Raw genomic sequence first — 57,671 nt, forward strand, 5'->3', positions numbered from 1 at the left:
AGCAATTTGGCCTCTTTTGTACAAATCTACAAACACATCCTTTTTTCGGGTATAAATAACTTCTATATCCGGATTTTTTTCAAGCTCCTTCCCTATACTTAACACAACTTTTAAAGCAATGTCTTTTTCTTTATAACCTCCACCCATTGTACCGGGATCTCTCCCCCCATGACCTGCATCTAATACCACAATAAACTTATCGCCTTTTTGATAATCTTGAATTTTTGTAAACGATGAAGAGACGAATACAACGATGAGAGATAAGAAAACTAATATTTTGTTCGTTTGCATAATTAACTTTAGGTCTAGAATTTTGGTTTTTTACTCCATTATTTCGAGTAATTATTTAATTTAAAATTTTCCGCCGATTAATAAATTATCACAGAAAAATATATGTAATTTTGACAATTCAAAAACCAAGCCATACTTTTACAAAAATACATTTAAAAGCGTTGGATACAAAGAACTTTAAAATACTTTTTGCATTAAGTTTAACCGTACTTGTTAACGCGTTTAGCTTCTCCCAAGATATTATAAAATCCAGAGACTCTATAAAGCCCGTTGTTACAGATAGTTTGTTTATTAATGCGAAAAATTTCAATACATCGGAGAAGCCTTCTAATACAGAGCAAGACTCGGTTATAACCGATTCTATAAAACCTAAGAAGGAAATACTAGAGCATATTGTAACCTATAAAGCCACAGATTATTCGGCATTCAATCAAAAGAAACAAAAGCTTTATTTGTATAATGAGGCCGAAATTAATTATGGTGATATTAACATTAAATCTGGAAGTATTGTAATCGATTATAGCACCAATACGGTTTACGCCCGAGGCATCATAGATTCACTTGGCGCATATTCGCAATCGCCAGTTTTTACGCAAGGCCCGAGCGTGGTAGAACCCGATTCCATTCTTTTTAATACCGAATCTAAAAAAGCTTTAATTTATAATTCGAAAACAGAACAAGGTGATGGTACTGTAATTGCTCAGATAACAAAAAAAGAAAACGATTCTGTTTATTTTATACATCGCGGAAAATATACTACCGCCGAAAACCTGGACGATCCCGAGTACTACATCTTACTCAGGAAAGCGAAGGTTGTTCCTGGTAAAAAAATTGTGACTGGTTTAACAAATTTATTTATTTACGATGTTCCTACCCCCATTGGTGTACCTTTTGCTTTTTTTCCGCAATCGGAAAAACAAACCTCAGGGGTTTTAATCCCAAGTTTTGGTGAACAAAACGAGCGCGGATACTTTTTACAAAATGGAGGCTATTATTTCGCGATAAACGATTATGTAGATTTAGCGGTCCTAGGAGATTACTATACCAATGGTAGTTATGGCTTACGTTTGGAGAACACCTATGCAAAACGCTACAAATTTAGAGGAAATCTAGGATTTCGATACGAAAATTTAATTACCAGTGAACGCGGATTTCCAGATTACGGCAAATCTACAGTTTACAATTTGCGCTGGTCGCACACTCAAGACTCAAAGGCTAGCCCCAGTTCGCGTTTCTCTGCTTCTGTTAACTTAGGTAGTAGTACCTATTACAGAACCTCACTTAATCAAATTAATACTGGTGCATTTTTAAACAATACCTTATCGTCTTCGGTGTCCTACTCTAAAACTTTCGACGGTGAGCCATCGGTTAATTACAGTGTTACAGCCACACACTCTCAAAACACAAACACCGAGCAAATAAATATGACGCTTCCAACATTACAAGGAAACGTGAGTAGAATATTCCCTTTTGCGCCTAAAACCGGTTCAAAAAAAGGGATCATCCAAAATATCAATTTTCAATATAGCGTTCGTGGCGAAAACAGAATTCAAACTACAGATTCTCTGTTCTTTAAAAAAGAAATGTTTGATGATGCCAAAACGGGTTTCCAACATTCCATACCAATAAGCACAAACTTTAAACTCTTTAAACATTTTAGTTTAAGTAGTTCTGCAAGTTATAACGAGGTATGGTCTTTTAAAACTGTTGATAAAGTTTACGATTATTTAACCGACGATGTTATCACCGAAACGGTAAACGGTTTTGATGCCTTTAGAACCTATAATTTTAGCACCAGTTTAGGAACAACCGTTTACGGCTTATTTAACTTTAAAAAAGAAGGAGAAAACCCTAAAATACATGCCATTCGTCACGTTATGCGCCCTTCAATTAGCTATAATATTAATCCGGCTTTCGATAAATATTATGAAACTGCCGAGGTGGTTAATGCCGAGGGTTTAACGGCTAGCGAATTGGAAATTATTCAAAACGATCCGCGATTAGAGTATTCGCGATTCGAAGATGGCCTATTTGGAACCCCAGGCAAAACCTTTTCTAGCTCTATGGGTATCTCGCTCGCCAATAATTTTGAAGCTAAGGTACGCGATAAAGACACTACTGCCACAGAGCCAAAAAAAGTAATACTATTAAATAATTTAAATTTTTCAACCTCTTATAATTTTGCAGGAGATTCCTTGCAGTGGAGCCCAGTAAGAATGAGTGGAGGCACCCAATTATTTGATAATAAAATGAGTATAAACTTTGGTGCTACTTTAGACCCTTATGCGTTAGATAATAACAATAACCGCATCGATAAATTTAATATCGACAATGGTGGAAGCCTTTTTAGATTAACAAGCGCCAATGCCACCATGAGTTATTCGTTATCTGGAGGTAAAAAAAGTAGTCGAGATAAAAAAGATAAAGATCGAGCCATAGAAGAAAACTTAAGAAGCGGTGGTCGAGACGACGATTTGTTTGGAGTTTCTGAAGACTTTTCTAGATTTAGTGAAACCAGCGACGACAAAAAAGATGAAGAACCTAGCGAGTTTTACAATTTTAAAATACCCTGGGATTTACGTCTGGCATACGCTGTGAATTACTCAAACTCCAGACGACAGAACGAAATATCGTCGCACTCGCTCATGTTTTCTGGAAACATCGAATTATCGCCTAAATGGTCGGTGGGCGCCTCTTCTGGGTACGATTTAAAAAACAAAGGTTTTACCTATACCCAATTGCGTTTTGAACGCGATCTTTTGAGTTGGCGTATGAATTTTAGTTGGGTTCCTTTTAGCTCTAGAAGCTCTTGGAATTTCTTTATTGGCATAAAATCGAATATTCTAAAAGATTTAAAATACGAAAAACGCAAAGAACAAGATCAACGTCTTTAAATTAAACTAATGTTTCGCTTTCGCGGAAAAAAAACAACTATAACATCATGAAAAAAATAATTACAACCACAGAGGCACCCGCTCCAATTGGTCCTTACAATCAAGCCGTTTTAAGTGGTAATACACTTTATACCTCTGGACAAATAGCGCTTCATCCAGAAACAGGCGTTTTAGTATTAGATGATATTGAAACCGAAACAAAACAAGTTATGGAAAACATGAAAGCCGTTTTAAAAGCAGCCAATATGACTTTTGAAAATGTTATCAAATCGTCCATATTTATTAGCGATATGAATAACTTTGGAACAATAAACGAAGTTTACGGTAGTTATTTTGACGATGCCAATGCTCCCGCTCGAGAAACCGTAGAAGTTGCGAGATTACCAAAAGATGTTAATGTAGAAATTAGCATGATAGCCGTAAAATAAGCATAAAATTAATCATGCTTATTGCTTGTAAAAAAACCATCGCTATAAACTTTTCGGGTCTATAGCGATGGTTTTTAATTCGATAAAACAAATCCACAAAGCTTTAAAAAAACTGGGGAAATCAAAAGTTATCAACTTCCCATTTACGAGTTTCTAAAATCATAAGAAATCAAACTATTTAGTTTTTCTTTTATAGATTCGAGCTAGCGATAATCTATAAAATTTTCTGTCGGTTAACAACAATAATCGATTTCACCCATTTTTAATGCCGTAATTTTTTATAATCTCCCTACCTTTGATGGCTCAAAATTTTCAGAAAAATGAACAAAAAAGTCATCTTAATGATTCTTGATGGTTGGGGAAATTCTCCAGACCCAAAAGTCTCTGCTATCGATCATGCCAATACACCATTCATAGATTCATTATATAAAAAATACCCCTTCGCCTCCTTAAGAACCGATGGGTTGCACGTGGGGTTACCAGAAGGCCAAATGGGCAATAGTGAAGTGGGACACATGAATTTAGGAGCAGGCCGAATTGTTTACCAAGATCTTGTAAAAGTGAATTTAGCGGTTAAAAACAAAACCCTAAATTCTGAAAAGGTTTTGGTCGATGCCTTTAACTATGCAAAAATCAATAATAAAAATGTTCATTTTTTAGGGTTATTAAGCGATGGTGGCGTACACTCGCATATAAATCACCTACTGGCTTTAATTGATGCCGCTAATAATTTTGGCGTAAAAAACACCTTTGTGCACGCCTTTACCGACGGTCGCGATGTAGACCCCAAATCTGGTTACGGTTTTATAACAGCCCTTGAAAACCATATTGAAAACACCAATACAAAACTCGCTACTATAACCGGTCGTTATTATGCTATGGACAGAGATAAACGCTGGGATCGTATAAAATTAGCTTACGATGCCTTGGTGAATAGTATTGGCGAAAAATCGACTAATGCCACTAAGTCTATCCAAAAAAGTTACGATAACGATATCACCGATGAGTTTATTAAACCCATTATTATGGTTGATAAAAACAATACGCCCATCGCTCAAATAAAAGATGAAGATGTTGTTATATTTTTTAACTTTAGAACCGATCGCGGTCGTGAGCTAACCGAAGCTTTAACGCAAACCAATTTTCATGAGCAAAACATGCATAAACTCAATTTGCACTACGTAACGCTTACAAATTACGACGACACATACCATAACATAAACGTTATATTTAATAAAGAGAACTTAAGCGAAACTTTAGGTGAAGTTTTAGAAAAACACCATAAAACACAAATTAGAATTGCCGAAACCGAGAAATACCCACACGTTACTTTTTTCTTTTCTGGGGGTCGTGAGACACCTTTTAAAGGAGAAACTCGAATTTTAAGAAACTCGCCAAAAGTGGCTACCTACGATTTAAAACCTGAAATGAGTGCCTACGAATTACGTGATGCTTTAATCCCTGAATTAGAAAAAGCCGAGGTCGATTTTGTATGCTTAAATTTTGCAAACGGTGATATGGTTGGGCATACGGGCGTTATGGAAGCCGCCATAAAAGCCTGCGAAGCTGTCGATGCCTGTGTTAAAGACATAGTAAATACAGCATTAAACAATGGTTACACCACATTACTTATCGCAGACCACGGCAATTGTGAGACCATGATAAATCCAGACGGCTCTCCAAATACAGCACACACCACAAACCCTGTTCCTGTTGTTCTAATCGATAAGGATTTAAAAGCTATTAAAGATGGCGTTTTAGGCGATATCGCACCAACTATCTTGAAACTTATGGGTTTACCGCAACCCGAAGCCATGACCCGACACCCCTTGGTTTGAATAATGAAAAATAATATTAAACTATAAAATAGTAATTTTACTTTCTTAAAACCAATTTAGGTTTTTAAGTATCTTTGCCTATATTTTTAAAAACATGATTGTAGTAAAAACAAGAGAAGAAATAGAATTGATGCGAGAAAGTGCTCTTATTGTATCTAAAACATTAGGGGTACTTGCTAAAGAAGTGAAACCAGGTGTAACCACACTTCAATTAGACAAAATTGCTGAAGAACACATTAGAGATCATGGTGCTATTCCTGGGTTTTTAGGCTTGTATGATTTCCCAAATACGCTTTGTATGAGCCCTAACGAACAGGTAGTTCATGGCATACCTAATAGCACACCATTAAAAGAAGGAGATATCATATCTATAGATTGTGGTGCTCTAAAGAATGGTTTTTATGGAGATCATGCCTACACGTTTGCTGTTGGTGAAATTGCTCCAGAAGTCGAAAAATTACTTCAAGTAACAAAAGAATCTCTGTATGTTGGTATTCGTGCATTTAAAAAAGGAAATCGTGTTGGCGATGTAGGTTATGCCATTCAAAAATATTGTGAAGATCACGGCTATGGTGTTGTTAGAGAATTGGTTGGCCATGGTTTAGGCAGAAAAATGCATGAAGACCCAGAAATGCCAAATTATGGGAAACGTGGCCGTGGTAAAAAATTTATTGAAGGCATGGTGGTAGCCATAGAACCTATGATTAACCAAGGAACGCATAAAATAAAACAACATAGAGATGGTTGGACCATTACCACTTTAGACAAGAAACCTAGCGCTCATTTTGAACACAATGTAGCCCTAGTAGATGGCAAACCAGAACTACTCTCAACATTTGCCTATATTTATGATGCTTTAGGGATTAAAAGTGATGAAGAAGATGAGTTTAGACGGGAGGCTTTAGTACTTTAAAGCTATTACACAGAGCTTCACAGAGAAATCGCAGAGTTACACGAAGTGATTATGGATAATAATTTAACGAAAACAATTATTGGAGCTGCAATAAATGTGCATCGTGCTTTAGGCCCAGGACTATTGGAATCTGCTTATCAAGAATGTTTACTTTTTGAATTAAAATCTATTGGCTTAAACGTTAAAAAAGAAATAGAATTACCAATAGTATATAAAGACATTAAACTAGATCATGGTTATAGAATTGATTTATTAGTTGAAAATAAGATTGTCCTTGAACTAAAAACTGTGGAATCTTTTACTGATGTTCATTCTGCCCAGATCTTAACTTATATGAAATTAGGAAACTATCCTTTGGGATTATTAATTAACTTTCATACCAAACTATTAAAAAACGGAATTAAACGATTTATTAATTCTTCTCAGTGAATCTCTGTGATGTCTCTGTGAAACTCCGCGAAACAACTTTGAAAAAAATCTTTAAAATAATTCTAAACACCATACCAAGACCCCTATTAATAAGGTTAAGTTATTGGGCTCGTCCCATTTTAGCATGGGTTTTAAAAGGGCACAACTACACCGACCCGATTGATGGTAAGAGTTTTAAAAGTTTCCTACCTTATGGCTATGGCCAACAGCGCGATAATGTGCTTTCGCCTTCAACATTAAGTTTGGAGCGTCACAGACTTTTATGGTTGTACTTAAAGAATGACACCGATTTTTTTACTGCTGAAAAGAAAGTGCTTCATTTTGCACCAGAACAGTGTTTCTTAAAACGGTTTAAAAACCTTAAAAACCTCGAGTATACAACAACCGATTTACGCTCGCCCATTGCCGACGTAAAAGCTGACATCTGTAACTTACCATTTAAAGACAATAGCTTCGATATTATTTTATGCAACCATGTTTTAGAACATATCCCGAATGATGACAAAGCCATGCAGGAATTATACAGAGTAATGAAACCTGGCGGATATGGTATTTTTCAGATTCCGCAAGATTTAGAGCGTGCTGAAACCTTTGAAGACAATTCTATTACTGATAGGGCCGAACGCGCCAAAATATTTGGTCAATACGACCATGTGCGGGTTTACGGTCGCGATTATTTCGCTAAACTTCGCAACATCGGGTTTAGAGTCGAAGAAGTTGATTACACCGCAAAGCTTTCCGCGGAAGCGATAAAAAAGTATTGTTTAGCTCCAGGAGAAATTATTCCAGTAGTTTATAAATAAACACGCAAAATGACTCAGCAAATTATTCTAATTACCGCCTCAATTTTCGGACTATTATCCATAATATTTGGAGCCTTTGGAGCTCATGCTTTAAAGAAAATATTATCAGAAGAACAATTACAAAGTTTTGAAGTAGGTGTTAAATACCAAATGTATCACGCTATTGTGTTATTAATTTTAGGCCTTAACTATGCCTTTACAACCCCAGCCATATATTGGTGTTTTACATTAGGGACTGTATTGTTTTCCTTTAGTATTTATGGTTTAGTTTTATCTGATGCCAAAGGAAAAAAACTTCGTTTCTTGGGCCCAGTTACACCACTAGGTGGCCTGCTTCTAGTTATTGGCTGGCTATTATTATTAATAAATGCGTTTTAAGAAAATTTCCTTCTTTAAGGTTTTAATCACCCTATAGTGCTGAACTCATTATTTATAGACACACAAACCTTTTTTAATTCTAACAAAAAGTTATTCCGGAAAATTATTTAAAGCCAAAGTTTCTATGGCTTTGTCCTCGTTTTCAAAAATTAAGTACACTTGAAGCTCTGGATGTGATTGTAAAAATGCTTTAATGTTATCAATACCCATAGCTTTAAAAGCTGTGGCATAGGCATCGGCATCCATACAAGTATTTGCAATCACCGAAACACTTAACAAGTTGGTTTTACTAGGATAACCCGTTTTGGTATCGATAATATGGGCGTAACGATTGCCATTTTGATCTACTTTAAACTTTCTATAAGTCCCAGATGTCGCCATAGCTTTATCTCTTAAAAAAAAAGCTTTATTTATAGATTGTGTACCATCAAAATTTGGGTTTTCAACCCCTAGACGCCATTCAGTGTTTTTTTCAGCATTGAGACCCCTAACTCTTAATTCGCCACCAATATCAACCAGATAATTTTCTATGTTTTTATGGTTTAAAAATTCAGAAATCACATCAACAGCATACCCTTTGGCTATGGCATTAAAATCTATAAAGGTTTCTTGTGGTTTTTCTATTCGATGGTCTGCTAATTTCACTTTATCGAAACCTACAGATTGCATTAAATTTTTAATTTTAACACTATCCAAATCAATAATTTTACCTTGTGGTCCAAAATCCCAGGCATTCACAACTGCACCAATAGTAGGATCGAAAGCACCATGGGTTTCTTTGTAAATTCTTTTTGAAGCCTGAAAAACCTTTGTGAAATGGGTATCGATAGTCACAATTTCATTCCTGTTTACCTTAGAAATATCTGAATTTTCTTGATACGTAGACATGGATTTATTAATGACAAAAAACAAACTATCAAATGGCTTTTGATAATCATCTTCAGAATTATAAATTACTCTATAATAGGTTCCAAAAACAGTACCTTGTATTACCGTGTTTTCTGTTTTATTTTGGCATGAAAACAGGCTTATTACAGATAGAATTAGCACGGCAAGTATTCTCATATTTTGTTTGGTATTAAAAACCATGACATGGTATGGCTAAGTTAGTTTAAATTGGTTTCTAAAACTTGTAACCCGTTGTATTCTAAAAGGTAATCTTCGTTCAAATAGATGGGAGCATCTTGATCATTTGGGTTTCCCAAACCTACACCAGCATATAACACTTTGGCATTATTTTCTCTAGCGTGTTTTTTAAAAGTCTCCATCCAAACCACATCGTAATTATTAGGATTGTCGGGTAACATAATAGCACGCACAATAACAAAAAAATACTGCTTGTTTTTATCGATACAAACAAATTGTGGGTGCTTTTTTAGTTTGCTATTTACAGCAATAAACTCGAAACCACGCGCTTTCAAATCTTTTCCAACATGATTCATGGCGAGGTAGTGCAATTCTTGTGGTGTTAGTGCTTTACTCATAATACTATTGGTGTCCTACAAAGATAAAACCTTAGGAAGATAATTCCGAATAATAAATTACAATTCCAACCACTTTCTTAAAAGACCAACGCTTTGATTTTTAACGATATAAGACAAAATTAACATTTAAATTTATCTTTTTTTGTATCTTTAAGATTAAAATATGAGTTATGAAAACTTCAAAACGATTTAACAATGCGATAAAAAAACTTTATACGGCATTCCATCAAGACCGTTTAAATCCAGAGGACTGTAAGCAATGTGCTGTTGGCAATATTTTAGATCAATCAGACCATTGGAAACACTTAACAGATGTACATGGCAGTTTAAAACTAAATTATTTAGGACGCATACACCAAAGTTTTGGTAGGCAATTTAATGGTTATTCTCCCTTAGAACTACTGCAAATAGAAGCGGCGTTTTTAAAAGGTTGTGGGTATAAACTCAGTTCTAAATTACGATTATTTAAACCAGACAACATAAATAAAGAAGTACTTTTTAAGGGGCTAAGTGAAGTAGTTGCACATTTATGCTATTTAGATAATATGCCTAATGTTATGGATTGCGACCAACTATTTAACAAGGCCATGAATTTAAGCGAGCCTCTTAAAAGCTATTAATTTTTTAGGACCTCGCTGGGTTTTCAGACCCTTTAAAATAGGGATTTCGCACGCTACTCTTTAACCACAATAATCGTTGCCTTAACACCTTTAGCCAGGTTCCATTGATTTCCTGCTATGGTATTTCCTTTATCGTCAATGACATGAAATTCTGCAGTATTTGGCATGGAATACCCTTCATTTAAAGCAAGGAAGTCTATTTTATTAAAACCTTCAACTAAATCCAATTTAAAACCCTTAGAGCGATTGGTGAGCATAACGCGATACTCTAAAACCTCATCGTTTACTAACACTCGAATTAAATCGCCATCTTCTAAACCAAAATCTCTATACACCACTTGAACATATTCTGAGTTTGTCCTAAAATCTCCAAAATATTGATCGGTTGTACTACCTTTTGCTCCAAGCCCCTCTTCGACTTTTATGGCTTCAGACTTTTTTTCCAAACGTTTTTTATACAGATCTCCAGGGTTTACAAAAGTCTCTCCAAACATAGAAAATTTTTTCTTAGGAACGCTCAAAGTAGGATTAATTCGTGGTGCAGACAATCCATTAAACGTTTCGTTTTCTATAGGTTTAGAAGGCGCTAAAACGTTGTTACTAGACGATTTATTCTCACTTTTTACCGCAGGAATGGAGGTTGAATTATTTCTACTATCCAATTGCGCATTTGCCGATATCGTAAAAACAAATAGTACCAGAAAATAAAAATACTGTTTCATCTTATTAAAATATATAACAAAAGTCTTTTATGCTTATACCAAATTAACAATGTTATGTCGCATATAATTCGTTTCTTTTTAAATTTATCATGTTCTAAAATTGTTTTCTGAAAATTAAATAGAAAGCTCAAAGATCACAATTCCAAACTCAAAGCTATCATATTTATCTGTAATTTGTCTTATTACAGAAGTTATTTAGCATTTCTTTAATCAAAAATCATTCCTTAAATACTTTTTGGCTTTTAAATCTTATAAATCTAAAAATTACAACCTATAAAATATCCAACACACTTACCCCATTACTCTTTTTTGTAATCTGAATTTGAGTAGGAATACGTTCTTTTAGGTGCTCGACATGCGATATGATGCCAATCATTTTTCCTTGAGATTGTAGGGTTTCTAACGTGGAAATAACCGTTTCTAAAGTATTGCTGTCTAAGGTCCCGAAGCCCTCGTCAATAAATAAAGAATCGATTTTAACGTTTTTACTCGCTAAATCGGATAACCCTAAGGCCAATGCCAAACTAATAATAAACTTTTCGCCTCCGCTTGAAGTATCAATTAATCGAACTTGATCGGTTTGGTAATGATCAATTAAATTAAAATTAAGTTCCTCCTTTGGCTTATAGCTTTCTTCAAGTTGTAATGAATACCGCTTATTTAACTGGTATAGATGCAAGTTAGCAAGATCTAGTAAGTTTTTTAAGGTTAAACGCTGTACATAAACATTAAAGGCGTCTTTTGAGTTGCCAATAATTTTAAAAAGCGATCTCCATACCTTACATACGTTTACCTGTGCTTCAATTTTTTTGTAAAGTTCCCTATTTCTATCTCTAATCTCTTTATCCTTTCTAAAGGTCTCGATAATCTTTCCTTTTTCGGTTAACAGGGTTTTGTTTTCTGTTTTTAAATCTTCTAAATTTTGTTTGCTTTCAGCTTCTGAAACATCAAAAGTCTTCAATGTATTTAAATCTTCCTTTGCCTTTTTATTGGCCGATTTTAATGTTTTTAGTTTGACCTGATTTTCTCTTATTCGATCCTTATTTCGAGTGTATTTTACTTTGTCTTCATGAGATAATAAGGCTTTTTCTACAGCTTGTTTGGTTTCAAAATCACTATTTTTTATCTGTGTATCTAAGGCTGATTTTAGAGTGTGCAATTCATCTAGCAATTCCTTTTGCTCTTTAATGGTATTACGTCTTAAGGTTTCTTTTTCATTAATACTATCCCGCAGTATTTGCAGGTCTTTCTTGCTCAGTTCAACTTTTTTATTGATTTCATATTTCACAACCTCCAAAGCCTTTCTTTTACTTTCTACAGTAATATGCATTGGCAAAATGCGGTGTCGTTGGGTTTTTAATGTTTCAGATTTCGCCGCAGAATCACTTATGTTTTTAAAATCATCTTTTTGAGTTTTATAATGCGCTTCAAGTTGTTTTTTATTGTTAATTAAATTGGTATTAATGACTTTTAGGTCTGAATTTAAAACATCTAAGTTCTTTTGCTTTTTATTAAAATTACCAATAGCCTCCTCAATATTTTGAATAAATATATGGGTTTGTTCTAAGGATGGTAATTGGTAATTAAATTTGGATAATTTTATTTTTAAATCGTGCTCTAAATCGGTACAAATTTGAGTTAAACTGTTAATGGATTCGCGCTTAAGCTTAATTTCAGCTTTAGTATTTTTAATGTTTTCCTCTAGTTTGGCACGAGTTGTTTTAATCATATTAACGGCTTCGTTTTGCGCTTTAATTTGTTCTGATAGTGTATTCTTATCCGTTTGTAATTGTTGTGCCGTTTTTAAAGTTTCGTTTAAGGACTTAATTTGTTCGGTTAGCCCATTTAGTTCAGTTTCTATTTTTGAAACATCAGTTAATTCACAATCAATATTTAACTGATTTGCAGTTAATTTAAGAGCCTTCAATTCTTCTGACATCGTTTGGATGTGTTGCTTTGTCGTCTCAAGGGTTGTGTTAATTTTTACCTGTCTTTTATCTAATTCATTTTTAAAAAAATTAAATTTGTTTAAAATTTCTTTTCGGTTATTAAGCTCTAACTCAGATTTTGAGACCCCTGCAACCTCTAAATGCTTAGTAAAAGGATGATCTTTAGAACCGCACAAACCACAAGGTTCCCCTTTTATTAAATTATGCCGATCGTTTTCGTATTTAGAAATACTTTTTTCTAGATTTAAAATTTTATCGGCATCTGCAACCGATTTTTCTTGTGCCTCTATGTGTTTGTTTATCGTTTGAATTTCTTTTGTAACACTTTCCAAATCTATAGCGTACGTTTTCTGCTGAAGCACTAAACGATCATGTTCCTTTTGAGCTTTTATGGTTTGTTGAGAAAGATTACTAAACTGTTTCCAATGCGATTCTGTTAAGGTCAATTTTTCTTTTTTGGCCAATATATCGGTGATATTGTTTTTGGATAAATGAGCCGCGACTTTAGCGAGTTCCTTTTCTGTTTTTTCAATTTCTGCTGTTTTTTTTATGAGAAGGTCGTCGTTGGTCAATAAATGCGCAGTTGTTTTTTCTAGCTCTTTATTTTTCTCATCAACAAATATTAAATCTTTGTTTAATGCATCCTTATGTCCTTTTAATGTGGTTAAACGGGTTGTCCAGTTTGATATCTCTAAGGCTACATCTTTCAAAAATGAATTCTGATTAATAAATGCCGTTTCACTTTTAATCTTTGATTCCGTTTCAAATAAACGCTTAACTAAATCCTTCTCTTCATTTATTAACCCTTCGATTTGCAAGGCTAAAGCATCTAACTTTTTCTTTAAATTATCGCGGTTTTCGGCTTCGTTTTTTAATGCACCATCTAAGTTGGTAATGACATCAAATTTAGGCAACCACTTAGCAAATTCTTGATCTGCCAACTCCAGCTCAAGCACTTGTTTTTTGGTTATGCGCTCTAAATTTTCAATTTTTGGTTTGAGTTGCGTTAATTCGTTTTCTATGGTTTTTAAAACGTTTCTCTTGGTCTCGAAAGCTTTGTCTATTCTGTTGTAATGCTGAATAGCATCTTTAAAGGGTTCTGCTTTTTCGTTTAAATCCAATAACTCTAATTCTCGTTTATGGCTTTCTATAAAACGCAGGATATTTTGAGCATCTTTATCCAGTTTATCTGCTTCTTCGTTAATTTTATGGAACTTACCATACCAATCTACTATAGTCTGAGCGGATTTCAAGTCCTTTTCAACCTGACTTATCTGAGCATCTAGTATTTTGTCTTTTTGACTGAGTGCAATTTTGCGATCTTCTGTTAAAACATCATCGGCATTAATTTTAGCCTCTAATTGCTCTAATTGCTTTTCTTCGTATGCTTTTCTATCGAGAATAGCTTGTCCAATTTTTTTATAAATGTCTTCGCCTGTAATTTGCTCCAACAAACGCCCCTTTTCTGGGCCTTTGGCGGTTAAAAACGCCGCAAATTCCCCTTGAGCTAGCATTACCGATCTTAAAAACTGCTGATAGTCTAATTGCGTAACGCGCACCATCTCGGTAATTAATTGCCGTTTTTGAGTGGCTAAAATCTCGCCTGATGTTAAATTTTTTAAGCTTACTTCTTCTTTTGGGTTTTTATACCTTTTCCCTGATTTATCGGCAACTCTAATCCCCCAAAAGGCCTCATAAATAACAGTGTCGTTCTCGAAGGTTACGCGGCTAAAAGCATCGTTTGCACCATGACTAACCACATCAAGTAAGCTACCTTTTGTACCACTAAAGCGTGGCACACTATGATATAAGGCTATAGTAATGGCATCTAAAACAGTAGTTTTACCTGCACCAGTAGGCCCTGTTATGGCAAACAAACCCACATCTGCAAAGGCTTCACTTTCAAAATCTATAACAATAGTAGATTCAGATTTTAATGAATTTATATTTTGTAATTCTATTTTTAAAATTTTCATATCATCTACACTTATTGCTTTTTAACAGTTTGCAATATGTCATTAAAAGCATCTAAAACCTCGGGGGCTTCTGCTAAATCAAAATTCATTTCTGCACATTTAAGCTTAAAAACTTCGGTAGGTTTTAATTCTTTAATTGATTTTGTCTCTTCAAGTAATTCTTCAATACCTTTTGTTTTGCGGTGGTTTTTAAGGGTCGTTTTTAATATTTCAAACCCGTATTTTTCGGCCTCTTTTTTTAAATCATCGGTATTAATAGTATGATCTTCGTGCAACACAATTTCCACCCAAGGAGTTAAATTATAAGCGTTAGAGACTATACTTGGAAAAACATCAATACATTCTAAAACTGCACCTTTTAACTTATAAAAAGCCCTAAAACGTGGAACAATCTCATCTTGTATCTTAACGATTTTGTTGTTTTCTATAGTTAAAACAATCACTTTTTTATCATAACCAATTTCACTAAAGCTTAAAATATGTGGCGATCCCGAATATCTAATTTTCTCGTTTCCGCCAATTATTTGAGGTCGGTGCAAATGCCCTAAAGCGATATAATCGAAATATTCTGGGAAATCTTCAGCTCCGATATGCCCTAAAGTTCCTACATAAATATTTTGTTCACTGTCTGAAACAGATCCCCCAATGGCAAATAAATGACCCATGGCAATTACTGGTGCCTGTGCAGTATTTATAGATTTACAATGGGAAGCCACGGCTTGATAATGGTTTATTAATGCTGTTTTGTATCTATCGGTTAAAACTTCAAAAGATTCACCAGCAACGGCACGTCTAATATCACCATCACGCAAATATGGCACGGCTGCAACAATTACTTTTTCGCCGTTTATATCGATTTCAAAAACCTCATCTTTAACCTGCTCTGTGGCTTTGCCAACAACTTTTATGGATAGCGCATTTAAAATATGTTTTGGTGCGTTTAATGTGCCCGGCGAATCGTGGTTGCCACCTGTAATAATAATCGATTTACAAGTTGTTGTATTTAGTTTAACCAAGAAATTGTAGTACATTTCTAAACTTTGATTTGATGGTGAACCCGAATCAAAAACATCTCCAGAGATTAAAAGCACATCAATCTTTTGATCGATGATGTAGTTTTCAATCCAGCTTAAAAACAAGGTTTGTTCCTCTAATTGAGATTGCTCGTGTAGTCTGTGTCCCAAATGCCAATCGGCCGTGTGAAGTATTTTCATGTGTTTTTTTTCATTGTTTTTTTCATCGGTCACCTGCGACATCCATCTAATCATGATCTAGAGCATCAAATTTTAGTTATGGATGTTTCATGTCGTTTTTAACTGTTTTTATTGAAGTAAACCATTTAAAACAAGAACGTATAAATTTTTATAGTTCCCGCTATTTGCAACAAACATAAAGTAAAAAGTATTTAGAAGCAGCCAAGAATTATAGAAGATCGAATAAAATGATTGAGTTTTGAAACATTTAAAAACCAGAAATCAAAAAAAAACCTTTTTAATATTATTTTTTAGGGGTACCGTATGTTATGTTTACCTTTCTTTTACCCCATGTTTTGGCTGCTTTTTCATCGACACCCATGTAAATATCAATGCGTTTTTCCCAGCGTTTATTCATTTTATCTTTAACAAGATATACACCATCGAACCCTTCGATTTTAACAGGTGTATTATGCTTAAACCCCATTTTTAAAAGGTCTCTAGACACTGCTATATACTTTAATCCTGGTCTAATTTTATCGCCAAAAGCAGTTATATTCGGATTAGAATTTGTTTGATGCGCTAAAGAATTATAAGCGGTCGCCGTAACTTGTAGTTTATGCCAGTTGTAAATATCTTTTTCTTTTGTGTCTTCTTTAACCGTTGTCGTTAAGGTTAAAATAAAAACAATACCAAAAATTTTGTGCAACATGATGTAAAAAATTTTAATAAATATACTAATTCTATAATATTTGTGAGTGTGTTTTAATTTTTTTGTATTTTCACTTCTTTCTAACTACCAAACCAAAAATCATGAGAACCACTATTTCCCTTCTTTGTTTAATTCTACTCTTCATGTCTTGCAAAAATAACGCTACTAAAACCGAAGATGACACGGCATTAAAAGATCGTGCCAAAGCCATTCATGAGCGTATTATTACTTTAGATACGCATTGCGATATCAACATTTCAAACTTTACAGACAGCATAAATTACAGTCAGAATTTAGAGTCTCAAGTGAATTTACCAAAAATGCAAGCTGGCGGATTAGATGTCGCTTGGTTTATTGTATATACGGGTCAAGACACCTTATCGGCCGAGGGTTACAAAAAAGCCTACCAAACTGCGATGACCAAATTTAATGCCATTCATAAATTAGTTAACGATATTGCTCCAGACGCTATTGAATTAGCGACCAACTCTGATGATGTGCGTCGCATACACAAATCGGGCAAAAAAGTGGCCATGATTGGTATAGAAAACGGATACCCTGTGGGACTAGACATTAAAAATGTTGAGAAATTCTACAATCTCGGTGCGCGTTATATGTCTTTATCACATAATGGACACAGCCAACTATGCGATAGCAATACAGGTGAAAAAGACAACGTTTGGTTACATAATGGTTTAAGCGAATTGGGTAAAGAAGTAATTGCAGAAATGAACCGTTTAGGCATGATGATAGACATATCTCACCCCTCGAAAGAAGCTATTCGAGATATGGTAGAACTTAGTAAAGCGCCTATTATAGCTTCGCACTCTTCTGCTAGAGCTTTATGCGATCACAGTAGAAATTTAGATGATGAACAGCTGGAATGGATTAAAGGAAATGGCGGAGTTGTGCATGCCGTAGCCTTTAAAAGCTATTTAAACAAAGAAAAACATGAAGCTCGTGAAGCTGCGCTAAATAAAATAAGACATCAGGTTGCAGATTCTCTAGGTTTAAAATGGTATGGCAGATGGGAATTTCGGAATCTAGATAAAGAAACTCAAGACGCTTTAAAAGCCAATCCAGATTGGAATGCCATCCCAGAGATCGTCCATAACAAAGCTTCTAAAATAAAAGATTTCCCTAAGGCTGTAGATGTTGCCGATTTTGTAGATCATATAGATTATTTGGTTGAAAAAATAGGCTTGGAACACGTTGGAATAAGTAGCGATTTTGATGGTGGTGGCGGTATAGAAGGTTGGAGTGATGCTTCTGAAACCTTTAACGTGACTCTAGAATTGGTAAAACGAGGCTACACCGAAGATGATATTGAAAAACTTTGGAGTGGCAATTTATTGCGTGTTTTAGATGAAGTTGAAGCCGTCGCTAAAACCCTAAACTAAGGCTTATTAATAGTCTTTTAGATAACTTGCTTCATTACCTAGTTTTTAGTTTTTAAAAAGAAATAGACCTATTTCTTTTTAAAAACTAAATTGTCGTTGCTTTAATTTTAAGAATTAATCGCTCTTTTTAAAGCCATAAACGAGTTGTTTTATGAAATTTTCAGGCATTTTCGCATCATCTGAATATCCTAATTTAAGGGCGCCGCTTGCCTCAGGAACATAATTGGTTTTAAAAATGTAATCCCATACACTTAAACTAATCCCGAAATTTACACCATAATCTTTACCCTCTGGCAGGCTATAAGCATGGTGATACAAATGCATTACAGGATTATTAAAAACATACTTTAAAGGTCCGTATGTGAGTTTGATATTGGCATGATTTAAATGTCCAATGGTAATCGCCACAAAATGCACAATAAATGCTTGCTCGGGTTCAAAACCACCTAAAAGCATAACCGCAAGGGTTTTTAAAGGCTTGTAGAAAATATTTTCCATCCAATGGTATCGCAAATGCGCTGCAAAACCCATTTCTTTAACCGAGTGGTGCACTTTATGAAATTTCCATAAAAAATATAACGGTGCAATAACACATGGGTAAACCATTGCACAAAATCTTGAACAACAAAGAAAATTAGTAGTTGACTCCACATCGGAAATGCCGTTATATCCATAACCGATAGTGATTTTATAGTGATACCAAAATCTAAAAATACCATTTCTAAAAACTTATAAACACCACTTATTACAATAGAAAAAATGAAGAAATTGAAAAACATATAAAAAGCGTCTAGCCAAAAATCTTTTCTGAAGATGGATTGATTTTTTCGCCAAGGAAAAACAATTTCTAGTCCCCAAACAACCAACGAAATGAGTATTAATCCCCAAAAATAATTAGTGTACCATGGCACATTAAACACTATAGAATCCCAAACCCAATTTAAGGTGTTTACAAATCCTGTTTTAAAAGCTTCGAGGTAATTCATATTAAAATTTTAATTAGGGTTGTTTTTGTCTTATTGAAGGCCGTATAAGAAGTACATCAGATTATCTGTAAATGAATAAAACATGAAAACCATGGGTAATATTTGTTATTTTGACTGCAAGACAACTTGAACAAAATCAATACGCCAAAAGGTCTTTTAAAGCGTCTTCAAATTTACCTTTTGCAAGATATTGTTCTTCCAATTGATTAATAAAAGGAATGGGGGTTTCCATACTCGCTACACGCTTCACTGGTGCATCTAAATACTCAAAACAATGCTCCATAATAAGCGCAGAAATATCGCTAGCAATACCACCAAACAAGGAGTCTTCATGCAATATAATGGCCCTACCCGTCTTTTTAACCGAATTGTAAATCGTTTCGGTATCTAAAGGCTGTAGTGTTCTTAAATCTATTACATCGGCTTGCATCGACGGATGATCATCCAAGGTCTCTAAAGCCCAATGTACAGCCGCACCATAAGCGATAATAGTAACATCGTTACCAGTTTTTAAAACCGATGCTTTTCCAAAAGGCAAGGTATAATAATCTACAGGAACCTCTTGACGAATGCTTCTATACAAGCCTTTATGCTCAAAAAACAACACGGGATTGGGGTCGTTTATTGCGGTTAACAATAAGCCTTTAGCATCGTAAGGAAATGCCGGATACACTACTTTTAAACCCGGTGTTTTTGTAAACCAAGCTTCGTTAGTTTGCGAGTGAAACGGTCCTGCAGCCACACCGCCACCGCAGGGCATTCTTAAAACAACATCGGCATTTTGGTTCCACCTGTAATGTGATTTAGCTAAATAATTTACCACGGGATTAAAACCAGAGGTTACAAAATCTGAAAATTGTAATTCCACAACACTTTTAATTCCGGCGATGGAAAGTCCCATAGCAGCTTCAACAATGGCCGATTCGCATATAGGCGTATTTCGAACTCTATCTTTCCCAAAAGCCTCGACAAAACCATCGGTAATTTTAAAAACACCACCATATTCGGCAATATCTTGACCCATAATCACCAAATCACTATGGCGCTCCATGCTTTGTTTTAAGCCTTCAGAAATGGCATCTACAAAACGGCTTTCTTTAGTTTGAGCATTATTTGGCGTAATGGCTTCATATTCATAATCTCTATACACATCATTTAACTCAGCAGCCACACTTGGAATTATTTTTGGAGCTTTATTTGCAATATCTAAATGGGTGTTAATCTCCTGTAAAATGGTCTCTTTAATCAACACATCTTCGGCTTCATTCAAAACGTCTTTTTCTTTTAAAAAGGCTCTAAAATTAATAACGGGATCTTTTTTGGACCATGCATCTAAAAATTCTTGGGGCACATATTTCGAACCACTGGCCTCTTCATGCCCACGCATTCTAAATGTTTTAAACTCCAATAAAATGGGTCTTGGGGTCTCCCTAATGCTTTCGGCAAGCGCCTTAACTTTGGTGTACACCTCAATAATATTGTTTCCATCTATAATGTGAGATTCCATCCCGTAACCCACAGCTCGATCTGCAATATCTTTACAATGGTATTGCTCGCTAGTTGGGGTAGATAAGCCGTACCCATTATTTTCTACACAAAAAAGCACGGGTAAACCCCAAACAGAAGCCACGTTTAAAGCCTCATGAAAATCGCCTTCACTTGTACCGCCTTCACCAGTAAATACGGCTGTAACTTCATTTTTATGTTTTAAATTACTTGCTAAAGCAATACCATCGGCTACCCCCAACTGCGGACCAAGATGAGAAATCATACCAACAATTTTATAGTCCTGAGTTCCAAAATGAAACGAACGATCGCGCCCTTTTGTAAACCCAGAAGCTTTCCCTTGCCATTGTGCAAACAGCCTAGACAACGGTATGTTTCTAGTGGTGAAAACACCCAAATTTCGGTGCATGGGCAAAATGTATTCGTTGCTATTTAAAGCCATAGTAACCCCTACAGAAATCGCTTCTTGACCAATACCAGAAAACCACTTACTTATCTTACCTTGACGCAGTAAAATAAGCATTTTCTCTTCAATCATTCTTGGTTTAAGCATGTTCTTGTAAAGTTGAACGAGCGCATTGGCATCTAGGTCTTCGGTGTGGTAACTCATATTAAATAAAGCCTCGGTTTTACCCATAAAAAGAAGATTCAAATTTTATCAAATATACTATAAAATGCATTAATCATTATAAAACTTATCTTAATTTACAATCAAAAAAACAGACATACTTTTTGTACATTTGTAAGGCAGTCAATTAAAAATCAATATTATGAATAAGATACCCAGCGTAAATTTAGAAGACTTCATTTCTAACGATCCAGTAAAAAAGCAAAAATTTGTTGAGGCTATTGGAAAAGCTTATGAAGACATTGGTTTTGTTGCACTCAAGGGTCATTTTCTTGATGATAATTTAGTTGATAATTTATACGCTGAAATTAAAAAGTTTTTTAGTTTACCAACCAAAACGAAACAGAAATACGAAATTCCAGGCATTGGTGGCCAGCGCGGTTATGTCTCCTTTGGTAAAGAAAGTGCTAAAGGCAAAAAAGAAGGTGATTTAAAAGAGTTTTGGCATTTTGGCCAATATGTAGAAGACAACTCGAAACATAAAGCCGAATACCCAGAAAACGTTATTGTTGAAGAACTTCCAAACTTTAATACCGTAGGTAAAGAAGCTTATAAAATGCTTGAAAAAACAGCAAAATATGTGTTGCGAGCGCTTGCACTACATTTGGATTTAGAAGAGACTTACTTCGATGACTATATTTACCAAGGCAATTCCATTTTAAGACCCATACACTACCCGCCAATTACCAAAGAACCTAATGAAGCGGTTCGTGCCGCTGCCCACGGCGACATTAATTTAATTACCCTATTAATGGGCGCGCAAGGTCGCGGATTACAAGTGCAAAACAATAAAGGGGAATGGATTGATGCTATAGCAGCACCCGATGAGCTTATGATTAATGTTGGCGATATGCTTTCTAGACACACCAATAATAAATTAAAATCAACCATACACCGGGTTATTAACCCACCAAAAGAGCTTTGGGGAACATCCCGCTATTCTATTCCGTTTTTTATGCACCCCGTAAGTGAAATGAAACTAAACGTTCTAGAAAGTTGTATTGACGACGACAACCCTAAAGCTTTCGACGATATTACAGCTGGCGAATTTTTAAATGAACGTTTAATAGAACTTGGATTGATAAAAAAATAATTAAACACCAAATTAACTGCATTGAAGTAAAACCACCGACCAAACTCTAAATTGAATAAAAAACAATATGGACTTAAAAGATCAATTAAAAAATTTGTTTCCTGAGCATATATCTGAAGAACCCATGAATGATTCTGAGGAAAATAATAATATCTGGTTACAGGACGATCCTATACTTTGCAAATACGAAAAACGAAAAGGTAAACCCATAACTATTTTAGAAGGCTATACTGGTGCTACCGAAGATTTTAAAACATTGGCTAAAGACATAAAAAAAACCTTAAGCGTTGGCGGCAGTTTTAAGGACGATAAAATAATAATTCAAGGTGATTATCGGGACAAAATCATGCAAATACTAAAAGACAAAGGCTTTAATGTAAAACGTGTTGGCGGCTAATTTATGACCGAGTCCATATTACATATTACTAACGGTACCCATCTCACAAATTATTTAACCGAATTAAATATTACTGGAGAAAAACTAACATGGCAAGAAATGTTATGTGAAGGCCCCACACAAACTACCGTTGCGAATGACCCCTTTTTAAAACTTAGAAGCGGCTTTTTAAAATCATTTTATGATATTGATTTAGATGTTTCTGAATTAAAAAAGGAACTTGATAAACTAAATGATTGGGAGTCCTATTCAGAAATTATACTGTGGTTTGAATACGATTTATTTTGCCATATAAACCTACTAGCCGTAATAAGTCTGTTAAAACAAAAAAAAATAAACCTACCCTTATATTTAGTATGTAGTGGTAGAGTAAAAGGTGAGAAAAATTTAAAAGCCCTTTCAGAGCTTTCCCCGAATCAACTCTCAAAACACTACAAGGCTAAGGTCAAACTAAAACCAGAAGATATTGAATTGGCTAAAACACTTTGGAGCATTTATTGCGGTAAAGATCACAATCTATTTATACCTTATATTATACAAAACTCCAGTTTTAAATATTTAAACAATTGTTTAAAAGCCCACTTAGAACGCTTTCCAAATCCGAAGAATGGATTAAATGTGTTAGAACAAAATATTTTGAGTATGGTTAAAGATTACAACATTAAATCGAAACATCATGTTTTGGGTTATGCCCTTAACTACCAAGGATATTACGGGTATGGCGATCTTCAACTTAATAGAATAATCGACAATTTAAGCATCTTTTTTACCATTACAAACAATAGTATAACGCTTAATCGCAAGGGACACGAAGCCCTTTTAGGAACTCATAATTTTTCAGAAGAATTAAACAACAATATGGTTTTTGGCGGTGTTCACAAATCGGAGTTCCAATTTAGTAAAAAGCAGAATAAGCTAGTAAAATCAATTCTAAAATGAGCATTAAAAATTCAGAGTTAATTTTAAATCCAGATGGCAGTATTTATCATCTTAATTTAAAACCCGAAAACATTTCGAATACCATTATTCTTGTTGGCGATCAAGATCGTGTTGAGAAAATCACGAAACATTTTGATACGGTTGATTTTAAAACTCAAAAACGCGAGTTTAAAACACAAACCGGTACGTATAAGGGCAAACGTATAACGGTAATTTCCACAGGTATTGGTCCCGATAATATCGATATTGTTTTAAATGAATTGGACGCCCTTGTAAATATCGATTTAAAGACCAGAAAACCTAAAGACACACTCACTAGTCTTGATATACTAAGAGTAGGCACATCGGGTTCCTTACAAAGCGATATTCCGGTAGATGCTATAGTATTAAGCTCTCATGGTTTAGATATAAATGGTATGCTTCATTCTTATCAAATTCAGCCCATTTCCAACCCAAAAATGGAAGATGCTTTTATAAAACAAACCCAATGGTCGCCTTTAAAAGCGAGACCCATTATAATTGAAAACAGTAAAAAACTAGAAGCACAATTTAAAAGCAAAACCACACATTCTGGCATCACGGCGACTGCTGGCGGATTTTATGCTTCTCAAGGTCGCGTGTTACGCTTACCGCTTCAAGATGACACCTTAAACGGCAAAATGGATGCTTTTAATTTTGAAGGCGTTTGCATTACCAATTTAGAAATGGAAACATCGGCTATTTATGGCTTAGCCAAACTCATGGGACATCATGCCCTTTCTTTAAACGCCATAATTGCCAATAGAGCTAACGGTACTTTTAGCGAAAACCCTAAAAAAGCTGTAGAGAACCTTATTTTGTACACACTAGAAAGACTATCTTAATTTAATTAATAATGACGCAAATAAATATAGGTGGGGTTCCAGAACATTTTAATTTAGCTTGGTATTTAACCTTAAAGGAAGGAAACTATAAAGATAAAAATATAAATATACGATGGCACGATTATTACGGCGGTACAGGTGCGATGAATAAAGCCCTAAGAGAAAAAGAAATTGATATTGCCGTAATTCTTACCGAGGGCATCGTAAAAGACATTATAAACGGCAACCCAAGCAAAATTGTGCAAACTTTTGTGCAATCCCCTTTAATTTGGGGTGTACATGTAGCACATCATTCCACCCATAAAACTATTGAAGATTTAAAAGGCAAAAAAGCAGCCATTAGTCGCTATGGTTCTGGCTCGCATCTAATGGCTTATATAAATGCTCGAAATAACAATTGGGATTTAGATAAGGATTTAAATTTTGAAGTGATTAATACCCTTGATGGCGCCGTAACTGGTTTAACAAACGGCAAGGCAGATTATTTTTTATGGGAAAAATTTACCACAAAACCTTTGGTTGATGATGGCACGTTTAGACACATAGCCAATTGCCCCTCACCTTGGCCGTGTTTTGTAATTGCTGCAAGAGAAGATTTTATTGCATCAAACCAAACAACACTTAAAACCCTATTAAATATCATTAACCATACTACAGCTAATTTTAAAGACATTGAGAATATAGATAAAACCATAGCAAACCGGTATGGCCAAAAACTAGAAGATGTACAAGAATGGTTAAAATTAACCGAATGGTCGCAAGAACTTATTGATGAAAAGACACTCGATGAGGTTCAAAAAGAACTATTTACCTTAAATATTATTCCAGAAATGGTCGATTACGAACAATTAACTCACAAACTATAATCACCTTCAATTTCTTAAACAAATGTTAATACTACAATTAAACCTGTACATATAGCTATTTTTGTACATTCAAAATTATAACGATGAAAAAAATATTTTTACTATGTAGTGTATTAGCTGTTTCTGTAGCTTGTAAAGAAACACCTAAAAATTATGCTACGATATCAGGAACCATTACCAACAAAAACAGCGATTCTTTAGTGATACTAGCTAGAGATTACTCTAAAACTATTAAAGTTGAAGACAATGGCACTTTTAAAGATACTTTAAAGATAGAAACTGGAATTTATTCGCTTTACGATGGTAGCGAATCTACGCCTGTATTTTTAAAAAACGGATTCGACCTTAATGTGACCCTAGATACTAAAGCCTTCGACGAATCTGTAAAATATACTGGAACGGGATCTGAACACAATGCTTTTTTAGCTGAAAAATCCTTACTTGTTGAGAAATTACTTAATATAGATGAATTATCGAAATTAAACAGTACGGGGTTAGAGACTGAAATTGAAAATATAAAAAATGAATTAATTACCTTTCACGATTCTAATTCACATATTGATACTTTCTTAATAAATCAGGGTAAAAAAGAGATTGAACCTATGTTAAAATTTTATAAACAATACATAGGAGAATCTATTGCTTTAAAAGAAGAACTTCCTAAGGGATCGCCCTCTCCTACTTTTGAAAATTACGAAAACATCAATGGTTCAACAACTTCACTTTCAGATTTAAAAGGAAAATTCACCTATGTAGATATTTGGGCTACTTGGTGCGGCCCATGTAAAGCTGAAATCCCTGCTTTAAAAGCCCTAGAAAAAGAGTACCACGGGAAAAACATACAATTTTTAAGCATATCTATTGATGATGATAGAAGCCATGGGGGCTCTTGGGATAAAGCAAGAGAGAATTGGAAAGCTATGGTTAATGATAAAGAACTTGGTGGTATTCAGTTATTTGCGCCCAAAGGATGGCAGTCGCAATTTATTCAAGATTATAAAATAAAAGGTATTCCAAGGTTTTTATTGATTGATCCAGAAGGAAATATAGTATCACCCGATGCACCAAGACCTTCAAACAAATCTATTAAAGAATTGTTTACTGAATTAAATATTTAAGTTGAAAATGACATAAAAAAAACCGCAATTTGCGGTTTTTTTTATGTCATTTTCTATTTCTTTATAGCTCTAGTTTGTTTTTTATTGATGTTCTGAAACATGTTTTGCTTGTTTAAATAAATCTTTGAAAGCCGCACCCAAGTAATCTACAACATGATTCGCCATTAAACTTTCATATCCTAAATATTGAACTGCCAAATCTGCCGATCGGCCGTGTAAATAGACCCCAAACAAGGCGGCTGTTAACGGCTTATAACCTTGAGAAATTAATCCGGTAATAATTCCGGTAAGCACATCTCCAGTGCCTGCAGTAGCCAAACCAGGATTTCCTGTATTATTAACATATAAATCTTCTCGAGAAACAGTAATAGTATGCGCTCCTTTTATCACCACAATAACCTCGTATTTTATACTAAAATCTTGTACCTTTTTGAGTTTATCAAAATCGTCTCTCCATTTTCCTATTAAACGTTCTAGCTCTTTAGGATGGGGAGTTAAAATAGTCGATTTTGGTACTAATTTTAATAGTGTTTTGTTTTGAGCTAGTATATTAACACCATCGGCATCAATAACCAAAGGGGTCTTATTGGTTTTTAAAAACGCTTCAAAGGCTTGGACAGTTTGTTTAGCAGTACCAATACCAACGCCAAAACCAATCACGGTAGGTTCAATTTCCAATTTGATTTCAGAAATTAAAGTCTCGTATTCATCAGTAATAACCATAGCCTCTGGAAAGGAAGATTGCAAAGCTGTATAACCGCATTTTGGAATATAGGCACTTACCAAACCTGCTCCAGCCGATAGAGCTGCTCTACTCGCTAAAGTTACCGCCCCAATTTTACCGTAACTACCACCAATTATTAATGTGTGTCCGAATGTTCCCTTATGCGAAAATTTTTCTCTAGGCCTATACATGAGGGTTGCTTCTGGCTTTCCTATTAAGTTCACATTTGTAAATGTCTCCTTTAAAAATCGGTCGTCTAAACCAATATTTAACACTTCCCATTGTTTGGTAAATTTTGCTGTTTGTGGTAAGAAAAATACTAGTTTTGGTGACACAAAACTCAAGGTATAATCGGCCCAAACTACGGCATCTTCATCTTCAGCAATGCTATCGGTACTCAAGCCTGATGGAATATCTATCGATAAAGTAAAAGCTTCAGAATTTCTAAAATGTATGAATAAAGCGCGAACCCAATCGGCTGCGGGCCTGTTAAATCCAATTCCAAAAACAGCATCAATTATAATATCATCTCGATGTATTTCGGGAAATTCTTCCCTGTAATTTAAGAGTGTTGGCCATTTTTTAGTAACATTTTTTATGTGATCATAATTTATTAAAAAATCTTTAGAACGTTTATCACTATAATTAACGATATACATTTTAACTTGGTAGTCATGCCTCATTAAATGCCGAGCAATTACTAAACCATCTCCCCCATTATTACCAATACCACAAAATACATGAATAGTAGCTTGAGCATTTTTTAAGTGTGCGTGGAGCCAATTAAAAACTTGAGTACCTGCGCGCTCCATTAGGTCTGTTGAGGACATGTTTTGGCGCTCTATCGTTAACTTATCGCCTTCATAAATTTGTGCTTTAGAATATATTTTCATTTTGAGCTTTTGTTTATTTACAACCGCCAGATTAGCAAGAAAACAATTTTGTGTTTTTGGGGCTAAAAGCTATTCGATAATTATTATAAATTCTTTAATACTTATCTATTATTTCTGTCCAATCGGGCGTGTTTTTAATAATAATGAAAAAAAACTAGATTTATTTTTTAATCAAGCTAAAAATAATACTTTTGATTTGCACTAAAAACTAATACAATGATTCTTTTAAGCCAAAACATTACAAATAGTATCGCTTTACTTAAAAAAGAAACAACGGGTTTGAGTCATTTTCTTTTTATTACCCCATGGGGTTTTAATTCTAAATGCACCTAATGATATTAGTAAGCTTCATTCTCTTCAATAATCTAAAAATCAATAAGTCATAATTTATGAAGGTTTTAAAATTTGGTGGCACCTCTTTAGGTTCCGCAGAAAATATAAATAGAGTTATAAATATTTTAACCGACTATTCTCAAAAAAAATCGGTTATCTGTGTTGTATCGGCTGTTGGGGGTATAACCGATAAACTCTTATTAGCTGGTAAACAAGCTCAAAATAAAGACCAAGACTTTTTAAATACCTTTAGCAGTATCGAGGCGCTTCATTATAAGATTATAAAAGCGTTAAATCCTGATAAGAACCATACTATTTTGGGTTATGCCGAAGACAAATTAAACCAACTTAAAAGTTTATTGGAAGGCATTTATTTAATTAATGAATTGTCTCCCAAAACATCAGACAAACTGGTAAGTTTTGGAGAAGCCTTGTCTTCGTTCATCTTGGCAGAAACCATGAAACACAGAGGTCTAGATACTGCACATAAAAACTCTCAAGAGCTCATAATTACCAATTCAGATTTCACAAAAGCGGAGGTTAATTTTAGTATTACCAATGCCAATATTCAAACGTACTTTAATAGCGTAAATCAAAAAATCACCATTCTACCGGGGTTTGTTGCCAAGTCTAACTTAGATGAGCAAACAACACTTGGTCGAGGGGGGTCCGATTTTACGGCGGCCATTATTGCAGCAGCTTTAAAAGTAGAGCAATTAGAAATTTGGACCGATGTGAGTGGCATGTATACAGCTAACCCTAAGCTAGTGAAACAAGCCTATCCTATAGAAAAAATATCGTACAAAGAAGCGATGGAATTATCGCATTTTGGTGCCAAAGTTTTGTATCCGCCAACGGTTCAACCTGTTTTAGATTTAAACATTCCAATTCAGATAAAAAACACATTAAAACCAGAAGCACCGGGTACTGTAATTTCTAATGATAACCTTAGCGAAACCGCTCCTGTAAAAGGTATTAGCAATATAAATAATGTGGCTTTATTAACGTTACAAGGTGGTGGAATGATTGGAATTCCTGGGTTTTCTAAACGTTTGTTTGAAACCTTAGCTCAAGAAAAAATTAATATTATTTTAATTACTCAAGCCTCTTCAGAGCACTCTATTTGCTTAGGAATTGATGAAAACGATAGCGAAGCTGCCAAAACAGTAATAGATAGAACTTTTGAAAATGAAATCGCTTTGCGTAAAATAGACCCCATTATTGTAGAAAAAGGCTTATCTATAATTGCCTTAGTGGGTGATAATATGAAAAACCATCAAGGTGTGAGTGGTAAAATGTTTAGTACCTTAGGTAAAAACAATATTAATATTAGAGCGATAGCTCAAGGCGCCTCAGAAAAAAACATATCTGCAGTAATTTTAGAAAAAGATGTAAAAAAAGCACTTAATACCATGCATGAGCAATTTTTTGAAACACAAACCAAGCAACTTAATGTATTTATAACTGGTGTTGGTAATGTTGGAGAGCGTTTAGTTGAACAAATAAAGCAACAAAAAAAATACCTCAAGGAAAATTTAAAAATCAATTTAAGAGTGATTGGTTTATCAAATTCCAGAACGATGATTTTCGATGAAGAAGGTATTGATTTAAAACTGTGGAAAGACAAATTAAAAACAGGCCAACCCGCAACCATCGAGCAATTTTTCGAAAAAACTAAAGCTTTTAACTTGCGCAATAGCATTTTTGTAGATATTACAGCCAACAGTGAAATTGCCAATTTATACGCTCACTATTTACGAGAGAGCATTGCTGTTGTAGCTTGCAATAAAATTGCCTGTTCTAGCGATTATGAAAACTACAGCTTATTAAAACGTCTATCGCTAAAATACAATGCCCCTTTTTTATTTGAGACCAATGTGGGTGCAGGTTTACCAATAATCGACACCTTAAACAACCTCATAACTTCGGGAGATAAAATAACGTCAATAAAAGCGGTGTTATCTGGGAGTTTAAATTATGTGTTTAACAACTTTAATGCTTCAACTAAATTTCATGATGTGGTAAAACAAGCTGCGGCCGAAGGTTATACAGAACCAGATCCCAGAATAGACCTAAGCGGTGTAGATGTAGCCAGAAAAATCTTAATTTTAGCTAGAGAAAGCGGCATAGAAATGAATTTAGAGGATATTGTTAACACCCCATTTCTTTCAGAATCTGGTTTAAAGAGTGATACTGTCGACGATTTTTATAAAACTTTAATTGACGACGAAGCACATTATCAAAACTTATTCGCTTCCGCGGAAGCAAAAAAATGTCAGCTAAAATATGTAGCGCAATTAAATGACGGAAAAGCAAGCGTTGGTTTACAAGAAATTCCAGAAGGACATCCGTTTTACAACTTAGAAGGCAAAGACAATATTGTGATGTTTTATACCCAGCGTTACCCAGAGCAACCGATGATCATTAAAGGTGCTGGAGCAGGTGCCGATGTAACGGCCTCTGGTATATTCTCTGATATCATTAAAATTGGAAACTTATAAGCAAGCACGAGAGTATTACAAAGGGTTTACAACTCTAAAACACTATTTTTTCGACTAAACTTTAATTGTAAATAGGAGTGTTTTAAATCTTTTACAACCACTAAATGGTATCTTAATGACTAACGAACTAAAAATATTTTCGCCAGCAACCGTTGCCAATGTGTCTTGCGGTTTTGATGTTCTAGGCTTTTGCTTAGACAGCATTGGAGATAACATGGTGATAAGAAAAACCAACAAAAAAGGCGTTTTTGTAACTAAAGTCGAAGGTTTCGATTTGCCTCTAGAAACAGAACTAAACGTAGCCGGTGTGTCTGCTTTGGCCATGTACAACGCTTTAAAACCAGATTGTGGTTTTGAAATTGAAATTTATAAAAACATAAAACCAGGCAGCGGTATTGGCAGTAGTGCAGCCAGCGCAGTTGGCAGTGTGTTTGCCATGAATGAGCTTTTGGGCAGGCCTTACAACAAAACAGAACTTACCGCATTTGCCATTAAAGGTGAAGCTATAGCTAGTAAATGTGAGCACGCCGATAATTTAGCACCAGCCCTTTTTGGAGGATTTACACTAGTAAAAAGCATGTCGCCACTCGAGATTTTACAGATTCCAACACCAAATAATTTGTACGCCACGATTATTCACCCACAGATAGAAATTAAAACATCCGAATCTAGGGCAATTCTTCCTAAGCAAGTGCCACTTGAAGATGCGATAACACAATGGAGCAATGTAGGGAGTTTAATTCATGGCTTACACACCAACGACTATCAATTAATTAAGAGATCTTTACACGATGTTATTATAGAGCCGCACCGAAGTAAACTGATTCCGCATTTTAACGATGTAAAAAAAGCCGCTTTAAATCATGGGGCTTTAGGTTGCGGGATTTCTGGTTCTGGCCCTTCCATTTTTGCTTTATCGGAAGGTCTGGAACATGCTGAACATGTAGAAAATGCTATTAAAACCGTTTATTCAAAAACAAATATAGCTTTTGAAACTTATGTGTCGAAGATAAATACAGAGGGAGTGAAAATTTTAGAATGACGGATGATAAAATTAAAATGAGGTAAGTCTATATAAAAACAAACACATGTTAATTTGAAAAGTTTATGAATTGGGAAGTAGGCATGGATTTTTAAAAATTATAGAAACATAAAGCACGAATGGCTTTCAGGAAAATAACAAAACATAAAACGCAGTATTACAATGCACTAAACTACTGTTAAACCACCGTCTTCCGTCTTCGGGCTTCGGTCAATTATTAAAACATATGAATTACTACAGTTTAAATAAAAAAGCGCCAAACACATCATTTAAAGAGGCTGTTATAAAAGGCTTGGCACCAGATAAAGGCTTATACTTTCCAGAAGAAATTAAACCGTTACCACCATCTTTTTTTGATAATATTAGTACTTTATCTCATACTGAAATTGCTTTTGAAGCCATTAAGCAATTTGTTTCTCCAGACATCCCTGAAGCCACTTTAAAATCCATTGTAGAGGACACCTTAAATTTCGATTTTCCTGTGGTTCCGCTTAGCGACAATATTTCTACTTTAGAGTTATTTCACGGTCCTACCATGGCCTTTAAAGATGTTGGTGCCCGTTTTATGGCACGCTGTCTAGGTTATTTTAATAGAAACAACAGTAAAGAAGTTACGGTATTGGTCGCCACTTCTGGCGATACCGGTGGCGCAGTTGCTCATGGTTTTTTGGGTGTAAAAGGCGTAAAAGTTGTAATTCTCTACCCTAGCGGAAAAGTGAGCGACATTCAAGAAAAACAACTTACCACATTAGGCGAAAATATTACAGCTTTAGAAGTAGATGGTACTTTCGATGATTGTCAAGCGATGGTAAAAACCGCTTTCTTAGACGAAAACCTAACGAGCAAGATGCAATTAACATCGGCTAATTCTATTAACGTCGCACGATGGTTACCACAGCTTTTTTATTTTATGTTTGCCTATAAACAACTACACAAAACACAAAATGATATCGTGTTTTCGGTACCAAGTGGAAATTTTGGTAATGTTTGTGCGGGTATGATGGCGCAACAATTAGGTATGCCAATAAAACATTTTATAGCCGCCAATAACGAAAATAACGTAGTAACCAGATACCTAGAAACACGAGATTACAAGGCCAAACCATCGGTACAAACCATTAGTAACGCCATGGATGTAGGCGATCCTAGTAATTTTATTCGTATTCAGGAAATTTATAAAAATAAGTTTGAAACCCTAAAAGACAACTTATCATCGTATAGCTTTTCTGATGAAGAAACCAAACAAGCCCTATTAGAGATCTACAACAATTTTAATTACGTTGCCGATCCCCATGGTGCTGTAGGTTATTTAGCCTGTAAAGCCTATTTAAAAGAAAACCCTAATGCCCATTGTGTGTTCTTAGAGACCGCACATCCTACTAAATTCTTGGATGTTGTAGAAGAAGTAATACAAGAAAAACAAGCATTACCTCCGCAAATTGAAGCGGTTATGGACAAAGAAAAAGTAGCGTTTAAAATTTCTGATTATGAAGATTTGAAAGGGTTTTTATTGGGGTAGTTGTTTTAAGTTTACGAGATATTTACAACCTATCGAAGTGCTGCTAATTTCCCGTGGTATAATTTTTATAAATATTTGGCTATTCCTGCAACTTTAAAAATTCTAAAACCTTAAAGCCGTATCTTTGTAAAATATGTCTCAAACGGTAATTATTTCGTTTTTTAATTATAAAGGCTTCAAAAATAAATGGAATGCCTTTACCCGCATGGGAATACCACCATTGCTGAATAAAACTGTTGAAGGCTTAACCTTTTGGAAAGCTTTAGGAAGTGGTAGTGGTAATGGTTTTTCGATTTGGCCAGATTGGGCCACCTTTGGTTTATTAACTGTTTTTAAATCAGAAGCACACGCTAACGCTTTTCTAGAATCGAATATTATAAACGCCTACACCAAAACCTCAGCATCTTACAGTCACGTGCTCATGAAAGCCATAAAAGCGCAGGGAGAATGGAGCAAACAGCAACCTTTTGTACCTTCGGTAACTTACGATGCTTCTAGGCCTTTAGCGGTTATTACGCGAGCAACCATTAAACCAAAGCTGGCCTATAAATTTTGGAAAAATGTGCCATCAGTTTCGCAATCTATGGATAATTATGGCGGTTTAATTTATTCTAAGGGTATTGGAGAATGGCCTATTTTTATGCAAGCTACCTTTTCTTTATGGGAAACTGGTGATGACATGATGGCTTACGCATACAAAAATAAAAAACACGCCAACATGATAAGAAAAACCAGAGCATTAGATTGGTATTCTGAAGAGTTATTTTCGCGTTTTCACCCCTTCGAAATTAGAGGGAATTTGATTGACTACAAACTTTAATCATTACGCTAAAAGCTCTGCGTACAAATCGAAATCTTCGGCTTCAATAATTTTTACTCGGGCAAACTCACCCGTTTTTAAATAGCCTTTTGAAGCATCAATACGCACTTCATTATCGACATCTGGCGAATCAAATTCGGTGCGACCTACAAAATAATTACCCTCTTTCCTATCGATAACCACTTGAAGCTCCTGCCCTATCTTTTGCTGATTCAATTCCCAAGAGATTTGCGATTGAATTTCCATAATTTGATTGGCGCGGTCAATTTTCACATCTTCGGGAACATCGTCTTCGAGGTTATAAGCATGCGTATTTTCTTCGTGAGAATAGGTAAAACATCCTAAACGCTCAAAACGCATGGCTTTTACCCAGTTTTTTAAGGTTTCGAAATCGGCTTCGGTTTCTCCCGGATAACCAACAATTAGTGTTGTTCTAATAGTCATATCAGGCACAGCGGCTCTAAATTCTTTAAGTAATTTGGTAGTTTTCTCTTGGGTTGTGCCGCGACGCATACTCTTTAAAATCGAATCTGAAATGTGCTGCAACGGAATATCCAAATAGTTGCAAATTTTAGGTTCGCGTTTCATGATATCCAACACATCCATAGGGAATCCTGTTGGAAAAGCGTAATGCAATCGAATCCACTCAATACCTTCTACCTTTACTAAGGCTTCAAGTAACTCTGCTAAATTTCGTTTTTTGTATAAATCTAAACCGTAATAGGTTAAATCTTGTGCAATTAAAATAAGTTCTTTAACACCCTTTGCTGCTAATTTTTCAGCTTCAATAACAAGCTCTTCAATAGGTGTACTTTTATGTTTTCCGCGCATTAACGGAATAGCACAAAAACTGCAAGGCCTGTCGCAACCTTCAGCAATTTTTAAATACGCATAATTTTTAGGGGTTGTGGTTAAACGTTCGCCTATAAGTTCGTGTTTGTAATCTGCCCCTAAAGCTTTTAATAAACCTGGCAATTCTGTCGTACCAAAATACTCATCAACATTAGGGATTTCTTTAAGCAGATCTGGCTTATAGCGTTCACTTAAACAACCAGTCACAAAAACTTTATCGACATCCCCATCTTCTTTTTTCTGAACGTATTCTAAAATCGTATTAACACTTTCCTCCTTAGCATTATTAATAAAACCACAGGTGTTAATCACTACAATATTACCCTCTTCTTCATGTACAACTTCTTTATTATTGGCTTTAAGTTGTCCCATTAACACCTCGCTGTCGTAAACATTTTTACTACAACCTAGGGTTACTACATTTATTTTGTTCTTTTTAAGAGTCTTTGTGCGCATAGCTTCTTTAAATCAGGGCGCAAAGATAGGCATTTCATGGTTATGTAGACCCATAAATATGTATTTACAACTACGATTTCTCAAACCTTTATCTAGTAATTTATTAAATATCTGAGATAAAATGGTTTTTACCAGGATATCCTTTACATTTCAACCTTTATAAATTGAAATACTTCTTTAACTTATACGAGATTGGATAAACGAATCAACTTCTATCAGATTGATTTCCCCTTTTTAATTTTTTTGTATCATATTTTTCAAATCCTGGGTAAATATCTAGAAATTGAATAGTTTCTCCTTTATCATTCTGTCCCTTCAGATCGTATCTAAAAACCACCTTAGTTCCTAAGGGTGCATAATAATACACAATCCAAGCATGAGATTCCCTTAGGCCTATACACCCGTTGGAAGAAGCTTTCCCTAAAGTGGCTAAATTTGTTGTAGGGTGAATAAGCTGCCCATGACTTACGCCATTTACCGCAGGTTCTAACCAGGGGATTGCAGGTAATTGTGTGCGTTTACCATCATCCCTTCTTGTACTGGTATACGGTCGATTATTTTCAGGATTTATAAAATCAGGATACTTATTTACCCTAATAATCTCGCCAATTCCAGGTCGTGTTCGCATGTCGACATCTCGATTCGCCATCGCCATATAACGGCTACCATTCTTTCCTACACGTACAGGAAAACTGTACAACTCATTTTTGTTTTGAAAAATTCTCAACCTAAATTCTGGAATATTTAAATCTATATATGTACTGTCTAATTGAGCTTGTAATTGTTCTGTTTTAAAAGCGTCTGGGATGACTAAAACCTGATCTTTTTTTAAAACCATTAGCGATTTAGAGTCTTCGTTAAAAACACCTTTATCCATAAGATAATAATAATCGGTATTCACCAAGGTATCTAAAATCCATTTATTATGATGTACGATAAGATATTCGTCGATAACATAGTTTTGTTTTTCATTTAGCGTCGCCACTAGGCTATCCATCCATTTAAAATAAGAGCGGATGGGAACGTCTTTTGTTATAATAATTTCTTTAGACTTGGGCGGTTTTGTGGGGCTTAGACTATCAATCTTAAACACGGCATCTTGAGTATCGGATGGTGTTTTACCAGTGTTAATTCTGGTTGTGTTTCCACATCCTAAACATACAAAACAGATTATAACAAGTAAAATGTATCTCATGTGTTTATATTTATTGTTTTTTGATCGGTTACATGTAACATCCATGTAATCATTTTCTTGGGTATCAAGTTTTAGTTATGGATGTTTCATAGCTTCGAACTTTATAACTCTTATATTTTGAGTGGCTTAAATTAAAACAAACTACGCTTAATTGTTAACCGTATTAAAAGTCTTTTGGAATAATGTGTTCTTTTTCTAACGACTTCATAATTGCTTTTACATAATTAGAAACTGCAGAATTAATTTGTCTAGGATCTACCAAATTATAGGAAGCCACCCATACTAAGGATTTTTTTTTATTTGCTTTCAAATTATACAAAGAAGACTCTATGTGGTAAATTTTATATTTATCGTAGTAGCCTTCAACAAGGTAAACATCTTGATGTAGAAAATAGTAACGTCCAAAACCACGCCAATAATAGTCCGTCATATATCTGTCACCATGATATGATTCTTTCTCATCGACGCCCTTTACAACAGATATCAATATGGCATCAAAACCGTCATTAATAAGTTTGTCCATTTCATCTTGAATATCTTCTTCCGATTGTTTTATACTTGTAAATGTTGATTCAAAGACGTTATAGCTTTCAACAGCTTCAATACCTCTTGAATTAAGTTGTGTTTTTAATTGTTCTTCAAATATTTTTCTTGCGGTTAGGTTATCGGTTAATCCTACAACTAAAACTTTTTTAGGATGCGACATATCAATCTCTTTATTAACCCAAGTGTCTGTCATTCTCGCAGAAGAACAACTCACTAAAACAAAAACTGCCATTAAATAAATTACTGTTTTCATAATTTTTAATAATTTGTACATATTGGTTTTTAACTTTTAAAACTGTTTGTCACATCTTTATCAAAAAATCTGGACAATACATAGGCATGATAAAAAACACAAACACCAAAAACATGAGAGCCCAAAGAATCCATATAAAAAGCGGAAACATAATTAACTCTCCTTTTGTAGCTGGCGGCCTAACGGAGTGCGCAATAAGTCCTTGAACACCAAAGCTAAACACCAAAAATGTAAGCGTGGCCACACCAATTAAAAAACTTTTAGAGAGGGAATCTTTTATTACAAAAAGGAAAACCCAAATTATAAAGGCTATTGCAATTACTATTTTAAATACGCGTCTTGACATGTTTCAAATTATTTAAGTGTTTTTCATTACACATGGAATATTCCATAATTATCGGCATTAAAACTCAGTAAAGGTATTTTACCATAAGTTTCCATGCGTTTTACCAAATCACGATGAAACACTTTCGAAGTGATTCCACTGCGCTTCCGATGCAGCATAGCCATGAGGTCTGCATTAGCATTTCGGTAGTAAATTTTTAGAGCATTAAAAGTATCGTCGGAATATAAAACATCTAATTCCAGATTAGGATAGTTAATATATTTATGGAACGTATCTTGCAAATCTTTCAATTGCTTTTCCCTTACAGCTCCTTCTAAAGGCAATACATGCACAATCTTAATTTTAGCATTAAAAGGTTCCGCAATTTTTGTTAACCGATTAATAGCACCTAAATCTTTATCCTCAAAATCGGTAGCATAAACCATAGTATCGATGTCTTTCTTTACAGATTCACCAGGAACTGATAATACAGGACATGGTGCATTCTCAATAAGGTGTTTGGTGGTGCTGCCCATGATTAATTCGCGTATTTTACTCGCCCCTTTCATGCCTACTACAATTAATGAAGCATCGACCGCAGAGGCTTTTTCAATAATACCATGAAGAACAGATTTGTTTTGAATCGCTGTTATTTCAATATTTTGAATAACGGCATCATTTTTTAAAATACGTGTACAAAAGGTTTGAAGTTTTAATCGGTGTTCTCTTAAAGCATCACCCTCAAGATCTGGGAAAGCTGGCTCGGGTTTTATCCCCTTACCATCTAACAATGTCGGGTATTCGAACACGTGAATTACCATTAATTTAGCACCAGTTTTCACACTCATATTAAAAGCGTATTTTAATGCTAATTCGGAGTTTTTAGAATAATCGGTGGCATACAAGATCGTTTTCATTACAAGTCTATTACATCAATATAACATCAAATTTAAGCTCCTTATTCCACCCTGCAAATGATTAAAATCATTTACTATAAGTATTTTACTCGCTAAATTTGTGTGATAACAATTAAATCTTGAAGAGAATCACCTAAATTTTCTAATCTAAATGCATTGAAATGAGACTATCTTTTGAAAGAAAAACAACAATAGGCTACATTATAAATATGGTTGTAGTTTTAGCACTCGGACTAATATACTGGATACAAATACCTTTTTCTACCAATAGATTATGGCATTGGATATCGTTAATATTAATTGTACTTTCTTTAGGCATGTTAACCACGGTGTATTTTATTCTTAAAACACAGCTCAAGGCCAGAAAACAATCTAGAGAAGCCCTACAAAAAAATCAAAAACTTCTACAATCCATTATTGATAATACGACTAACGCCATCTCTGTAAAAAAACTAAATGGCGAGTATATTTTGGTAAATAAACAATACCAATCGTTTTTCGACTCAAAAGCGTCTGATTTAATAGGAAAAACAAATGCCGATTTCTTACCAAAAGAGATTGCAGATAGGTACAGAAGTGCCGATTTAGAAGCTTTAAAAGCTGGAAAAGATATTCAAATTGAAGAAATTATAGAAGTATCAGGAAAACCGCAAACCTTTTTATCTGTTAAGTTCCCCTTAAAAGATGCTTCAAACAGAATTTATGCCATCGGAACCATTTCAACAGATATTACTGAAAGAAAAACCGTTTTAGATTCTTTAAAAGCTGCCGATGCTTTTTTTAATATGTCTACAGATAGTTTAGTTATTGCTTCAGAAGATAAATTCATTAAAATTAACCCTTCTTTAAGTAAACTTTTAGGCTATAGCGATACCGAGCTTTTAAGCCAACCGTTTAAATCTTTTATTTTTCCTGAAGATATTGAAAGCACAGAAGCAGAAATCGAAAAACTTAAACAAGGTATTAGTCTCGTGAACTATACAAACCGTTGGGTGTGTAAAGATGGTAGTATAAAATGGCTGTCTTGGAATGCCACAGCCGATAAAACTACAGGTGCCTTATACGCCATTGTTAGAGATATTACTGAAAAACTAAAGCTGGAACAAGAGAAAGAAAACACCTTGAATGCACTATTTGAAAGTCAGCAAAAATTAAATATGATTCTTGAGAATATTACCGACGGTGTTCTAGTTGCCAATACCAATAAAGAAGTGATATTAGCCAACGATGTTGCAAATTCGCTTTTTGGAATAGAAGACGATTCAAAAATTTCGTTTAATTTTTCAGACCATTTTAAAGTGTTATTTCCAGATGGCGAACAAACATTTCCGGCTCAAGACCTTCCAGCACAACGTGCTTTAGCAGGAAAAACCACAGACGATGTAGATGTCTTATTAAAAGATTTATCAACCAACGCCATGCGTAGAGTTTTGCTAAGTGGCAGACCCATAATTAACCACGACAACCAAGTAGCCGCAGTAGTTGTAACCATTAAAGACATTAGTAGGTATAAAAATCTGGAAGCCGAATTGGAACAAAAAGATCGGGATTCTAGACCCATGATTGGTTATAAGTATACTGGAGATAAAAAAAAGAGTAATAAAGACGAAACGTAATAGATGCTTTAGGTTATTAATATTATGCAGACATTTTAATACGGCTTAAACTGACCGAGATCATGGTTTGTATCCATGTTTCAAATTAACTTCATTATCTAAAAACATGAAACTTTCCAAAACGAAAATCCTATTTCTTTTGGCTACTTTTCTGGTAGCACATCATAATTATGCCCAAGATAGTATTCCTCTTAGCTTAAATGAAGCAATTAACTTGGCTCTCGATAAAAACGTAGATATTACGATTACAAACTACCAAGTAAACGCCTCAGAATTTGCTCTAAAAGAAGTTAAAGGTGCTGTTTTACCAAAATTATATGCTACCGCCAACTATAATAGGCATATTGACCGACAAGTAATTTTCTTACCAGATGCTTTTGGCACGGGTGAAACAGCCACAAAACTGGGTTCGGATAATGATTATAGAGCCACATTAAACCTTGCCCTTCCCGTATATTCCCGTTTTAATAAAAACAATAAAAAACTATTTGAAAATAGACTACGCTACCAAAATGAAGCGGCTAGAAACGCAAAACAAAATGTGATCAATACGATTAAAAAAGCCTATTTCAACTATTTAATTGCCCAAGAAATGGTTAAGGTGCAGCAAAAACAATTAAAAAGCGCAGAAGAAACCTTTACAGATGTAGAAAAACGAAAAAAGCAGGGTACGCTAACAGATTACGACTTTACCACCGCAAAAGTGCAGGTTGCACAAGCAAAAAACAGTCTGCTAGAAGCGCAAAACACCATTTTACCATTGGCTAACCACTTAAAACTGGTACTAGGCTTAAAAACAGAGATGAACTTAAAATTAACAGAATCTATAGAATTATTAGAAAACGAACTGGTTTTAGAAGATAATCCTTCAGAATTATTAAGTCAAAACAGCAGCTTAAAACAATTAGAATTAGATATTGAACTGAGCAAAAATCAAATTGATTTGGCTAAATCTGCATTTTATCCTACGCTAGATGCTGTTGGTGCTTATAATTATCAAGCCCAAGAAGATAATTTCAATCTAGCCGATTACCAATGGGTTAACACAAGTTTTGTTGGTTTACAATTACAATTCAACATCTTTAATGGCTTCATCAATAAAAACAAATTACAGCAAGCTAAAATAACAAAAGACATTGCCCAAGAACAAAAAAACCACACCACAGAGGCCCTAAAAATGCAATTGGAAGAACTATTATCTCAACTCGATTTTACCAAACAAAAAATTGAAGTGCAACAAGAGAATATGAACCTTACCGAAGACGCCTTAACACTTGCAAAAAAACGTTATAGACTTGGTGTTGGGACGTTTTTAGAAGTTAATAACGCCGAGTTATCATACACTCAAGCACGAGTGTTTTGGCTACAAGCCATCTCAGATTACAAAGCCGCATATTACGATTATCAATTATTAATAGGACAAGATAAATAACAATGAAAACCTCAACCAAAACCATATTTGCGATAGTCTTGCTACTTATAGCGGGCTATTTTATTGTGAAACCTAAATTGAGTAACAAAAAATTAGAGTTCACCTACACCGCATTAAAAACTGGTGCACTGGAAGCTTTAGTCTCCAGCACAGGTACACTAGAAGCCATTAATACCGTAGAGGTAGGAACGCAACTCTCTGGCACTATTTCTCAAATTTATGTAGATTATAACGACCAAGTAACTCAAGGACAGTTATTAGCAAAAATGGACACCCGCCTATTAGAAACCAATCTACTTACAGCGCAAGCCAATTTAGCGGTTAACGAAGCCCGATACAATCAAGCCCATGAAGAATACGAACGCAACAAATTGTTGTTTAAAGAAACTGTAATTTCAGAACAGCAATTTAACAACTCTAAATACGCTTACGAGCAGGCTTTAAGTGCTAAAAAAGCATCGCAAGCTTCTGTGAAAAATATTCAAGTGAGCATGAGTTTTGCACACATAACATCGCCTATAGATGGCACGATTACAGAACGTGCTGTAGAAGAAGGCCAAACCGTAGCTGCCAGTTTTGCAACGCCACGACTTTTTATTATAGCCGAAGATTTATCGAAAATGCAAATTCTCGCCGATGTAGACGAAAGCGATATTGGTTTTATTAGAGATAGTATGCCAGTGCGCTTTACCGTGCAAACCTATCCAGAACAAGAGTTTCTTGGTAAGGTTAGTCAAATACGCTTACAGCCTATTAAAATAAATAATGTAGTAAACTATCAAGTTGTGGTCGATGTAAATAACGAAAAAGGCCTTTTATTACCTGGTATGACAGCCAATTTAGAATTTGTAGTTAACACCACTAAAAATGCGTTAATTATAAATAATTCGGCCTTGCGATTTAGACCCACTCAAACCATGCTAGATGCTATAAAACCAAGACTGATTGAAAAAGCTGAAAAATTTTTAGCAGACTCGTCTCAACAAAAATTTAAGGCCTACGTGAATAACGAGGAGTTTTACAATCCTGCTAATTTTAAAAATGAATTGCCTTCAAATTACGATGGTTTCTTTTATACCAATGAAAGCGGACTTTTAGACTTTCAGTTTATAGAAGTGGGAATTAAATCGGGTTTAGAATCTGAAATTAAAAGATTTATGGGTGGTAAAACTTTTAAAGATGGCGATAAGGCCATTAACAGCATAAAAACCAAAGCATAACATGGCAGCAAAAAAAGTTATAGAAACAAGAAAAATTAGTCGCACATTCAAAAATGGCGATATCGAAGTGCATGCATTAACAGATATCGATTTAACAATTGAAGAAGGTGAATTTGTGGCTATTATGGGCTCTTCTGGATCCGGAAAATCAACTTTGCTTCATATTTTGGGCTGTTTAGACAGACCCACTTCTGGTGAATATGAGTTGGATGGTATCAAGGTAAACGGACTAGATAAAAATCAATTAGCCGATATACGCAATCAAAAAATAGGTTTCATATTTCAGAGTTATAATTTGTTATCGCGAACTACGGCACTCGAAAATGTAGAATTACCCTTGGTTTATGATAGGACCGGACGCTTTTCCAACACCAAAGCACTGGCAAAAAAAGCCTTGGAACAAGTAGGTTTAGCAGATCGCAAATACCACAGAACCAACGAGCTTTCTGGTGGCCAACAACAACGTGTTACCATTGCGAGAGCCTTAGTAAATAACCCCGCGCTAATTTTGGCAGATGAGCCTACAGGAAATCTAGACACCAAAAATAGTATTGATATTGCAGACCTCTTTGTTCGACTAAATAATGAAGGCATTACCATTGTTATGATAACACACGAGGAGGAAATTGCCCAATTTGCAAAACGCCTTATTTATTTAAGAGATGGACGCATCCTTACCGATGAAATTATAAAAAATCGAAGCACTAAAGAAAGTGCGCTTAAAGCATTAACCGCTCAAGTAAAATGAAACAGCTTTTAAGAATATTTAAAGTCGCGCTTCAAGCCATTAATAAGAATAAAAGTCGCAGTTTATTAACTATGATAGGTATTATTATTGGTGTGGCAGCGGTAATAATGACGATATCTGCTGGCGATGGTGCTGCAAAACAAGTGCGCGATGAGATTTCTGGCTTAGGTTCAAATTTATTAATGATACGTACCAAGTCTGAACGACGCGCTGGTATTAATGTAAGAATGGGGCGCCATATAGGCAAACGCGAATATGATATTTTAAAAAAAGGTTCGGTATGGATGCCAAAAATATCGCCTTTGGTGGGCATTGGCGCACAGGTAATTGGGCCAGATGGCAATATACCCAGCACGATTTATGGTGTTTCTGAAGAATATTTTGATATTTTAAACAGAGCCATCGAGTTGGGAGAAGTTTTTACAGAACAAGATGTAAAAGGTGCTAATAAGGTTTGTGTTATTGGAGAAACGATTCGCGAAGAATTATTTTCTGGTCGCGATCCCGTAGGAAGCCAAATACGTATTGATAAAGTGCCTTTTACCGTTATTGGTTTACTAGCTGCACAAGGGCAAGGCACTATGGGGCAAGATCAAGACGATATTATTATTGCACCGTACACCACGGTTCAAAATAGATTGTATGGGAGGCCCCACTACAATATGATTATGGCTAGTGCACTAAATGAAAATGTTATTGACGATGCTAAACTTGAAGCCACCATGCTAATAAGAGAAGCTCACCGGCTTTTACCAGACCAAGAAGATGATTTTGATATTACCACACAAATAGAAATTCAAGAAGTTTCGGGTAGCGTCATGAACATTTTAACCATTCTTATGGGGGCTATTGGAAGTATATCTTTAATTGTTGGTGGTGTGGGCATTATGAATATTATGCTCGTTTCGGTAACCGAGCGCACGCGCGAAATTGGAACTAGACTAGCCATTGGGGCAAGAGAAAGTGATATATTAATACAATTTCTAATAGAAGCTATGGTATTAAGTTTAGCGGGAGGTATTATTGGAATAATATTTGGTATCTTAGGAAATCAATTGGTTTACCAAATAACAGATTTTGTAGTTCCAACTTCGGTAACTTCCGTTTTAATAGGATTTGGTTTTTCTGTTTTTATAGGTGTCGCCTTTGGTTTTTTTCCTGCCAGAAAAGCTGCGAAATTGAATCCAATTGATGCCATACGTTATGAATAAGATTTAAATAAACTAAAAATAATTTAAGATGAAAGATGCACAAGATGTCATAAGAGAAATATCAGAGTTAACCACAATGATTCGAACAAAGTACCCAGAACTCTATCGCTTTATTGATGAAGACCCAATAACCCTTCCTGCAACTAACAATCCGCAGATGAGTAAAGAAATTATGGAAAACTATTTAGAAAGGTTAAAATTTATTATGAAGCAGTATTTAGACTCAAATAAAAACAAGAAAACTTGATGTCATGGGACAAATAGCCACTTCAAACCGACAAATCACTTTGTTTTACAATTCTAAATCTGTTAGAGCAAGAAAAACATTGGCCTATGCCAGAGTTAAGGGCTTGGCTATTCTGCGAGTTGATATCCTAAAAAATAAATTTACAGGAACACAAATCGTAGAACTAGCACACAAATTACATTGTCGTGTAGAAGATTTGGTAAATCAAGAGCATCCTGCTTACAAACTGCGTTTTAAACAGCATAATTTCTCTACAAACGATTGGATCAAAATGATACAGAACAACCCCGTAATTATGAAACAACCTATTGCTTTACGGGGTAATAGAACCATTTTAGTTGAAACTCCTACAGATATTTTAAAAATTTAAAGAGCATAAAACCTGTTCCAATTAATTTTATTTTTTCATCTTCATCATGTTAGAATCTAGACCCCTAAAAAACTTATCTGTTCATTTAGAAAATCTGGTACAAGGTCGCTTGTGGCTTCAAGTCATTATCGGACTCGTGGTTGGAGCCGCACTAGGTGTTTTGCTTAATCCATCTACCGGACTTTTTACTGAAGATTTTAGCTCGTGGTTGGCAAATTGGCTCGATCTACCAGGTCAAATATTTATGCGATTGGTTCAAATGGTCATGATTCCCTTAATATTTGCATCAATCGTATCGGGCATTGTTAGTAATACATCAGATAATTTAAAAACATTCGGCCTGCGATTGTTATTATATTTCGTTTTCACCACCATTGTTTCAATAATTATAGGTACGATAATCACTTTAATCATGAAGCCTGGTCAATATGTGTATTCCTTAGGCGGATTACCGCATAGTGGTGAAAACCTAAGCACTCCTGTTGAAGAAACCGATCTTTTTGAGAATGTACCCATGGCGATTTCAAAACTTATTCCAGACAATCCCTTGGAGTCGATTTTAATGGGCGAAATGCTAGGCGTTGTTATTTTTACCATAATTATTGGGGTAGCCATTACCCAATTACCTCATAAAACGGCACAACCTATTATTCGTTTTACTGAAGCGATTCAAAAAATTTGCATGATTGTAATTTCATGGGCCATGATGCTTGTTCCTTACGCCGTATTCGGGTTAATGGCTGCTTTAATATCAAGAATTGGTGTTGAAATATTTCTCGGGCTTGGCTATTATATGCTAGTTGTGGTTATAGGACTCTTATTATTACTTTTGTTTTACCTCATATTAGTCTTAGTAGTCGCCAAGAAAAATCCTTTTAAATTTTTACGTGCTATACGAGAACCACAATTACTCGCCTTTTCAACGGCCAGTTCTGCGGCTGTTATGCCTGTTTCTATGAAAACAGCTACTGAAAAACTAAAGGTATCTAATAATATTAGTGATTTTGTAATTCCTATTGGCGCCACTATAAATATGGATGGAACCGCTTTGTTTCAATGCGTCACCACACTATTTATGGCACAAGCTTATGGTATAGAATTATCTGTTGTAAGTTTAATACTCATCACATCTACAGTTGTTGCCGCTTCAATTGGGACTCCTTCTGTTCCTGGCGGTGGTGTAATCATTTTATCAACTGTATTGCAAAGTGCAGGAATCCCCATTGATGGATTAATTGTTATTATTGGTATAGACCGTATTTTAGGAATGTTTAGAACGGTAGTGAACGTAACGGGAGACCTTACATCATGCCTAGTTTTCGATAGATTTTATGGAACTGGAATAGCTTCCAATCAAATAATTGAAACTGAAGAACTAAAGACTATTGATGAGTCTAGAGGTTTAGAGTCTAGAATCTAGACCTCTAGAATCTAGATTCTAGAAACCTAAGCCTTGATTCCCATGGCGGCGTAAAGTGCTGCGCCAAAAAGGGGTGTTTTTTCATTCAAAATTACTTTTACAGGCATTTTCTCTAATAAAGATCTCATTTTTCCAGATGTAATAAAATGAGTAGCAAAGCGATTTTTATCTATGCCTTTTATAATTTTTGGCAATATACCTCCACCAATAAAAATACCACCAGTGGCTTTCATTTTTAGAGCCATTTGTGAAGCTTCAGTCGCTAAATACCTCAAAAAAAGCTCTAAAGTTTCTATGCAGACCTCATCTTCGTTCTCAATTGCGGTTTTGGTAATTAATGCGGCAGGATCTTCATCTTCAAATTTTTCCTTATACCACAATGGCATGGGAGTCGCTCGATATTGCCTTAAAAACTCATGCATATCAATAATCCCTTGACCAGATAATAGCCTTTCCCAACTTACATCCCCATATTTTTGAAACATAAAATTATAAACTGCAACATCCAAACTATTATGCGGACTAAAAGAACAGTGTCCACCCTCGGTAGCAAAGGGGAAAAACTTCTTTCCATCCCAAAATAAACCAGCCTCTCCCAGCCCTGTTCCAGGGGAGATAATGGCGGCATTGCCTGCTATATTCTCTCCATATTTTAAGGTTTCAAAATCATGATCTTTCAATGCCGACAATCCATAAGCGTTAGCCTCTAAATCGTTTATAACAAAAACAGAGCTTACCTTTAAAGCCTTACTAATTTCTTTTTGATCTATAATCCAAGGAAAATTTGTACCCTGAACAACACCTTCTATTACAGGTCCTGCTACTCCAAGACAAATAGCGTTAATGTTTGGACCATTCTGGTTGGAAAACGCACTAAACAAGTCTGTAAAAGAATCAAAATTTTTTGTTTTGTAAGAGGAATTAGCAAGCAATTGCAGCTTATCTTCTTTAATGCTGAAAAGGGCTAAATTGGTTTTTGTTCCACCAATATCGGCCGCTAAAACCCGCCCCTCAGTAGGTGTATCTTTATTCAAAAAAGCCAAGGGAATTTGACCTTTGCTGAAAAATGGAATCTCTAAACTCGTAACTTTATCCGTCATATTATTATTTTGCTTAAATCTTATTACAAAAAGAATACACAAAACGATTGCAATACAAATTATAATACCACGAAACTAACTCTTGAAAAAGCAATAAGAAATGACATATATCATTTCGGGCTTTTTTAATTTCAGATAGCTTTGAAATGTTTAAAACTCTGTATGAGGAGTTTACAAATACTTTAGCAATAAAAATAAGGTTTAAAAAAACAGTTTTCTTTTTTGTTGTTTTACTTGTGTTCATTTTAGGATTCCTGACTTGGCATAATCACACTAATCTGATAGAGGTTTTCCAAACCTTCAAAATCAATTCCTCTAGTTTAGATCGAAAACTCTTGATTGCAACACAGAACAGTCCTTTTTAGGATTCGGTTGCTGCCCTAGTCTCGAATCGTTACCAGTCTGTGCCAATAATTGTTGAGGTTGTCGATATCAAGGCTTTGGCCACTAAAGATGCTACTAACTACAATGCCATCCTCATTTTACATAGGTGGGAAGCTGGTGCTCCACCCGAAAAGGTGCAATCATTTATAAACAAAAATTTAAGAATAAAAAATAAGGTCGTTATACTAACAACCTCTTGGAACGGTCTGGAAAAAATGAGAAATGTCGATGCCATAACTGGGGCATCCACTTTAGAAGATGTACCTATTTTTACAGATAAGATTACTAAAAGGTTAGATCGGCTACTCAAATACAAAAACTAGGATACTCACCTCATTTAAGCTTTAAAGATGCACCTTTTACTCAACATTAATCTTTGTACTCCATAAGTTCTTGTATAATACGTTGTTATAAAAACATTAATTACGGCATAACCTATTGGAGATAAAACTAAGATGATGGCAGATGGTAGGGTCTAGAAGCAACAAAGAAATCCAAAACTTGATAAAGTCAACCCCATTAGAAATAACAACATGAAAAACTTATTTTTTCCTAACACTGCATTTTTAGTCTATAAAGCAAACAGACGAAAAAGACTTTGCGAATGACCAATATCATTTTAAACCATACCCTTAATTAATACTTTTGAGATTATAAACAAATCATTAACTATTAAATCTACACGCCATGATTAAGGACTATTCAAAAAACTATAACGACCTCACAAAATTAATGGGAGAATTGGGTGCCAAAATACCTTCGACCATGAAAGGATTTAACGAACTTCATAAAGCCAGTATCGCCAAAGGTGCATTAACCACAAAAACCAAAGAACTTATCGCCTTGGGCATTGCCATAGCAGTAAGGTGCGATGGCTGTATCGCTTTTCACGTTCACGATGCCCTAAAATCAGGTGCCTCTTCCCAAGATATTATGGAAACCATTGGTGTAGCGGTAATGATGGGCGGAGGACCTGCCGTTGTTTATGGTTGTGAGGCCATGGAAGCTTTAAATCAATTTATAGTATTGGAAAACTAATGAAAAAACCAAATAAAGATAATCCGTCTTCTAAGAAAACAAAAGATAATAAACCCAATTTTCCTTCAAAAGGATTATGGTTATATGTATTGTTTATCGTAGGTCTATTTGTTTTGTTACCACTATTTAATTCGTCATCGCCTAAAGAGATAAGCTGGTCGCATTTTGAACAAAATATATTAGCTCAGAACGATGTTGAAAAAATTATAGTAGTAAATAGAGAAATTGCTGAGATTTACATAAAAAAAGAGCGTCGCGATGATCCGAAATATGAAGATATCGGTGTAGGAATTCTTTCTTCTGAAGCTGCACCACAATACGCTATTACTATTGGCTCGGTTGAAGGTTTTGAAAATAAATTACAAAAAGCGCAAGACGGTTTTTCTACAGAAAACAAAGTCGATATTATTTATCAAAACAGAACTAATTGGTTGGAGAGTTTCTCCTGGATTTTACCTTTTATAATAATTATCTTATTTTGGTTATTCATTCTACGCCGGATGGGAAGCCGAGGCGGTATGGGTAGTTCGCCTTTTAATTTTAGTAAAACCAGTGCTAGAATTATTGAAACAGAAGGTAAAAGTGCAGTAACCTTTAATGACGTAGCTGGTTTAAAAGAGGCTAAAGTTGAGGTTATGGAAGTTGTAGACTTTCTTAAAAATCCAGAGACCTACACCAAATTAGGTGCTAAAATTCCTAAAGGTGTTATGTTAGTAGGCCCACCAGGCACAGGAAAAACCTTGTTGGCTAGGGCTGTTGCAGGCGAAGCAAAAGTACCTTTTTTCTCGATGTCGGGATCTGAGTTTGTAGAGATGTTTGTTGGTGTTGGTGCCTCCAGAGTGCGCGATTTATTTAAACAAGCTAAGAGCAAAGCACCAAGTATAATTTTTATTGACGAAATTGATGCCGTTGGTCGTTCTAGAGGAAAAGGAAACGCCTTACAATCTAATGATGAGCGTGAAAGCACATTAAACCAACTGCTCACAGAACTTGACGGTTTTGGAGCAAATACTGGAGTTATTGTACTTGCGGCAACCAACAGACCAGATGTTTTAGATAAAGCACTTTTACGTCCTGGAAGATTCGATAGGCATATTTATTTAGACTTACCCAATAAGGTAGAGCGCGAAGAAATTTTTCAAGTGCATATTCGTCGTTTAAAACTTGCCGAGGATGTAAATATTGAACAATTAGCCACATTAAGCCCTGGGTTTTCTGGAGCAGATATTGCTAATATTTGTAATGAAGCCGCACTAATTGCTGCACGCCATAAAAAACAACTTATAGAACACAGTGATTTTATTGAAGCTAGAAATCGAATAATAGGAGGTTTAGAACGTAAAAGTAAAATTATATCACCCAAAGAAAAGAAAACTATTGCCTACCACGAAGCAGGTCATGCTGTAGTAAGCTGGTATTTAGAACATGTAGACGCTTTATTAAAAGTATCTATTATTCCAAGGGGGAGATCCTTAGGTTCAACTTGGTACTTACCAGAAGAGCGCCAAATTGTAACCAAATCGCAATTTAAAGATCAAATCTGTGCCTCTTTAGGTGGACGTGCTGCGGAAGACTTAATTTTTAACGAAGTCTCTTCTGGCGCCTTAGACGATCTTGAAAAAGTAACTAAACAAGCTTATACCATGGTGGCCTACTACGGTCTGGATAAAACTATTGGCCCTTTAAGCTATTACGATTCTAAGGGTGAATATCAAGGCTTACTAGGCAAACCTTACAGCGAACATACTGCCAAATTAATAGACAATAGGGTACATGATTTAATAAATGAAAGCTATAACAGAACATTCGAGTTATTAGAAAAACACAAAGATGAGCTTGAAAAACTAGCACAATTACTTTTAGAAAAGGAAGTGGTGTATAAAGAAGATTTAGTAGGCATTCTGGGAAAACGATTTATAGAAACCGTTGAAAAAAATTAAAAGTATATTTTATAAACTATAATTAAAGAACTAAATGCAAACATACCAAGACTTATTGAAATCGATTAGTCCTTACCTATTTGGTGTTTTAATAAGCACTGGCTTAGGACTTATAATAGGTTTAGAAAGGGAGTTTGACAAACTCAAAGAAAAAGGATTTGCGGGTATGCGCACCTTCCCTATTGTTGCTATTATTGGCTTTTCTATAGGAAATCTTAAAAATCAATTTACTCCCTGGATCGTCGTTATTAGTTTAGGTTGTTTTGTACTATTTCTGGCATTATACCATTTTTCTCATAAACTAGAAGAATACGGTCAAGGGCTTACCACAAATTTAGCTTTAATCGCTACCTTTATTTTAGGGGTCATGGTTTCGGTAGAATTTTATAGAGAAGCTGTTGCCACTGCTGTTATTATTGTCACCTTACTCTCCCTTAAAACTCGATTTAGGTCGGTTATTAGCAATATAACCTCCGAAGAGCTTTTTGCGTTTATAAAATTCGCTATAATCGCCTTACTCATTCTTCCTTTTTTACCGAATAAAAGCTTTGGTCCAAACAATTTATTAAATCCTTTTGAAATAGGCTCTATTATTGTAATCGTTTCATTAATTAACTTTATTGGTTACTTTTTAGTAAAATTTGCGGGCTCCAAGAAAGGAATTATCATCACAGCAATTCTTGGTGGCCTTATATCGAGTACTGCAGTAGCATGGAACTATGCTGCAAAAAGTAAGGAGTCGCCAGAATTATCTAAAAAATACAGTGCAGGAATTATTGCTGCCTCTGCAATCATGTTTCCTAGGCTCGCTTTTATGGTTTATATATTTAATAAAGAGCTTTTGGTTTACATTGCTCTACCTTTTGCTGTGCTAACCATAGTCTGTCTTGCTGCAACTTTTATTTTAATACGAAAAGATGATAATAAACCCAATACCAACATAAATTTAGGAAATCCTTTAGATATTTTAAATGCCATAGGTTTTGGTTTTATTTATCTCATTATTTCATTTGCCGTATTTTATAGCAATCAATATTTTGGAGAACGCGGTTTGTACTATTCAGCTTTTATAGCAGGTCTTGCAGATACAGATGCTATAACCATAAGCATGTCCAAATTTTCATTAGATACAAACAATCTCCTACTAGCATCATCAGTAATCATTGCAGCCACGCTAAGTAATATGTTTGTAAAACTGGGCATTACGGTTTTAAATGGTTCTAAAGTTGCTGGTAAAAGCGTTGGTTATGCTTTTGGTAGCGTTATTGTTTTAGGGCTTATTTATATTCTCTTTAACTAGCTGAAGCTTAAAAAGACTAGATTGTTTTGTAAATATGAATGGCACACCGCTTTTTAATGACTCCCCTAGTATAATACCGATTTAATTTAAAAATCTCGTATGGTTAATTTGAACTACTTTTTGTTCAAATGAGATAGAAATGGCAGATTCACGAACGCCTTATTTTACTATGATATATAATATAGAAAGATGTGAGTAAACGAATTATTTGCGACATTAGATTGCCAATTTGGTATCAGACTTGTTTTGTAGATTTTGGCGTAAACCATCAGATTACTTCTTAGTCCAATACCTCTTTTTTTTGCAGCCCTTCTTACAGCCTTACGATTAAACAAGGTTTTACTCTCGAAATTGATATATATCATTTCAAGGGTCTAAGTGTTTTGTTAATATTACACTTAATTTAAATCTCAAATAAAATGAAAAATCAAATAAATCAAGTCTTACTACTTAGTGTTTTACTCGTATTTAGCATAACCAGCTGTGTAGACGATAAAATTATCCCAGCAACCGATTTACCACAGGAAATTAGCACCTATTTAGAATCGCATTTTCCAGAAAATAAAGTAGTACAAGCAACTGTTGATAAAGAGTTGTTTTCAAAATCCTACGAAGTCATTTTAAAAGATAATGCAACTTTAAAATTTAACTCAAAAAACAAAATCACAGATATTGAAGCTACATCAAAACTCCCAAACAGCGTAATACCGATTCAAATTCTAGATTATGTAAAAACCAACTATCCTAATGAGGTGATTACAGATTGGGAATTGGAAGACAAAAATCAACAAGTAGAATTAGACAACGGCATAACCCTAGAATTTACCATGGAGGGCGAGTTTTTAAGAATAGACAGCTAATTAAAAACAGTAAAGAAATGAAAACAAATATTCTAACTTTAACGTTAAACCTTTTATTAGTCTCTATTCTTGTAACCAGTTGCGGAGAAAAATCTAAAAAAGATGCCGAAAACATTAAAGACGATGTTAACGCACTTAGTAAAAGTCTTGAAGAAGATGTGAAAGAAACAACTGAAGACATTAAAACTGCAGTTATAGCAGATTGGGAGCAATTTAAAACCGCATCAGAAAACACCATTCAAAACACAAATGATGACATTGAAAATTTTCGACAAAGAATTGCAAAAGCCAACAAAAAAGAAAAAGAAAAGCTTAGCAAAGAACTCAACAAATTAGAACAAAAAAATACAGTTTTAAAAGATAAATTAGCAGTACAAACTAAAAAATTTAAAGAAAATTTAATAGAATTTAATGTCGAAACAAAAGAAAGTCAAAGACAATTTAAACAGGAATTTAAGCGCGATATGGATACGCTAAGAGAAGCCTTAAAAAACCTATTTAAAGATAGCATTAAATAAACAATCGTAAACTAAAACAAAAAATATGACAGTAGGTATATTGCGTTCGGTACAAAAAACAGCTAAAAATTGGTGGCTCTCTCTTATTCTGGGAGTATTATTTATCTTTTTGGGAATTTGGGTGTTAAGAACACCTTTAACAAGCTATATTTCTTTAAGTATACTTTTTAGCATTTCAATCTTTCTCTCTGGGCTATTTGGTATTATTTTTTCAATTTCAAATAGAACTCAAATAGATGGATGGGGATGGCATCTCGCCGGTGGGATTTTCGATTTAATTGTTGGTGTATTACTAATATTACATCCCGCATTAACCATGAGTATTTTACCTTTTTATCTTGGTTTCTGGGTGTTGTTTAGAGGCGTTTTTGGCATTGGCCTATCGTTTCAGCTAAAATCTTTTGGTACGCCAAATTGGGGATGGTTATTAGCCTTAGGAATCTTAACTGTACTCTTTTCTTTTTTACTATTATTAAATCCTGTTTTAGCTGGATTAAGTATTGTGTTCATGACGGCATTCTCGTTTGTGGCTTTAGGGGTATTTAGAATTTTTTTAGCGTTCGATTTAAAGAAAATTCACAATAGAGTTAAAAAGATTTAATGTTATCATTTCAATAAAAATGAGTTAAAATGATTTATAGACTTACAATCTTCTTGGTAATCAATTTTGCAGCACTTAGCTTAGGAAGCTATCTGGGTGGTAAAGGCCCTTCGTCGAACTGGTATGCCAGTATTGCCAAGGCGCCATGGACACCACCTGGCTGGGTGTTTGGCGTTTCTTGGTTTACCATAATGATTTGTTTTAGTATTTATCTAGCGTATTTATGGCCTATTGTCGATAACAAAAAGCTTCTTATTGGCTTATTGGCACTTCAATATTTACTTAATATCGCTTGGAATCCCGTATTTTTTTATTACCACAATATCTTAGCAGGACTAATTATTATAATCGGACTTAGCGCCGTTGTAGGTTTCTTCTTGTTTTTCTATTGGGATGCTTTAAAATACAAATCGCTTTTAATTATGCCCTACTTTATATGGTTACTCATAGCCACATCATTAAATGGCTATTCCGTATTAAAAAATTAAACTGTAATTAATACAGTATAAATTTTAACGCGCTTGTTTAAACCATGGTTGGCTGGTATTCAAAACTAATTATTCATGAAAAAATTACCTGTTATTATTCTGCTATTAATTCCCATTCTAGCAAAAACACAAAATTTAGCAGCGCTTTACGACGAGGTAAAATCTTCGGTAGTTTTTATTGAAATTTTAAACCTCACTACCGAAGGATCTGGTGATGATAAAACCCTAGTGGCATCTGCAAAACAAGGCTCTGGTGTTTTAATTTCTGAAGATGGGTTAATCTGGACCGCTTCTCACGTGGTACAGTCTGCAGAGGTTCTTGGTGTTCAGTTTTTAGATGGTGACATTTATGAGGCCAAGGTATTATCAACCAATCCCATGGCAGATGTAGCACTCATTAAAATTAAAGACTCTTTTTTGCTCAAGGAAAAAAAAGTAGCACCTATTGGTGATTCTGACCGGACTAAAATAGGTGAAGATGTTTTTGTTATTGGCGCACCATTTGGAATAAAACAATCCATAACCAAAGGGGTTTTAAGCGGAAAACATAATCTTGAAAAACTTAATAATAGTTTTGTTAAAGCTGAACTTTTACAAACAGATGCAGCAATTAACAGAGGAAATTCTGGAGGTCCCATGTTTAACATGAAAGGTGAAATTATTGGTATTACAAGCAGTATTTATAGCGAATCGGGAGCGTTTAATGGAATTGGATTCGCTATTTCTTCAAATGTTGCACAAAAACTCCTCATGGAAAGTCCGAATATTTGGACTGGTATGGAATCGGTTGTGGTGTCTGGAGACTTGGCCAAAGCACTCAATTTACCACAAGAATCTGGTTTATTAATTTTAAGCTTATCCACCCAAGGTGTTATGAGCAAACTAGGGCTTCAAGGCGGCACAATACCCATAACCATTAAAGATGCCGAAATTGTTATTGGTGGGGATATTATCTTGAGTATTGCCGGCATCGAAATTGAAGATATTAATTTTTCAGAACTCGTAAAAGAAAAAGTAAAATCATACAAAAAAGGAGAGAAAATCCCATTGCAATTTTTAAGAAATGGTAAAATTCAAGTCCTTCATTTTGTAAAAGAATAGCGTAATAGTTTAAAATAAAATAAAACTGCATGCTAACATTTAAAAATTATAATATTGCCGATTGGTTTTCGTTTTACCGCATTGTTGCAGCACCTTTTTTATTGCTTTTAGTTTGGTTAGATTACAGGCTTGTTTTTTCTTGGGTCTTATCAATTAGTTACGCCACAGATGCTATTGACGGTTTTATAGCACGAAAACTAAACATAACCAGCCCTAGAGGTTCCCAACTAGATTCTTTTGGAGATCAAATAACCTTAGTAGTTGGTTTAATTGGGCTGTACTTTTTTGAAAATGAATTTATAATCAAAAATCTCTTATTAATCTGCATAGCTTTTGCGCCCTATATTATGCAAATGGTTTTAGCCTATTATAAGTACGGAAAGGCCACAGCATTTCATACCTATTTAGCAAAATTATCTGCTATTGTGCAAAGCATTTTTATATTGTGGTCCTTGTTTTTTTCACCTGAGTATAGTTTGTTTTATATCATGATTGTTGTTGGCATATTAGAAACCTTAGAGGAAATTATATTAATCTTTATGTATCGCAATTGGACAGCCGATGTTAAAGGCATATATTGGGCTCTTAAAGACAAAAGACGTCTAAAATTATAAGCATGAAATCTTTTTCTCTTTTTACCATTTTACTCTTGTGTTTCGCGATACTATTAGTAGATATCACAGCTTTTTATTGGTTACAATATATAACACAGCTTATAGATTCTAGTTTCCTTAGAATGAGTATAAACGTATTATTCTGGGTTTTTACAGTAGGCTTGGTTGCTTCAATCTTGGTATTAAAAATTACATTAGACAACCTTAACCCTATTAGAAAGCAATTACTTATTTCCAAATTTTATGGACTCACAGTATCTTCATTTATACCAAAGTTAATTTTCGTTGTTATAATCTCTATTTTATATTTTTCAAATTTCTTATTCTCAGAAAACCAATCACTTTTCATAATTCCAATACTTGGTCTAGTCTCTGGGTTTATACCTTTTTTTATAATCGTTTACGGCACTTATAAAGCCAAATACAGATATAAGGTCTATCACCACACCATAAAAACTAAATTGCTACCAAAATCTTTCGAAGGGTTAAAAATTGTCCAGATATCAGACTTGCATTTGGGGAGTTTTAATTACAACTATAAAAAATTGGATTCGGCTATTGAAAAAATAAATGATTTAAAACCAGATTACATTGTCTTTACAGGCGATTTGGTGAATAACTATGCTTGGGAATTACGGGGCTGGGCCAAAGTACTTAATCA

General features: G+C 34.8%; 53 protein-coding genes and 1 pseudogene (2 of these 54 only partly in view). 38 read left to right on the forward strand and 16 right to left on the reverse strand.

The genetic code is table 11. From position 1 onward, the window contains the following. On the reverse strand, nt 1-291 hold the start of the coding sequence (locus FEZ18_RS01150) for an N-acetylmuramoyl-L-alanine amidase (protein WP_153266615.1). The gene continues 816 nt to the left of window position 1, outside the view; only the first 291 of its 1,107 coding nucleotides appear in the window; it begins with the start codon at nt 289-291; its stop codon lies beyond the left edge, outside the window. 110 nt (nt 292-401) lie between these two features. Here FEZ18_RS01150 and FEZ18_RS01155 point away from each other — a divergent pair, with 110 nt between their 5' ends. From FEZ18_RS01155 to FEZ18_RS01185, 7 genes are all read left to right on the forward strand, one after another. Beyond that, nucleotides 402-3,185 (forward strand): putative LPS assembly protein LptD, encoded by a 2,784-nt coding sequence (locus FEZ18_RS01155; protein WP_153266616.1) that lies wholly within the window; start codon nt 402-404, stop codon nt 3,183-3,185. 47 nt (nt 3,186-3,232) lie between these two features. Further along, nucleotides 3,233-3,613 carry a RidA family protein gene (locus FEZ18_RS01160; RefSeq protein WP_153266617.1) on the forward strand — a complete coding sequence of 127 codons (381 nt, stop codon included), beginning with the start codon at nt 3,233-3,235 and terminating at the stop codon, nt 3,611-3,613. A gap of 320 nt (nt 3,614-3,933) precedes the next feature. After that, nucleotides 3,934-5,451 carry a 2,3-bisphosphoglycerate-independent phosphoglycerate mutase gene (gene gpmI, locus FEZ18_RS01165; RefSeq protein ID WP_153266618.1) on the forward strand — a complete coding sequence of 506 codons (1,518 nt, stop codon included), beginning with the start codon at nt 3,934-3,936 and terminating at the stop codon, nt 5,449-5,451. A gap of 94 nt (nt 5,452-5,545) precedes the next feature. Continuing rightward, nucleotides 5,546-6,364 carry a type I methionyl aminopeptidase gene (gene map, locus FEZ18_RS01170; protein ID WP_153266619.1) on the forward strand — a complete coding sequence of 273 codons (819 nt, stop codon included), beginning with the start codon at nt 5,546-5,548 and terminating at the stop codon, nt 6,362-6,364. A gap of 51 nt (nt 6,365-6,415) precedes the next feature. After that, entirely contained in the window at nt 6,416-6,793 is a 378-nt protein-coding gene (locus tag FEZ18_RS01175) for a GxxExxY protein (protein ID WP_153266620.1), read from the forward strand. A gap of 38 nt (nt 6,794-6,831) precedes the next feature. Beyond that, the gene (locus FEZ18_RS01180; RefSeq protein ID WP_153266621.1) at nt 6,832-7,596 is read left to right on the forward strand and encodes a class I SAM-dependent methyltransferase; all 765 of its coding nucleotides are present in this window, start codon (nt 6,832-6,834) and stop codon (nt 7,594-7,596) included. A gap of 9 nt (nt 7,597-7,605) precedes the next feature. Beyond that, nucleotides 7,606-7,974: a DUF423 domain-containing protein gene (locus tag FEZ18_RS01185; RefSeq protein ID WP_153266622.1), complete on the forward strand. Its 369-nt coding sequence runs from the start codon at nt 7,606-7,608 to the stop codon at nt 7,972-7,974. A gap of 90 nt (nt 7,975-8,064) precedes the next feature. Here FEZ18_RS01185 and FEZ18_RS01190 read toward each other — a convergent pair whose 3' ends face one another. Further along, a complete protein-coding gene (locus tag FEZ18_RS01190) occupies nt 8,065-9,039 on the reverse strand; it encodes an FAD:protein FMN transferase (protein WP_153266623.1) in 975 nt (324 codons plus the stop codon). 41 nt (nt 9,040-9,080) lie between these two features. Continuing rightward, the gene (locus FEZ18_RS01195; protein ID WP_153266624.1) at nt 9,081-9,458 is read right to left on the reverse strand and encodes a Na(+)-translocating NADH-quinone reductase subunit F; all 378 of its coding nucleotides are present in this window, start codon (nt 9,456-9,458) and stop codon (nt 9,081-9,083) included. Between the two features lie 170 nt (nt 9,459-9,628). Between FEZ18_RS01195 and FEZ18_RS01200 the strand changes: the two genes are divergently transcribed. Further along, entirely contained in the window at nt 9,629-10,078 is a 450-nt protein-coding gene (locus FEZ18_RS01200) for a Na(+)-translocating NADH-quinone reductase subunit F (RefSeq protein ID WP_153266625.1), read from the forward strand. 53 nt (nt 10,079-10,131) lie between these two features. On the opposite strand, the gene FEZ18_RS01205 is transcribed toward FEZ18_RS01200, so the two are convergent. From FEZ18_RS01205 to FEZ18_RS01220, 4 genes are all read right to left on the reverse strand, one after another. Further along, nucleotides 10,132-10,800 carry a hypothetical protein gene (locus FEZ18_RS01205; protein WP_153266626.1) on the reverse strand — a complete coding sequence of 223 codons (669 nt, stop codon included), beginning with the start codon at nt 10,798-10,800 and terminating at the stop codon, nt 10,132-10,134. A 271-nt stretch (nt 10,801-11,071) separates the two neighbouring features. Beyond that, a complete protein-coding gene (locus tag FEZ18_RS01210) occupies nt 11,072-14,725 on the reverse strand; it encodes an AAA family ATPase (RefSeq protein WP_153266627.1) in 3,654 nt (1,217 codons plus the stop codon). A gap of 11 nt (nt 14,726-14,736) precedes the next feature. Beyond that, nucleotides 14,737-15,939 (reverse strand): exonuclease subunit SbcD, encoded by a 1,203-nt coding sequence (sbcD, locus tag FEZ18_RS01215; RefSeq protein ID WP_153266628.1) that lies wholly within the window; start codon nt 15,937-15,939, stop codon nt 14,737-14,739. Between the two features lie 283 nt (nt 15,940-16,222). Then, a complete protein-coding gene (locus FEZ18_RS01220) occupies nt 16,223-16,630 on the reverse strand; it encodes a 3D domain-containing protein (RefSeq protein WP_194269496.1) in 408 nt (135 codons plus the stop codon). Nucleotides 16,631-16,773: 143 nt separating this feature from the next. Between FEZ18_RS01220 and FEZ18_RS01225 the strand changes: the two genes are divergently transcribed. After that, nucleotides 16,774-18,030, forward strand: a complete 1,257-nt coding sequence (locus tag FEZ18_RS01225; RefSeq protein WP_228122809.1) for a dipeptidase — start codon at nt 16,774-16,776, stop codon at nt 18,028-18,030. Between the two features lie 114 nt (nt 18,031-18,144). On the opposite strand, the pseudogene FEZ18_RS01230 reads toward FEZ18_RS01225, so the two are convergent. Further along, a pseudogene (locus FEZ18_RS01230) lies at nt 18,145-19,016 on the reverse strand (sterol desaturase family protein). Nucleotides 19,017-19,152: 136 nt separating this feature from the next. After that, nucleotides 19,153-21,132, reverse strand: a complete 1,980-nt coding sequence (locus tag FEZ18_RS01235) for a thiamine pyrophosphate-dependent enzyme (RefSeq protein ID WP_153269018.1) — start codon at nt 21,130-21,132, stop codon at nt 19,153-19,155. A gap of 160 nt (nt 21,133-21,292) precedes the next feature. Between FEZ18_RS01235 and FEZ18_RS01240 the strand changes: the two genes are divergently transcribed. The 6 genes from FEZ18_RS01240 to FEZ18_RS01265 all read left to right on the forward strand — a co-directional run bounded on the left by FEZ18_RS01240 (nt 21,293) and on the right by FEZ18_RS01265 (nt 26,426). After that, the gene (locus tag FEZ18_RS01240; RefSeq protein WP_153266630.1) at nt 21,293-22,243 is read left to right on the forward strand and encodes an isopenicillin N synthase family dioxygenase; all 951 of its coding nucleotides are present in this window, start codon (nt 21,293-21,295) and stop codon (nt 22,241-22,243) included. Nucleotides 22,244-22,310: 67 nt separating this feature from the next. Further along, entirely contained in the window at nt 22,311-22,640 is a 330-nt protein-coding gene (locus FEZ18_RS01245) for a translation initiation factor (protein ID WP_153266631.1), read from the forward strand. A gap of 3 nt (nt 22,641-22,643) precedes the next feature. Further along, complete coding sequence (locus tag FEZ18_RS01250; RefSeq protein ID WP_153266632.1) at nt 22,644-23,579, forward strand: DUF1835 domain-containing protein; 936 nt, start codon at nt 22,644-22,646, stop codon at nt 23,577-23,579. Next, complete coding sequence (locus FEZ18_RS01255) at nt 23,576-24,442, forward strand: nucleoside phosphorylase (RefSeq protein WP_153266633.1); 867 nt, start codon at nt 23,576-23,578, stop codon at nt 24,440-24,442. Before FEZ18_RS01250 ends, FEZ18_RS01255 begins: the two co-directional genes overlap by 4 nt. An 11-nt stretch (nt 24,443-24,453) precedes the next feature. Then, nucleotides 24,454-25,308, forward strand: coding sequence for a substrate-binding domain-containing protein (locus tag FEZ18_RS01260; protein WP_153266634.1), 855 nt, complete (start codon nt 24,454-24,456; stop codon nt 25,306-25,308). Between the two features lie 83 nt (nt 25,309-25,391). Next, nucleotides 25,392-26,426: a TlpA disulfide reductase family protein gene (locus FEZ18_RS01265; protein WP_153266635.1), complete on the forward strand. Its 1,035-nt coding sequence runs from the start codon at nt 25,392-25,394 to the stop codon at nt 26,424-26,426. Between the two features lie 81 nt (nt 26,427-26,507). Here FEZ18_RS01265 and FEZ18_RS01270 read toward each other — a convergent pair whose 3' ends face one another. Next, complete coding sequence (locus FEZ18_RS01270) at nt 26,508-28,043, reverse strand: NAD(P)H-hydrate dehydratase (RefSeq protein ID WP_153266636.1); 1,536 nt, start codon at nt 28,041-28,043, stop codon at nt 26,508-26,510. A gap of 389 nt (nt 28,044-28,432) precedes the next feature. Here FEZ18_RS01270 and thrA point away from each other — a divergent pair, with 389 nt between their 5' ends. The 4 genes from thrA to FEZ18_RS01290 all read left to right on the forward strand — a co-directional run bounded on the left by thrA (nt 28,433) and on the right by FEZ18_RS01290 (nt 34,258). Next, entirely contained in the window at nt 28,433-30,877 is a 2,445-nt protein-coding gene (thrA, locus tag FEZ18_RS01275) for a bifunctional aspartate kinase/homoserine dehydrogenase I (RefSeq protein ID WP_153266637.1), read from the forward strand. 115 nt (nt 30,878-30,992) lie between these two features. Then, a complete protein-coding gene (locus FEZ18_RS01280; protein WP_153266638.1) occupies nt 30,993-31,919 on the forward strand; it encodes a homoserine kinase in 927 nt (308 codons plus the stop codon). Between the two features lie 226 nt (nt 31,920-32,145). Continuing rightward, nucleotides 32,146-33,438, forward strand: coding sequence for a threonine synthase (thrC, locus tag FEZ18_RS01285; protein WP_153266639.1), 1,293 nt, complete (start codon nt 32,146-32,148; stop codon nt 33,436-33,438). A gap of 133 nt (nt 33,439-33,571) precedes the next feature. Continuing rightward, nucleotides 33,572-34,258, forward strand: a complete 687-nt coding sequence (locus tag FEZ18_RS01290; RefSeq protein ID WP_153266640.1) for a hypothetical protein — start codon at nt 33,572-33,574, stop codon at nt 34,256-34,258. Between the two features lie 3 nt (nt 34,259-34,261). On the opposite strand, the gene rimO is transcribed toward FEZ18_RS01290, so the two are convergent. The 5 genes from rimO to FEZ18_RS01315 form a co-directional block, all read right to left on the reverse strand. Next, complete coding sequence (rimO, locus tag FEZ18_RS01295; RefSeq protein WP_153266641.1) at nt 34,262-35,566, reverse strand: 30S ribosomal protein S12 methylthiotransferase RimO; 1,305 nt, start codon at nt 35,564-35,566, stop codon at nt 34,262-34,264. Between the two features lie 205 nt (nt 35,567-35,771). Beyond that, entirely contained in the window at nt 35,772-36,761 is a 990-nt protein-coding gene (locus tag FEZ18_RS01300; RefSeq protein WP_194269497.1) for a L,D-transpeptidase, read from the reverse strand. A gap of 163 nt (nt 36,762-36,924) precedes the next feature. After that, a complete protein-coding gene (locus FEZ18_RS01305; protein ID WP_153266643.1) occupies nt 36,925-37,560 on the reverse strand; it encodes a hypothetical protein in 636 nt (211 codons plus the stop codon). Between the two features lie 49 nt (nt 37,561-37,609). Next, nucleotides 37,610-37,906 carry a hypothetical protein gene (locus tag FEZ18_RS01310; RefSeq protein ID WP_153266644.1) on the reverse strand — a complete coding sequence of 99 codons (297 nt, stop codon included), beginning with the start codon at nt 37,904-37,906 and terminating at the stop codon, nt 37,610-37,612. 26 nt (nt 37,907-37,932) lie between these two features. Then, nucleotides 37,933-38,802 (reverse strand): universal stress protein, encoded by an 870-nt coding sequence (locus FEZ18_RS01315; RefSeq protein ID WP_153266645.1) that lies wholly within the window; start codon nt 38,800-38,802, stop codon nt 37,933-37,935. Between the two features lie 161 nt (nt 38,803-38,963). On the opposite strand from FEZ18_RS01315, the gene FEZ18_RS01320 reads away from it, so the two are divergent. The 8 genes from FEZ18_RS01320 (at nt 38,964) to FEZ18_RS01355 (ending at nt 47,066) form a co-directional block, all read left to right on the forward strand. Further along, complete coding sequence (locus FEZ18_RS01320; RefSeq protein WP_153266646.1) at nt 38,964-40,418, forward strand: PAS domain S-box protein; 1,455 nt, start codon at nt 38,964-38,966, stop codon at nt 40,416-40,418. A 106-nt stretch (nt 40,419-40,524) separates the two neighbouring features. Further along, nucleotides 40,525-41,850 carry a TolC family protein gene (locus FEZ18_RS01325; protein WP_153266647.1) on the forward strand — a complete coding sequence of 442 codons (1,326 nt, stop codon included), beginning with the start codon at nt 40,525-40,527 and terminating at the stop codon, nt 41,848-41,850. 2 nt (nt 41,851-41,852) lie between these two features. Continuing rightward, nucleotides 41,853-43,070, forward strand: a complete 1,218-nt coding sequence (locus tag FEZ18_RS01330) for an efflux RND transporter periplasmic adaptor subunit (RefSeq protein WP_153266648.1) — start codon at nt 41,853-41,855, stop codon at nt 43,068-43,070. A gap of 1 nt (nt 43,071) precedes the next feature. Then, nucleotides 43,072-43,818, forward strand: coding sequence for an ABC transporter ATP-binding protein (locus FEZ18_RS01335; RefSeq protein WP_153266649.1), 747 nt, complete (start codon nt 43,072-43,074; stop codon nt 43,816-43,818). Next, nucleotides 43,815-45,029, forward strand: coding sequence for an ABC transporter permease (locus FEZ18_RS01340; protein ID WP_153266650.1), 1,215 nt, complete (start codon nt 43,815-43,817; stop codon nt 45,027-45,029). The genes FEZ18_RS01335 and FEZ18_RS01340 overlap by 4 nt, the downstream gene beginning before the upstream one ends. A 28-nt stretch (nt 45,030-45,057) precedes the next feature. Then, a complete protein-coding gene (locus FEZ18_RS01345; protein ID WP_153266651.1) occupies nt 45,058-45,276 on the forward strand; it encodes a hypothetical protein in 219 nt (72 codons plus the stop codon). Between the two features lie 4 nt (nt 45,277-45,280). Beyond that, nucleotides 45,281-45,646 carry an arsenate reductase family protein gene (locus tag FEZ18_RS01350; protein WP_153266652.1) on the forward strand — a complete coding sequence of 122 codons (366 nt, stop codon included), beginning with the start codon at nt 45,281-45,283 and terminating at the stop codon, nt 45,644-45,646. 46 nt (nt 45,647-45,692) lie between these two features. Beyond that, nucleotides 45,693-47,066: a dicarboxylate/amino acid:cation symporter gene (locus FEZ18_RS01355; RefSeq protein ID WP_153266653.1), complete on the forward strand. Its 1,374-nt coding sequence runs from the start codon at nt 45,693-45,695 to the stop codon at nt 47,064-47,066. Between the two features lie 26 nt (nt 47,067-47,092). Here the strand turns inward: FEZ18_RS01355 and glk are convergent, their stop codons facing one another. Then, nucleotides 47,093-48,166, reverse strand: a complete 1,074-nt coding sequence (gene glk, locus FEZ18_RS01360; protein ID WP_153266654.1) for a glucokinase — start codon at nt 48,164-48,166, stop codon at nt 47,093-47,095. A 404-nt stretch (nt 48,167-48,570) separates the two neighbouring features. On the opposite strand from glk, the gene FEZ18_RS01365 reads away from it, so the two are divergent. The 11 genes from FEZ18_RS01365 to FEZ18_RS01415 form a co-directional block, all read left to right on the forward strand. Continuing rightward, a complete protein-coding gene (locus tag FEZ18_RS01365) occupies nt 48,571-48,873 on the forward strand; it encodes a hypothetical protein (RefSeq protein ID WP_153266655.1) in 303 nt (100 codons plus the stop codon). Nucleotides 48,874-49,237: 364 nt separating this feature from the next. Beyond that, nucleotides 49,238-49,588 carry a carboxymuconolactone decarboxylase family protein gene (locus tag FEZ18_RS01370; RefSeq protein WP_153266656.1) on the forward strand — a complete coding sequence of 117 codons (351 nt, stop codon included), beginning with the start codon at nt 49,238-49,240 and terminating at the stop codon, nt 49,586-49,588. Next, complete coding sequence (gene ftsH / locus FEZ18_RS01375; RefSeq protein WP_153266657.1) at nt 49,588-51,528, forward strand: ATP-dependent zinc metalloprotease FtsH; 1,941 nt, start codon at nt 49,588-49,590, stop codon at nt 51,526-51,528. Before FEZ18_RS01370 ends, ftsH begins: the two co-directional genes overlap by 1 nt. 34 nt (nt 51,529-51,562) lie before the next feature. Continuing rightward, nucleotides 51,563-52,828: an MgtC/SapB family protein gene (locus FEZ18_RS01380; RefSeq protein ID WP_153266658.1), complete on the forward strand. Its 1,266-nt coding sequence runs from the start codon at nt 51,563-51,565 to the stop codon at nt 52,826-52,828. Between the two features lie 419 nt (nt 52,829-53,247). Next, complete coding sequence (locus FEZ18_RS01385) at nt 53,248-53,688, forward strand: PepSY-like domain-containing protein (protein WP_153266659.1); 441 nt, start codon at nt 53,248-53,250, stop codon at nt 53,686-53,688. Between the two features lie 17 nt (nt 53,689-53,705). Next, complete coding sequence (locus tag FEZ18_RS01390) at nt 53,706-54,206, forward strand: hypothetical protein (RefSeq protein WP_153266660.1); 501 nt, start codon at nt 53,706-53,708, stop codon at nt 54,204-54,206. 25 nt (nt 54,207-54,231) lie between these two features. Continuing rightward, nucleotides 54,232-54,807, forward strand: a complete 576-nt coding sequence (locus FEZ18_RS01395) for an HdeD family acid-resistance protein (RefSeq protein ID WP_153266661.1) — start codon at nt 54,232-54,234, stop codon at nt 54,805-54,807. Nucleotides 54,808-54,836: 29 nt separating this feature from the next. Beyond that, on the forward strand, nt 54,837-55,295 hold the full coding sequence (locus FEZ18_RS01400) for a TspO/MBR family protein (protein ID WP_153266662.1): 459 nt from the start codon (nt 54,837-54,839) through the stop codon (nt 55,293-55,295). A gap of 75 nt (nt 55,296-55,370) precedes the next feature. Further along, nucleotides 55,371-56,396: a S1C family serine protease gene (locus FEZ18_RS01405; protein WP_153266663.1), complete on the forward strand. Its 1,026-nt coding sequence runs from the start codon at nt 55,371-55,373 to the stop codon at nt 56,394-56,396. Between the two features lie 29 nt (nt 56,397-56,425). Continuing rightward, on the forward strand, nt 56,426-57,010 hold the full coding sequence (locus FEZ18_RS01410; RefSeq protein WP_153266664.1) for a CDP-alcohol phosphatidyltransferase family protein: 585 nt from the start codon (nt 56,426-56,428) through the stop codon (nt 57,008-57,010). Nucleotides 57,011-57,012: 2 nt separating this feature from the next. After that, on the forward strand, nt 57,013-57,671 hold the 5' portion of the coding sequence (locus FEZ18_RS01415) for a metallophosphoesterase (protein ID WP_153266665.1). The gene runs 562 nt beyond the window's last position; only the first 659 of its 1,221 coding nucleotides appear in the window; its start codon is at nt 57,013-57,015; its stop codon lies off the right edge, out of view.

Source organism: Oceanihabitans sp. IOP_32 (assembly GCF_009498295.1).
In the GTDB taxonomy this organism is placed as follows: Bacteria; Bacteroidota; Bacteroidia; order Flavobacteriales; family Flavobacteriaceae; genus Wocania; species Wocania indica.

Coding starts and splice junctions, on each gene's coding strand:
- FEZ18_RS01335 (WP_153266649.1), top strand. CDS start 43,072: ATGGCAGCAAAAAAAGTTATAGAAACAAGAAAAATTAGTCGCACATTC.
- FEZ18_RS01220 (WP_194269496.1), bottom strand. CDS start 16,630: ATGTTGCACAAAATTTTTGGTATTGTTTTTATTTTAACCTTAACGACA.
- FEZ18_RS01280 (WP_153266638.1), top strand. CDS start 30,993: ATGACTAACGAACTAAAAATATTTTCGCCAGCAACCGTTGCCAATGTG.
- FEZ18_RS01395 (WP_153266661.1), top strand. CDS start 54,232: ATGACAGTAGGTATATTGCGTTCGGTACAAAAAACAGCTAAAAATTGG.
- FEZ18_RS01345 (WP_153266651.1), top strand. CDS start 45,058: ATGAAAGATGCACAAGATGTCATAAGAGAAATATCAGAGTTAACCACA.
- FEZ18_RS01330 (WP_153266648.1), top strand. CDS start 41,853: ATGAAAACCTCAACCAAAACCATATTTGCGATAGTCTTGCTACTTATA.
- ftsH (WP_153266657.1), top strand. CDS start 49,588: ATGAAAAAACCAAATAAAGATAATCCGTCTTCTAAGAAAACAAAAGAT.
- FEZ18_RS01255 (WP_153266633.1), top strand. CDS start 23,576: ATGAGCATTAAAAATTCAGAGTTAATTTTAAATCCAGATGGCAGTATT.
- FEZ18_RS01405 (WP_153266663.1), top strand. CDS start 55,371: ATGAAAAAATTACCTGTTATTATTCTGCTATTAATTCCCATTCTAGCA.
- FEZ18_RS01380 (WP_153266658.1), top strand. CDS start 51,563: ATGCAAACATACCAAGACTTATTGAAATCGATTAGTCCTTACCTATTT.
- FEZ18_RS01265 (WP_153266635.1), top strand. CDS start 25,392: ATGAAAAAAATATTTTTACTATGTAGTGTATTAGCTGTTTCTGTAGCT.
- FEZ18_RS01205 (WP_153266626.1), bottom strand. CDS start 10,800: ATGAAACAGTATTTTTATTTTCTGGTACTATTTGTTTTTACGATATCG.
- FEZ18_RS01260 (WP_153266634.1), top strand. CDS start 24,454: ATGACGCAAATAAATATAGGTGGGGTTCCAGAACATTTTAATTTAGCT.
- FEZ18_RS01355 (WP_153266653.1), top strand. CDS start 45,693: ATGTTAGAATCTAGACCCCTAAAAAACTTATCTGTTCATTTAGAAAAT.
- gpmI (WP_153266618.1), top strand. CDS start 3,934: ATGAACAAAAAAGTCATCTTAATGATTCTTGATGGTTGGGGAAATTCT.
- thrA (WP_153266637.1), top strand. CDS start 28,433: ATGAAGGTTTTAAAATTTGGTGGCACCTCTTTAGGTTCCGCAGAAAAT.
- FEZ18_RS01305 (WP_153266643.1), bottom strand. CDS start 37,560: ATGAAAACAGTAATTTATTTAATGGCAGTTTTTGTTTTAGTGAGTTGT.
- FEZ18_RS01175 (WP_153266620.1), top strand. CDS start 6,416: ATGGATAATAATTTAACGAAAACAATTATTGGAGCTGCAATAAATGTG.
- FEZ18_RS01250 (WP_153266632.1), top strand. CDS start 22,644: ATGACCGAGTCCATATTACATATTACTAACGGTACCCATCTCACAAAT.
- FEZ18_RS01400 (WP_153266662.1), top strand. CDS start 54,837: ATGATTTATAGACTTACAATCTTCTTGGTAATCAATTTTGCAGCACTT.
- FEZ18_RS01270 (WP_153266636.1), bottom strand. CDS start 28,043: ATGAAAATATATTCTAAAGCACAAATTTATGAAGGCGATAAGTTAACG.
- FEZ18_RS01245 (WP_153266631.1), top strand. CDS start 22,311: ATGGACTTAAAAGATCAATTAAAAAATTTGTTTCCTGAGCATATATCT.
- map (WP_153266619.1), top strand. CDS start 5,546: ATGATTGTAGTAAAAACAAGAGAAGAAATAGAATTGATGCGAGAAAGT.
- FEZ18_RS01385 (WP_153266659.1), top strand. CDS start 53,248: ATGAAAAATCAAATAAATCAAGTCTTACTACTTAGTGTTTTACTCGTA.
- sbcD (WP_153266628.1), bottom strand. CDS start 15,939: ATGAAAATACTTCACACGGCCGATTGGCATTTGGGACACAGACTACAC.
- FEZ18_RS01300 (WP_194269497.1), bottom strand. CDS start 36,761: ATGAGATACATTTTACTTGTTATAATCTGTTTTGTATGTTTAGGATGT.
- FEZ18_RS01235 (WP_153269018.1), bottom strand. CDS start 21,132: ATGAGTTACCACACCGAAGACCTAGATGCCAATGCGCTCGTTCAACTT.
- FEZ18_RS01370 (WP_153266656.1), top strand. CDS start 49,238: ATGATTAAGGACTATTCAAAAAACTATAACGACCTCACAAAATTAATG.
- FEZ18_RS01225 (WP_228122809.1), top strand. CDS start 16,774: ATGTCTTGCAAAAATAACGCTACTAAAACCGAAGATGACACGGCATTA.
- FEZ18_RS01350 (WP_153266652.1), top strand. CDS start 45,281: ATGGGACAAATAGCCACTTCAAACCGACAAATCACTTTGTTTTACAAT.
- rimO (WP_153266641.1), bottom strand. CDS start 35,566: ATGCGCACAAAGACTCTTAAAAAGAACAAAATAAATGTAGTAACCCTA.
- FEZ18_RS01185 (WP_153266622.1), top strand. CDS start 7,606: ATGACTCAGCAAATTATTCTAATTACCGCCTCAATTTTCGGACTATTA.
- FEZ18_RS01160 (WP_153266617.1), top strand. CDS start 3,233: ATGAAAAAAATAATTACAACCACAGAGGCACCCGCTCCAATTGGTCCT.
- FEZ18_RS01315 (WP_153266645.1), bottom strand. CDS start 38,802: ATGAAAACGATCTTGTATGCCACCGATTATTCTAAAAACTCCGAATTA.
- FEZ18_RS01290 (WP_153266640.1), top strand. CDS start 33,572: ATGTCTCAAACGGTAATTATTTCGTTTTTTAATTATAAAGGCTTCAAA.
- thrC (WP_153266639.1), top strand. CDS start 32,146: ATGAATTACTACAGTTTAAATAAAAAAGCGCCAAACACATCATTTAAA.
- FEZ18_RS01320 (WP_153266646.1), top strand. CDS start 38,964: ATGAGACTATCTTTTGAAAGAAAAACAACAATAGGCTACATTATAAAT.
- FEZ18_RS01410 (WP_153266664.1), top strand. CDS start 56,426: ATGCTAACATTTAAAAATTATAATATTGCCGATTGGTTTTCGTTTTAC.
- FEZ18_RS01210 (WP_153266627.1), bottom strand. CDS start 14,725: ATGAAAATTTTAAAAATAGAATTACAAAATATAAATTCATTAAAATCT.
- FEZ18_RS01195 (WP_153266624.1), bottom strand. CDS start 9,458: ATGAGTAAAGCACTAACACCACAAGAATTGCACTACCTCGCCATGAAT.
- FEZ18_RS01390 (WP_153266660.1), top strand. CDS start 53,706: ATGAAAACAAATATTCTAACTTTAACGTTAAACCTTTTATTAGTCTCT.
- glk (WP_153266654.1), bottom strand. CDS start 48,166: ATGACGGATAAAGTTACGAGTTTAGAGATTCCATTTTTCAGCAAAGGT.
- FEZ18_RS01200 (WP_153266625.1), top strand. CDS start 9,629: ATGAAAACTTCAAAACGATTTAACAATGCGATAAAAAAACTTTATACG.
- FEZ18_RS01325 (WP_153266647.1), top strand. CDS start 40,525: ATGAAACTTTCCAAAACGAAAATCCTATTTCTTTTGGCTACTTTTCTG.
- FEZ18_RS01310 (WP_153266644.1), bottom strand. CDS start 37,906: ATGTCAAGACGCGTATTTAAAATAGTAATTGCAATAGCCTTTATAATT.
- FEZ18_RS01190 (WP_153266623.1), bottom strand. CDS start 9,039: ATGAGAATACTTGCCGTGCTAATTCTATCTGTAATAAGCCTGTTTTCA.
- FEZ18_RS01340 (WP_153266650.1), top strand. CDS start 43,815: ATGAAACAGCTTTTAAGAATATTTAAAGTCGCGCTTCAAGCCATTAAT.
- FEZ18_RS01240 (WP_153266630.1), top strand. CDS start 21,293: ATGAATAAGATACCCAGCGTAAATTTAGAAGACTTCATTTCTAACGAT.